We start from the raw sequence: 57,427 nt of genomic DNA on the forward strand, positions 1-57,427 counted from the left end.
AGCTGAAGTCGATTGCCCGTGGCGATCTGGATTTAGATGATCTTGAAGACGAAGAAAGCAAGAAAGCTCACGAAGAAGCCGAAAAGCAGGTAGAAGGTGTGCTTGAGCGTGCTAAAACCGCGCTGGGCGACAAAGTTATCGACGTTAAATTCACTCACCGTTTAACCGACTCACCAGCGGTAATCGTGGCTGACGATAACGGCATGACTACGCAAATGATGAAGCTGATGGAAGCTGCTGGTCAGCCAGTGCCTGAAGTGAAATATCACTTTGAACTCAACCCTGAACATCAGTTAGTGAAGTTACTGGCCGACGTACAGGACGAAACGGTATTTAAGAGCTGGACAGAAGTATTGTTTGATCAGGCGGCACTTTCTGAGCAGGGTAGTCTTAAAGACCCGGCGACTTTCGTACGCAACCTGAATGGCCTACTGATGAGTCTTTCTAAGTAAGTCAGCAGCAAAGCACTGAATATAACGGGCAGGTTTTTACCTGCCCGTTTTTTTAGCGTGTACCTGTGATGTCGACAACATTAATTCACTAATCTACAGATTTGCAGGTAACAAATTATTAGTGTGGTTTATATTGGCTTTAATTCAGCTTGATGATGCAAAGCTTAACAAGCTGGGTTGCTTGCAAATTCGGGCATTTAGGGAGTGACTGCAACGCCGGTAACGCTTATAGCTACCGCAAAAATTAGCATTGCTGTTAAGGATTTCTGTCGACATTGTTCAATAGTTCAATTTACATACGCTATTAGTCGTAAGACAGCAGACAAGACCAGCTGAGCACTTGTCACGCCGAATGGTAGTGTGTAAAGTGCCTCACAGTTATGAAATAAATAAGCGGAGAGCGCAAATATGCGAATTATACTTCTCGGTGCACCGGGAGCCGGTAAGGGTACACAAGCGCAATTTTTGATGGGCAAATATGGTATCCCGCAAATTTCTACAGGTGACATGCTTCGTAGTGCTATTAAGGCTGGTACAGAACTGGGCTTAGCAGCAAAGAAAGTCATGGACGAAGGGAAATTAGTGTCCGACGATATCATTATTGGTCTGGTAAAAGAGCGCATTGCTCAGGATGACTGTAAAGATGGTTTCCTGCTCGATGGTTTCCCGCGCACTATCCCTCAGGCAGACGCCATGAAGGAAGCTGGTGTGGCAGTTGACCATGTTATCGAATTTGATGTACCGGATGACGTTATCGTCGACCGGATGGGCGGCCGTCGTGTTCACCCTGCGTCAGGTCGGGTTTACCACGTTGTCTACAACCCTCCAAAAGAGGAAGGTAAAGATGACGTAACCGGCGAAGAGTTGATCATTCGTGATGACGACAAAGAAGAAACCGTTCGCGCACGCTTAGGTATCTACCACGAGCAAACACAGCCACTGGTTGATTACTACAGTGCTGAAGCCGAAGCTGGTAACTGTGCTTACCACAAGCTCGACGGCACTCAGCCGGTAGAAACGGTAAGCAAGCAATTAGGTGAGCTGCTGGGATAATCCGGCCTCTTGCAGAATTGAAAAGCCGCTGATTTACAGCGGCTTTTTTGTTTGCCGTTGTTGCTAACCAACGAACAGCGCAATCATTGCTTTACCCTTCACCCATTTCACTGTCACAATAACCGCCTCTAACGTGAAGATAGTAGTGAAAAGATGATCGTACTTCCGGTTACTGCTTTTTATGCCAGTATTCTGGCATTTATCTATTTGTATATTACCGCGTTGGTGATTATTCACCGGCGTAGCAATCGAATTGGCGTGGGTGACGGCGGCGACGAAGTACTGCAGCGTCTCGTTCGGGTTCACGGTAACTTTGCTGAATATGTGCCGCTCACGTTACTGCTGCTGGCCATCCTGGAAATCAGTACGGAAATTCCCTGGCTGATTCATCTATTCGGCGCATCCCTGGTCATTGGCCGCGTATTGCATGCCTACGGTTTGCGTCACTCTGTGGGCGCAACCTGGCAACGAGTCGCAGGCATGATGTTAACCGTGATGTCGCTGTTCGGCCTGGCCAGCGCAAACCTGACACTGATTTACTGGTTGCCGTTTTTATGAATTCATTAGCACAACTTATCACGCCAGCGTGCCTGCTCGACCTGAATAAGTTCCGCCGCAATTGCCAGCGAATGCAGGCCGTCGCGGATAGTGAACAACTTACGCTTCGCCCGCACGTTAAAACCCTTAAATCACTGCAGGCGGCAGAATATTACGCGCCAGCCTCAGGCCCCATCACGGTGTCAACATTGGCAGAAGCGGCTACTTTTGCCAGCGCCGGTTATACCGATATTCTCTACGCAGTGGGCCTGTCTCCCAACAAGTTCGGCCAGTTAGCCGCCATTCAACGACTGGCGCGGGATTTCACGGTGATAGCTGACAGTCTGGCCGCGGTGAATGCATTAGCTGAGTACGCCGGTGAGTTAGAGCTATCTTTATCGGTGATGCTGGAAGTGGATGTGGACGACCATCGCGCCGGGTTATTACCTCAGTCCGACGAGTTGATTACTTGCGCCAGAGCTTTATCAGCAGCTCCGAATATTCACTTTCGAGGCATCATGACTCATGCCGGGGCCTCCTACGATTGTGACACCAAAGCTTCGCAACAGGCGATGGGGCAACAAGAGTGTGAACGTATTGCCAACGCTGCAGCTAACCTGTTGGCAGCGGGAATACCCTGTGAGCTGGTTTCGGCAGGTTCAACCCCCACGGCTTTAGCCGGCATAAAGCACACCGGTATCAATGAACTTCGAGCCGGTGTTTATGCCACATTTGATTGTGTCATGGCCGGTCTTGGGGTGTGTGAAACTGATGATATTGCTCTGTCTGTGCTGACATCCGTAATCGGCCACCAGGCCGATAAAAACTGGGTGATTGTTGATGCTGGCTGGATGGCCTTGTCGCGGGATCAGGGCACGGCATCACAGCAGCAGGACTGTGGTTATGGACTGGTGTGCGATGAGAACGGCATGCTACTGGATGGCTGGTACGTAAGTGCCACCAATCAGGAACACGGCATTATCAGCCATCGCGATAATCTTACACCGCCTGAGTCTGTGTTTGGTTATGGCCGTTTACTGCGTATTTTACCGATTCATGCCTGTGCCACGGCAGCTCAGTATTCTCAATACCATGTCATTGGTGATGACGGCAACATATCGGCTATCTGGTCGCGGGTAAATGGCTGGTAGGATGCTGGTCTGTTGAGCAGACTTCTTCATGCTGTGAACTGGGCAAATAGGCCACATCGGTTTACACTTATACGATGTAGTTTATGAGTCGCTGTCCTCAATGAAGTTTCGCCAGCTAGTCAGTGTTTTTTGTTTATTTGCACTCAGTATAACAGAGGCGTTCGCCAATACGCCCTCGCTGGTGGTGTTTACCGAAGTGTCACCACCTTATCAGTATCAGGCGGGCGATCAGGTTAGTGGTATTGCTACTGAGCGGGTTCGCAACATTATTTCCCATGCCGGGCTTACCGCTGAGTTTAAGATATATCCCTGGGCCAGGGCGATGCTAAACGTCGAACGCTCCAGTCGTGCTTTGATTTACTCCATTGCAAAAACGCCTCAGCGGGAAGGTCGATTTCACTGGATTGCGCCGGTTGCCAGGTTTAATCTGAGTATTCTGGCGCTTGCCAGGCGAGAGGATATCCAGCTCGAAAACAAGCTTGATCTGAATGGCCTGTCGGCAGCCGCTCAGCGAGGTGATATCGCTGAGTCATGGCTGGTTAGCAAAGGCCTGGTGGAAGGTCATGATCTGCTGGTATGCGCCGATATTCTGTGTTCGTGGCAGCAGTTAAAGCTAGGCACTGTCGATATCATTATCGAAGATCCGAACCTCATTGAAAGCACAGCGGAGCTGACAGGTTTGCAGGCTGTGGATATCAAAGTTGTGCAGGCCGTTCCGGAATTGTCTGTAGTGGCTTATCTGGCGGCTAATGGTGATATGGACCCACAGATAGTAAAGCGCCTTGAGATTGCCGCCCGCGAACTCGGTTATCAGTGAGACAAAAAAGGCCACCTTCCGGCAGCCTTTGTTCTAGTCGTTGTGGTTAGCCTTTATGGCGCTCTCTGAGTACGTTGACCGCATCCGATACCGACATATCACAGGCCTGGAGCAATACCGTTAAATGGTAGAGTAAGTCAGCCGCTTCATTACGCAGTTCTTCTTTATCCATCACGGTGGCCGCCAGCGCAGTTTCAACGCCTTCTTCACCTACTTTCTGCGCGATGCGCTTTACGCCTTTACTGTACAGTTTGGAGGTGTAGCTCGACGCCGGGTCGGCTGATTTACGCGCTGCCAGTACTCGCTCCAGATCGCCTACAAAGGTATAATCAGCAACGTCGCCATCAAACCAGCAACTCTCAGCACCAGTGTGGCAGGTCGGGCCATTAGGGTTTGCCAATACGAGTAATGAATCGTCATCGCAATCGCTGCTAACACTAACTAAATCCAGCGTGTTACCGGAGGTTTCGCCTTTTTGCCATAAGCGCTGCTTAGAGCGGCTAAAAAACGTGACTTTGCCGCTGTTTAGGGTGACCTCGAGAGCTTCCGGGTTCATATAACCCTGCATCAAGACTTTTCCGGTTACTGCATCCTGCACGATGGCGGGTAGCAGGTTATCCATTTTGTCCCAGGCTAACTGGCTCTGGGTGTCTTGTGTAATTATCATAGTTGTTTCCTTATTCACCAACCGTATAACGCTGGCGCATGGGGACTCCAGCAGCCACCAGAGTCGCTTTTAATTCGTCGATGTTAATAATGGCTTTATGGAACACCGAGGCGGCCAGCGCGCCGTCGACATCGGCCGTCTTAAATACTTCGGTAAAGTGCTCAATGGCACCGGCACCGCCTGAAGCAATCAGTGGAATGTTACAGACTTTCCGCACTGCTGCCAGCTGCGCAATATCATAGCCTTTACGCACGCCATCCTGGTTCATGCAGTTAAGTACAATCTCGCCGGCGCCACGTGACTGCACTTCTTTGATCCAGTCCAGGGTTTGCCAGGCAGTTTGCTGAGTGCGGCTTTCATCGCCGGTAAATTTGTACACTTCATACTGATTGTTGGCTTCGTTATAAAAGCTGTCGATACCAATTACCACGCACTGCTGGCCATATACATCGTGCAGTTCATTGATCAGTTCTGGATTGGTCAGGGCCGGGGAGTTAATCGAAATTTTATCTGCGCCCATTTCAAGAATACGACCGGCGTCTTCAACAGACTTTATGCCGCCAGCCACGCAAAACGGGATATCAATCACCTGCGCAATACGGCTCACCCAGCTTTTATCCACTACGCGCTGATCGGAGCTGGCAGTAATATCATAAAACACCAGTTCGTCGGCACCGGCTTTGGCATACTGCTCGGCCAGTGGCACAATATCGCCAATGATTTCGTGGTTACGAAACTGAACGCCTTTCACGACCTTGCCGTCGCGAACGTCCAGACAAGGAATTATCCGTTTTGCCAGCATGCGATTGCCTCCTCAACGGTGAATTTACCCTCCAGTAATGCCCGGCCTAAAATAACACCGCCCACACCGGTGGGGCGTAGGGTGCGGATATCATCCAGCCCGCCAATGCCGCCGGAAGCCTGCCAGCTAACATTCGGGAACTGTTTACTTACTTCGGTATACAATTCAACGTTAGAACCCTGCAGCGTGCCGTCGCGGCTGATATCGGTGCATAGCACGTGCCTGGCATCCACTTCGGCAAAGGCGGTAAGGATTTGTTCCAGTGATACGCCAGAATTCTCCTGCCAGCCGTGGGTGGCAATAAACTTATTGCCGTCATCGTCGATATTAACATCCAGCGCCAGCACAATGTGCTCCGGCCCGTACTGTTTTACCCAGCTTTTTACCAGCTCGGTTTGTTTTACCGCCAGCGAGCCAATGACCACGCGGCTCACGCCGGATTCAAGCAGTTGGGCTACTTCGCGCTCTTCACGAATGCCACCGCCAGACTGGAATTTCATACGCTTGGTATCCACCATGGCGCGGATCAGTTCTAACTGACGTTTGTCTGTGTCTTTGGCACCGGTAAGGTCTACAATGTGCAACCACTCGGCACCCTGATCAGCATAGCTGTGCACAACCTCAACAGGGTCAAGGGTATACTGGGTTTTTTGGTTATAGTCGCCCTGGTACAGTCGCACCACGGCGCCGTCGATTAAATCGATAGCAGGTATAATCATGATTATAGGTTCACAAAGTTGGTTAGCAGTTGCGCGCCGGCTTCACCTGAACGCTCAGGGTGGAATTGCACCCCGAAGAAATTATTGTGCCGGATAGCAGCCGAAAAGGTCTGGCCGTACTCGCAACTCGCCAGAGTGTGCTCATAAACCGGCACGGCAAAGCTGTGCACAAAATAAAAATAAGTGCCTTCACCTAACCCTTTAAACAGCGGCGAGTCGCCCACCGGGCTAATGGTATTCCAGCCCATGTGGGGTAAACGCAGCTCGCCAGCCTGCATACGTTTAACATGGCCGGGTAGCAGTTTTAAGCAGTCGATGGTGCCAGTAGTGGCTTCATCTGATTGCTCAACCATCAACTGCATGCCCAGACACACACCCAATACCGGCTGGGTTAATCCTTGCAGCGTCGGGATAAGCTGTTTGGCTGTGATGCTGGTCATGGCCGCGCCGGCTGCACCAACGCCTGGTAAAAATACCTTATCGGCACTTTTAATGACCGCTGGATCGTCTGATACCGTTACACTCACACCCAAACGCTCAAGGGCAAATTTAACCGAAGAAATATTGGCGCAACCGGTGTTAACAATAACAATGGTTTGCTGAGTCATTACAGGGCTCCTTTACTGCTTGGCAGGGCATCACCTGAACGGGTAATCGCCTGACGTAACGCCCGGCCAAAAACCTTAAACAGGCTTTCGACCTGGTGGTGAGCATTACCTTCGCTGGTGGATAAGTGCAGCGACAGTCCCATGCTTTGTGCCAGTGAGTAAAAGAAGTGTTCTACCATCTCAGTCGCCATTTCGCCAACCTGGTCTCGGCTAAACTTCGCATCAAATTTCAGGTAAGGGCGATTGGAAATATCCATAATACATTCGGCGCGACACTCATCCATCGGCAGGGCAAAACCAAAGCGGCCAATGCCGCGTTTGTTACCCAGTGCTTTCTTAAGAGCTTCGCCTAATGCCAGTGCGGTGTCTTCCACACTGTGGTGATCGTCGATGTGCAGATCGCCATCGGTTTTTAGCTGTAGCTCAAAGCCGCCGTGGGTGGCAATCTGGTCGAGCATGTGGTCGAAAAAGCCCATGCCGGTGGCAATGCTTGACTTTGCGGCCGAGTCTAAATCTACCCGTACATGAATGTCGGTTTCAGAGGTCGTTCGGGTGACTTCAGCAATGCGGGAAGACGCCAGTAACTGCTTCTCGATAGCCGGCCAGTTAATGCCGTCACGGCTGTACTGAATACCTTTGATCCCCATGTTTTCGGCCAACTGCATATCCGTCAAGCGATCGCCAATCACGTAAGAGCGGGTAAAGTCGACTTTACCCTGTTGCAGGTAGTCCTTGACCAGGCCAAGTTTTGGCTTACGGCAGGAGCAGTTGTCTTCATCAAAGTGCGGGCAAATTAACACGTCGTCAAAGGTTACACCCTGACTTTCAAACACCGCCATCATGGCATTGTGGGGCAGGTCAAAATCGGCTTGCGGAAAGCTGTCGGTACCCAGACCATCCTGATTAGTCACCATTACCAGTTTAAAGCCGGCGGCTTTCAGTTTTAATAAAACCGGGATCACCTGAGGTTCGAATACCAGCTTTTCGAGGCTGTCGAGTTGCTTGTCGATAGGTGGCTCTTCTACCAGAGTGCCGTCACGGTCGATAAATAAAATAGCTTGCTGGCTCACAGTGATGCTCCCGCTTGCTCAAAATAAGCGTCTAATAAGGAAAGTAAACGCTGATTCTGTTCAGCGCTGCCAATAGTTACCCGCAGGCAGTTTTGCAGGTTAAGTTGTTTGGACTGGTCGCGAATGAGCATGCCCTGACTCACCAGGTATTGCATGATCTGCGTGCACTGGTTGTGGCGGAACAAAATATAGTTAGCTTTCACGTCGCCAACCAGTTCAACGCCGGGCCGCTTGGCCAGTTCTGCCTGCAGCGAGGTGCGTTGTTCATTTAAAAACGTCACCTGTTGCTGCATTCGCTCAATATTCTCAGGCGTTAATGCCTGCGCCACAATTTGCGCCACCGGCTCCGGTATGGGGTAGGGCGCAATCACTTTTAACAGCGACTGAATAATCGCTTCGCTGGCAATAGTAAACCCACAGCGTAAGCCGGCCAGGGCAAAGGCTTTGGAAAGCGTACGCAGTACCACAAGATTAGGGTAGGCTGCCAGTTGCGTTGCCCAGGTGTTGTCGATATCAAACTCAATGTAGGCTTCGTCTACCACTACCAGGGCGGTGTCGGCAAAGTGTTTGAGCACGGCGGTTAAATCAGCCTGGCTTACCTGAGTGCCGGTGGGGTTGTTGGGCGCACAAATAAACACCAGGTTAACGTTTTCTGTCGCGCAAATCCCGTCCACATCCAGGCTGAAATCGTCGTTTAACGGTACACGTTTAATGCCTACATCACAGGTTTCTGCGCTGATGGCATACATGCCATAGGTAGGCGGACAAATCAGAATATTATCTTCGCCCGGGGTACAGAAGGTGCGGATTAACAGCTCAATGCCTTCATCGGCGCCGCGCGTTACGATCAGTTGTGATTTATCCACGCCAGCATAGTCGGCATAGGCGTTAATGACCCTGTCAGGCTGACAGGAGGGGTAACGGTTAAAGTTGCCCGGGTCAATGTCGTAAGGGTTGGCAAAAGGCGACTCATTGGCATTGAGCCAGTCCTGACCACCGGAAAATAGCCGGCGTGCTGATTCATAGGGTTTCAGCGGCACCAGGTTGGCGTTGATTAAAGTATCAACCAGTTTGCTCGTCATAGCGGTCTCTGTAAGTTAATCGTTTTGCTTGTTCAATTTATCCAGCCGATAGCCAACCGCATTACGGTGAGCATCGAGCCCTTCAGCATCTGCCAGTTGCATAATGGCCGGGCCTAAATTGCGCATGCCGTCTTCACTGAGTTCCTGAATAGTGTAGCGGCGCATAAAGTCCAGCAGTCCCAGACTGGAGTAGTTTCTGGCGTAGCCATAAGTCGGCAATACGTGGTTCGTGCCAGAGGCGTAATCGCCGGCACTCTCCGGTGACCAAGGGCCTAAAAATATTGAGCCGGCATGTTTAATTAACGGCAACAACCCCCGTGAATTATCACATTGCACAATTAAGTGCTCGGGCGCGTATTGGTTGCTCACGGCAATGGCTTCATTGACTGAACTGGTCAGAATATAGCGGGCGTTTTCCATAGCCTTGCTGGCAATACTGTTGCGTGAGAGCGCCGCCAGCTGTTTGGCTACCGCTGCTTCTACCGCCTCAATCAGCTCAGCGCTGTTGGTTACCAGAATCGCCTGTGAATCGGGGCCATGTTCGGCCTGGGAAAGCAAATCAGATGCGACAAAATCAGCATCAGCGCTTTCATCAGCCAGCACCAGTACTTCTGATGGCCCGGCAGGCATATCGATGGCAGCACCATCGGCGCGTTGACTGACCTGCTGTTTGGCTTCGGTCACAAAGCTGTTACCGGGGCCGAAAATTTTATCTACTTTGGTGATGGTGTCGGTACCAAAAGCCATGGCGGCAATGGCCTGTGCGCCGCCACACAGATAAATCTCACCGATGCCGCAGCATTTGGCAGCAAAAGCAATCTCAGGGGCAATTTCCTGCTCGGCGTTAGGCGGCGTACAAAGTACCTTGCGCTCACAGCCTGCCACCATCGCCGGTACACCTAACATCATGACGGTTGAGGGCAGAGGCGCGCTGCCTCCCGGGATGTATAAACCTACCGCTTCCAGCGCAGTAAAACGTTGTTCGCAAACGACACCTGGCGTAGTGGTAAGCCGGATGTCCTGTGGATACTGTGCTTCGTGGAACTGTTTTACATTGGCGAAAGCTGTTTGAATGGCACTTTGCACTTCAGGCGTTACGCGGGCAGCCAGCTCATCACGTTTTTCTATGCTGAGTTTCAGGTCGGTAAGCTTAGGCGAGTCGAAACGGCGGGTAAATTCCAGTACCGCCTCGTCACCGCGAGCGAAGACCTGCGCAAGAATGTCTGCCACCGTTACCTTGAGTTTGGCGCTATCAGCCATGGCTGGGCGAGCCAGCGCATCAACTTGTTCAGCAGTAGTCAGAGTAGACCAGTTAATCATAAGATTAGCCTCGCTTTTAACCCATCATTTTTTCAATTGGCATCACCAGAATGGAGCTGCAGCCCAGTGCTTTTAACTTTTCCATGGTTTCCCAGAATAGGTTTTCAGGGCTGACCACATGGATTGCTACGGTGTCATCACCGCCCGCCAGCGGAAGCACGGTTGGGTTTTCAGCACCTGGCAGTAAGCTTTTAACCTGTTCCAGATATGCTTTAGGCGCATGAAGCATGATGTATTTGCTTTCTTTGGCCTGCATCACGCCATCAATGCGCGGCACCAGGCGGTTAATCAACGCCTGTTTTTCAGCGCTCAGTTCACCGTCGGCACGTTGAATAAGGACGGCTTTAGAACGGAAGATCACTTCTTCTTCCTGCAGGCCGTTGGCTTCCAGCGTGGCACCGGTGGATACCAAATCACAAATGGCGTCGGCTACACCGGCGCGAGGAGCCACTTCCACTGAGCCTGTCAGCATAACCGCTTTGGCGCTAATCCCTTGCTCTTTAAAATAGCGCTCAAGTAAATAGGGGTAGGTAGTGGCTACTTTTTTACCGGTCAGAGAGGCGGCGCCGCTATAGTCCATCTCGGTAGGTACAGCGAGAGATAACCGGCAACCGCCGTAATCCAGACGACGCAGTACTTCGAAGTCAGCAGGCTTACCCGCCGCCTGACGTTCGAGCATTTTCTCTTCTAGCTCGTTCTCACCAATAAAGCCCATGTCAACCACACCGTCCATGACCAGGCCAGGAATATCATCATCGCGAACCCGCAGCAGGTCGATATTCTCATTGGTAGAATGGGCAATCAGCAGGCGATCGCGAATGTTAAGTTTGATGCCGATAGCTTTAAGAAGTGCAATGCTGTCGTCGCTTAAACGACCGGATTTTTGAATTGCAATTCGCAGTCTGCTGTTATCACTCATGGTGATGATCCTCTAATTAGTCCTGAATTTGGTGCGCCATTAACGAAAAACCCCCGGAAGTTTCCTTCCGGGGGTCGATATTCTTTATCTGCGCCACTGGAAGGAAACAACAACCTTCCAGCACAAACCTGAAAGGTTATGCTTTATGATGGTGATGATGAATGGCGGCGCGTTTAATCATGTATAAAATTTTGTTCATTAATTTAGACGCGCAAACAATAGCCAAGACGCGCAGCCTTTGCAAGTGTTTTGCAACTTTTGCGGGAAAATATACTCTAATAAATGGTTATAAGACCTGTAGGTTTGGAATGAATACCCTAAGTTGGTGAATAATTATACATAAAGGCGTATAGTTGAGGCAAAGGTTGGGAGGTGGTTGTTATGAGTAACGATCTATTGTTTTCGGTTTTGCCACGAGAAGGCAAAGTGCCGGTGGTCGTCGACGAGAAGGTCAAACGGGTCAGTAAAGAAACCCGCGCTAAGCAGCTGTCTGAAGATGAGAAAGAAACCCACGATGAAGAACGCCTGATCAGTGAACAGGAGCAGTATAAGGTGCATGAAAAAGCACCCCGGCAAGAGCAGGAGTCATCCCGGCAGAAGCATCAAGAACAAGCTGATAAACAATCTGCTGCATTAGCGCCGGAGGATGAGGAAGAACTGCTTTACGACAGTCACGGCGAAACGCCGGAACATCATCATGAGCCTGATGCTCCGCACATTGATATCTACGAGTGAGTTTTCGCCGTTCGGTCGGTATCCAGCCAGAGTAAAAAAGCAGGCAGAAACAGCAAGTCGATTACCAGCGCACTTACCAGAATAATGGCGGTCAGCAGGCCCATATCTGAATTCAGCGCAAAACTGGACAGGCTAAGAATACCAAAGCCCACGGTCAGTACTGTGGTGGTTACGATAAGCGCCTGCCCAATGGTTTTGTAAGCATATCGCACCGCTTCTTCTGCGCTTTTTCCTTGCTCGCGGGCTTTTTTATATTTCGATAAAAAGTGCACCGTATCATCCACAATGATCCCCAGTGTCATACTGAGCACCACCGACAGCGCCATATTGATTTCACCCGACAACATAGCCCAGATGCCAAAACCTAAGCCGGCTGGCAGCAAATTGGGTACCAGGCTGATCGCTCCCAGTTTCATGGATTTTAAGGCAAAGATAAGCAGCCCTGATATGATCACCAGCGCCGTAAGCGAGCCCTTAAGCATACTTTGCATATTGGTCTCACCAATGTGAGCAAACATCAGCGCCGGGCTCGCCGCGGTTAATCTTAGTTCAGGTGCCAGTTTATTAAAGAAGTCCTTAGCGCGTTGTTCAAAGGCCGTGAGCTCTTTACTGCCAAGGTTATCCAGCGTCACGCTAATTCGGGTGGCGGCTTTGTCGACATCAATCTGGTTATTTAAATCGAGGCCATAAGGCAGTGACATTTCAAACAGCAACAGGTACTGGGCGGCCAGTTCCGCATCAAGCGGCAACCGGTAAAAGCTCTCATTATCATAATTCATGTTTTTGTTGAGCTTTTTATAGGTGTCACTAATAGAGGAAACATGATCAACCTCTGGCTGCGCCCGTAACCATTCTGTCAGTGCCTGTACCGAGGTTAAAACTTCCGGTTTGTTAATGCCGGAGATCTCATCGGTGTAAATGGCAAAATCAATGGTGGCAAGGCCGCTTAGGTGTTCAGACTGATAATCGGCCGCCTGTCGGAAGCTGTTATCCTGGCTGAAGTATTTAATAGCAATGTCATTTAACTGGTTGGTGGAAGCCAGAATCAACGCGGTAACAAAAACGATTGCACTGTAAGGTAAAACCCGGCGGTGATAGGTGATCACCCATTCACCCAACCCGGTGAGCCAGGGCAGAGGTTTGGTGCTGGTTTGCTGCGGTGGCCTAACCGGCAGGATTTTAAGCATTGCCGGCAACAGTGTTAGGGCCAGCACACAGGCGAGCATTACGCCCATTGCAGTAAGATTACCCAGGTCGACAAGAATTGGCACATCGGAAAAATTCAGGGTTAAGAAACCAATTGAAGTGGTAACCGAAGTAATCACCACCGGCATAAAATTTAATACCAGGGCATTGTGCAGGGCTTCATCGCGACTTTCGCCCTCACGCATATGTTGAAACCAGGAAGCTATCACATGTACGCAGTCAGCTACTGCCAGGGTCATCACCATGGTGGGGACGTTGACCGTTGAAACACTTAAAAAGAAACCGCTCCAGCCTGCGAATCCCATTGTCGCGGCAATGGTAGTTGCCACTATTACCAAAGTAGTCACGGCGGCAAAAAAGGATCGCATCAGCACGCCAATCATAACAATGATAGCAGCAAACATGGCTGGTACTAAGGTGGCTGCATCGTCGTTAGCGGCAATCTGGAAGGCATCATTAAGCATCACCACGCCGGTTAAATACAGCGTATGATCAGGGTGCTCTGAGGCGATCCGATCTTTGATATCTTTTACAAAGGCACCAATTTCAGCCACTTCCGGGGTTTGGTCACCATCGCTCATGCGCACGGTTATACTGATAACTGCCACCTGACCATCTGGTGAAACCAGCCTGTTCACCACATCAGGTTCACTCAGAGCGACCTGTTCAATATTGTCGATAACTTCTGGCGTGAGGGTTTGCCAGTCCGGATAGAGTTTGTCTACGATCAAATCATCACCTTCAGCATAGGTATGCTGGAAATTGGTAACAGAGTTAATGCGAATAGAGTAGGGGGTTTGCCAGGCTTCATCAGTGAGGGCTTTAATCAGATTCAGCGTGGTGGCGTTAAATACGTTGCCTGAATCCGGCACAACCAGAATATTCACCGACTCCGTTTTATTAAACATATCCTGCATTTCTTCAAATGCTACCCGTTGCGGGTTATCCTCGCGAAAAAAGGTCTTGTAATCGCCGCGGAAATACAGGTTCTGAGCGCCCGCTGCCAGTACGACAATCAGTATACCGCTGAACAGAATAATCAGATAAGGATGATTAAGGAGTCGGGAATAAAGGCGAGTGGTCATTTGACGTCCTTCGAATTGTTATATTGTCATTGACTTTATAAACTACTATTACATGGTAATGTGGAGATTTCCACTGATGAAACAGAGTCTTTTGGCCGTTTATTGTCGCCAGTCACGGAGCAGTACGAAATGAGTATACCCAGTGTTATGACCCGCCGCATAGTGACCGTTCAAATGGACGATTCAATGGCCGTGGTCAGAGAGATATTCGAAGCCAGTGGCTTTCATCACTTGCTGGTGGTTGAAGATGAAAAGCTGGTGGGCGTGCTGTCAGATCGCGATTACCTTAAAGCTATCAGCCCGTTCATTGATAGTATTAGTGAGCGAATCCGCGACCGTGCCACGCTGGAGCGCAAAGTACATCAGATTATGAGCCGTGACCTTATTACTCTTAAGGTCACCGACACCATGGTGCGCGCCATCGGTTTATTTAATCAGCATAAGATTTCTTGTTTACCGGTTATCGACGAGCAGAATAAACCGATTGGGATTGTTAGCTGGCGGGATATTTTTCGCTATTTTGGCGCTTCGGTAGAGAAGCGCCGTTAGCCATTAGCTTTTTGGTATCAACTAATGGCTCAGGCCTGACTACCCAGCGCTTTAAGTGCATCGCCGTCTAACCGGTAGCGGATCCACTCGCCCTGTGGCTTAGCGCCCAGTGATTCATAAAAGTCAATGGCTGGCTGATTCCAGTCGAGTACACTCCATTCAAATCGTCCGCAGTCTTTTTCCACGGCAATACCAGCCAGATGGGTTAGCAGTTGTTTGCCGGCGCCGAGCCCTCTGCTTTGTGGTGAAACATACAGATCTTCAAGGTAAATACCGTACTGGCCCTGCCAGGTAGAATAACTGAAAAAGTAAATCGCGAAACCGATGGGCTGGCCATCATGCTCGCAAATCAGGCCATGGGCATGGGGTGTTTCGCAAAACAGGCTATTGTGAATATGCTCGGGAGTAGCTTTGGCTTCATGCTCAGCCTTTTCGTAAATAGCCAGCTCTTTGATGAAGTGTAAGATAGTCTCGGTATCTGTTATCTGAGCGGGGCGAATAGTGATAGCCATAGGGTCTCCTCGGTCGAACCAAGCCAGGGCCAGGTTGATATTAAAAGTGGTTATTAATGATGGCGAAGTTTAACTGAAAAGCTTGCGGGGAGCACGGTCTGGCAACCGGACTCCCCGAAATTAATGATGCTAGGAAAGCTGGGGAGATTTGCCTGTCAGCTTATTTTTCATCAGTGGGAACAAGCCAAAGAATTTGCGGAAGAGGGTCGTTAAATCCTGCAAAATCAAGTACAGACAAGGTACCAACACTAACGTGACCAATGTTGCATACAATACTGCCGAGCCCAGGGCTGCGGCCATTGGGATTACGAACTTAGCTTGTAAACTGGTTTCAAACAGGATAGGCATAACCCCGGCGAAAGTGGTAATCGACGTTAAGGTGATTGCTCTGAATCGGGCGCAGCCAGCTTCCTGAACGGCTTGCAAGATAGAGTGGCCCTCCAGTCGCTTCTGGTTAATATAATCGGTCATTACCAGGGAGTCATTGATCACTACCCCTGCAGCTGCAATCAGGCCGAAGGTCGACATCATACTCAGATCAAGGCCCAGCAGGTAATGGGCCCAGATAGCGCCGGTCAGGCTGAAGGGAATGACCGACATAATGATTAACGGCTGACCGTAACTCTTCAGCGGCACTGCCAGCAGAATATACACCATGATCATCGCAGCCACGAAGAACATGATTTGTTCGTCTTGTTGCGCCTGTTGCTCTTCAATGTCGCCACCCAGTTGGGTTTGTACATTGGGAAATTCCTCGAACAACTGTGGCAGCAATTTTTCGTCAATACTGGCAACAACCTCGTTAGGTTCAACCTGTTCTTCGTCGATAGCGCCCCAGACATACACCGAGCGGTAACCTTCTTCACGACGGATGTAGCTGATGCCAGGCTCTTCGCTTAGCGTGACAACGTCACCTAACATTACTTCCTCACCTTCCGGTGTGGTAATCACGGTGTATTTCAGATCTGAAAAACGCTCCCGGGTTAAACGCGGATAGCGCACCATCACCCGGACTTCCTCGCCGTCACGGATCACTCGCTGTGCTTCACCGCCGTAAAAGCTCAGGCCAACCTGATTGGCAATGCTACGCAAGCTAAGACCGAGCTCATAGGCTGCTGGTAACAGTTCCATTCGCACTTCTTTGCTGGCCGGGTCAATGGTTGAGCTCACATCATAGAGGCCCTTTTCCTGTTGCAACATCTGAATAAAACGCAGACCTGCTTCATTAAGCGAAGTAATGTCTGCGCCATACAGCAGATAACCAAACTCGCCATTATCACCGCCGCCATTCACATCGTCTTCGATACTGAAGCTCTTCATTCCGGCGATTTCCGGGATCTTTTCGCGCCATTTACGGGCCAGTTCAAAGGTATTAAAGTGACGTGCGTCCTCATCGACCAGAGGAATAACTATGCGTGCTTCGGTGCGGGATTCGTTAAATGCCAGCAGATCACGGATCATGCCTGAGCCATATTCTTTGATGGTCTCTTCTTCTATTTGCCAAATCACTGACTCAATGGTTTTCAATGCTTCAATGGTCGCCATATCCGACACATTTTCGTTCATTTCAATACCGATACTCGGAAAGTCATGTGGCACTTTAGGTTGCGGTATCATTCGAACGTGATTACCGGCAACCAGCCCCCAGCTTAGCATCAGCATGGCAACAAACCCGGCCAACACGGCCCAGCGCCAATGTACGGCTTTTTCGACAGTGCGACGGTAAGGGCCATTTACAAATTGGTTGAACCGCGCGTTAAAGCGCGCACGCCAGCCGTCGGGTTTTACTTTGCTGAATTTTATGTGGGCAATGTGCGCAGGCAGGATCAGCTTGGATTCAATCAGACTAAAGGCCAGGCACAAAATCACAACAATAGCGATATTGTAGAAAAACTCACCGTCAGGACCGCTACTAAGGGTAAACGGTGCGAAAACTGCGATAGTGGTTAGCACCCCGAAAGTAGCGGGCGTAGCAACGCGTTTGGCACCGCGGATAACGTTTTCTACCCCAGGCCCTCGTTGTTCTATTTCGCTATAGGCACTTTCTCCTATTACGATGGCATCATCCACCACAATACCCAGTACCATGATAAAGGCGAACAACGACAGGATATTTACACTTACGCCAAATACTGGCATCAGCATCACTGCGCCTAAGAAGCACAGCGGTAGCCCCACCATAACCCAGAAAGCCAGGCGGAAGCGTAGGAAGATCGTCAGCATCAGAGCAACCAGTAACGAGCCCTGAAACAGGTTGTTGAGCATCATGTTCAGGCGGGCATTTAAGTAGTAGGTCATGTCGACCAGTTCTTTAAGCTCTAAACCGGCTGGCAACTCTGTGTTCTTAAATGCCATGAAATCTTTAACCGTTTCTGCAATTGGCACAATGCTCTGCGATTTAGTTGCGTTTACTGCAATCAATACGGCATTCTGCCCGGTGTAGCGGAAGTAGCGCTCACCTTCGGTAAAGCCATCCTTAATATCGGCGAGATCAGAGAGCACAACCTTTGCGCCATCCGGGCCAATCTTAACCGGGATGCCAGCAAACTCCTCGCCATCATAAAACTGACTTTCAATACGCACCGAGACCAGGCCTGCGTCAGTACGTAACTGACCGGCTGAAATGTTGGCAGAGTACTGATTAATGGCAGTGGTGACGTCTGAAATCGTCAGGTTATACATGCGCAGCAGTTCAGGCTTAATTTCGATGGCAATTTCATCGGTTGGTACCCGGGCATTGGCCAGGGAAACATTACTTAACTGGAGTAAGTCATCCTCAATTTCCTTGGCGATAGGCTTTAATTCCTCCAGAGGAATATCACCCACCAGAGCCATTTCGTACACCTGCTGCTGAAACTCAGCCTGAGAAATGGTAACCGGCTCCATATCGGCCGGGAAGGTGGCGATACTGTCAACGCGCAGTTTTACCTTATCGAGTACATCGGTCAGTTCTTCATCTTTATCAATTTCCAGCGACACCCGGCCGCTGTTTCTGAAAGCGCGGGACACTGTGCGTTTAATTTCACTAACGTCTTTCAGGCTTTCTTCTATCTTGATCAGGATGCTTTCTTCAATTTCCTGGGGAGACGCACCGCGGTATTGCGCCGAAATATTAATATAGTTTCTCTCAATATTCGGAAACATCTGACGCTGAATGGTTTTATAACCAAAGGCACCCATAATAAGGATGAATATCATCAGCAGGTTGGCGGCAACCGAATTACGGGCAAACCACGAAATAAGCCCGCTTTGAGGGTTTAATGGATCTGACATTACGCTGATTTCCGTTGATTAAGGTTGTTTTGCGACGAGTTTATCGGCACCTTCAATGACCTTTACGGCCATTCCGTTCTGCGGATATTCAGGCAGTGTCATCACAATGCGATCATCAGCGGCTATGTCTACCCGAATTAAAAACTCACTGCCAACTTCACGCACTACCTCAACCGGTTTTGCTACCAGCTTGTCGGCATCATCCAGGATCCACAGTTGACGTCGGGTAATCAGCTCCTGCGGGATACGGTAAACGTTATCAATGGTTTTACCGGTAAACGACACTTTGGTGTAAGCACCAAAGCGCAGCACCGGCTGTTGCGTAGTTAAACCGTAAGGGTCGTTAATTCTGGCCACAAGGTGGGTCATACGGGTGGCGCTGTCGTAAATACCGGAATCGCGAACAATGGTGGCAGTGCGTTTAATTTCGTCGCTTGTACCGTTAAGCAAAGACACGGTTGCTTTAGTGCCGTTGAGATCTTCCGGCAGGAAAGCCTGGTCGAACCGGGCCAGAGGAAAAGTGACTTCGCCCACTTCCACATTGTACAAGGTGGCCGCGGTGGTTCCCACGGTCAGAAAATCCCCTTTACCTATGGAGCGGCTCACAATCAAAGCATCGTAGGGCGCCACCACCTCAGTGTTGGCGAGGTCGCGCCTGGCAATTTTCATCTGTGCCTGGGCCGCCTTAACCGCTGCTTCAGCAGATAAAATCTGTGGCTTACGCAGGTATAAATCGGTCACTCTTGAATTGGGTAAGGTGGCGGCTTCACGCTCGGCAACATTGGCCAGAGCTTTTTCTTCTATCAAAGCAGCCTGAGCATTAGCCAGAGCAGACTCAGCTTGCAGCAGGGCAGCGGTGTAAGCATCTTTTTCAATGGAGAACAGCGTTTCGCCACGCTTAACAATGCCACCAGCAACGAATTTGGGGTTCCATTCAACTACCTCACCGCTCACCTGGGCTGCCAGGCGGGTGCTTTCTAACGGCGCAAGTTCGCCGAAGGCTTCAATATTAATGGCAAAGGATTCTGGCTTTAACCGGGTAACCTGCACGGTCGGACGGGTATCGACCGACTCGTTTTCTTCTGCGGTGTCACCTAGCGCGGTAACAGTCTTCATTGCTCCAACTCCCAGAACAATGATGACTATTGGTAAGATTACTCTTATCAACTTCATATCTGTACTTCCTATGACCCTGGATACGCTTTATTTGATTTTTATAGTATGAGCGATATAAGTCAGCAGATCGCTTTATAATTGTAACTAACTATTAAAGTGATGCGACGCACACTTATCATCTAAGCTGTTAATGATGACGCACTTAAGACCTTATTGCGACCCTTTTCTTTGGCCCGGTAAAGTGCTTTGTCTGCCAATGAAAGGGCATTGTTCACACCATTTTCCAATTGAATTTGCGCCACACCAAAGCTGGCGGTGATAGTCAGTGAGGAGTTTTTAATTTGTACTGGCGTTGATTGTAGTGTTTCGCGGATTTTCTCGGCCAGCACCACGCCATTGCTCTCATTGGTAGTAGGCAGAACAAACAGAAATTCCTCACCGCCCCAACGTGCCACACCATCCTGCTCCCTAACAGTATCTTTAAACAGGTTTGCAACGTGCTTAAGGGCAACATCTCCACCATCATGGCCGTAGTTATCATTAACCTGTTTAAAGCGGTCGATATCACACAGGATCAGGGTAAGCTGCTCCTGCTGTCGTTTAGCGCGGTTTATCTCGTGTTCGATAAACTTTTGAATGCCGCGCCGGTTAGGCAGGTTAGTCAAGGCGTCAAATAATGCCTGTTGTTCAAATTTTTCACTGATATCCCGAATGACGGTGAAGCTGGTTTGCCGACTGTGCTCGTAAAAGGCCGATAAAAAGGTCACGGTGGCGAATGACAACAACAAACGTACCTTAAATTCATAAGGATAGCTGGCAACCAGCAGCATATCACCGGGGGTGAACAGGATTATTGCACACAGAGTAATAAAAATGCCGATGGTCAGGACACCATAAAAAACGCCGGCAAAAAACATGGCGACCGGCGGCAGTACAAATATCCATAATGGCCCGGTGTTAGCTACACCGCCAAAAATGACAAGGTAAAGCATTAGCAGCAACAGGCTGAAAACCAATAATACCGGGGTTATGATATGACTGTTTTTCAATCTGCTATGCAATAAAATGGCTTTGCATAATCCAAACAATGCGGATGACGATAACAACACTATGCCAAGGATGGTCTGGCCGGCAAATAGCGCTCTGATCCCTAGTACCAGCGTGATGGACATGCCCACGATGGCAAATAAATTTATGACAACAATTTTGCGGTTAGTGTCTTCGTCGTGACTGTTGCGACAGCCACTGGTAACCAGGCTATTGAAAAGCCGTTTTATTGCACTGAAAGGGTTATCTGCCTGCTTCAACTCTTGTCACAACATCATTGGTAAGTTCATCGACCAGCAAGCGCATTTGCGCCACTGAAAAAGCAAAACCATCCTTGTTAAGAGGTAACCAGTAATTAAACTGAACTATCTGCGGTGATACTCCGTCTTTTTCCAGCCGGTATTTTCCCTTCAAAACCAGCCTGCCATCGTAGGTGGGAATAAAATCGTCCAACTGGATGTCTAAAATGTACTCTGGTTGGGCAGGATTTGTCCACTTGCTTTGCACACGAAGACGAATTTTATGCTTAACAGACAAGGATTCACTCAATGTCATCGTGAAGTCGCGATCAAAAGGTTCGGCCCAAACGTGTTTGGGCGCAAAGTGTATTTCGCTGTCGCTGAGCTGTAAACTCAGGTTGCGTTGTTGCAGGTAATCCGGTGCGCTCAATGTGCGTAAAAAAATTGTCGGCTGGTTGCTGATATCGGTGCTCGATTCCGACGCCACTAACGTTGGCTCGTGGAGCATGTAGTAATTTAAACCGATAGGCTTACTGCTACAGCCAGCTAACCACAGCACTGCAAAGCCTGCTATCCACTTCTTCATTGGTCTTGCTCCTGTGCCTGAGGTTGAATATCTATCTCGGCATTATCCGAGAAAATCAGGCCATTCGGGGTTTTATTAAGTTGCATCAGCAGCGGTTGAATGGCCCTGAGCGTTTCCTGTAATGAGTCTACGGTGTTGGCGATTTCAGCTTTACTTAACCCGCCTTCAGAGTAGTGCTGCAGGAGCCCCTCAAAAGCTTGCAGACTCTGCTGAATCTGGCTGTTCAACTGTTCGGTATCGAGTGCAGCAACGGTTTCGTCAAAGTTGTCACTGGTTTGATTGACTGAGTCTGCAGCGCGATCAAGAGTTTCGATAACCGAAGTAATATCTGCTATCAGAGTTTCCAGTGGCAGAGCGTTAATTTTGTCTAAAATGGCATCGGCCTTTTGGGTGAGCTGGGTAAACTCACTGGACACGGTTGGGATAACATTCGCATTGTTCAGTGTTAGCAGTGATGCCGGCTCCGGTTGGTCTACATGTTGAAGGTCTACAAACAGCCCACCGGTGATAACGTTACCCATTCGTAGTGTGGCCCGCAGATCTTTCCTAATCCAGCGACCCAGTCGCTCACGTAAAATGGCCAGACCTTCCTGACTATCTTCCAGGCGCGCTTTACCCGGATAAATATTGATGAGCACCGGTATTGGGTATTCATCGTCCAGTAAGCTGCCCACGTCAACGTTATTGGCATTAATGGCGGCAACTTTACCAATCTGCAGACCCCGGTACTCCACCGGCGCACCCACGGTAAGCCCGCGTACACTTTCGTCAATGAGCAAGACATATTGTGCGGCATAACGAAAGCGTTCATCCGCGGCAGCGTTATAGTCGCCATAGATGACAAATTTCGCGTTATCATCGATAGGCTGGCCTTTGGTATCGCCCTGCGGGTTACCAAACGTCACACCGTTAGCCAGTAAGGTTTCCAAGCTACCTGTCTGAATTGTGAGGCCGTTAGAAGCCAGCTGCAATTTTACGCCGCTAACATTCCAGAAACGCGTGTTTTCATCGATGAGCTTATGGTAGGGGGCATGGATAAATGCCCGGTAGGTAATGCGGCCCTGCTCAACATCAAAGTGGACTTCCTCAAACTCACCAACCTTGAAGCCTTTGTAAATGAGGGTATCGCCGGGTTTATAAGTTAAATCGTCGGTATCGCTGCGTAACTCTACGTGTAAACCAGGCGTACCCGGTGGCGTAACCGGTGGCGTAACCGGCGGGCGTTCCAGCGCGGTAAAATGATCCTGTTCGGTTTGTCCGGCTTCGGCGGTCATTGCGATAAAGCTGCCGGAAAGTAACGTGTTGAGACCAGACACCTCAGAAAAAGATACCCGCGGTGCGACTACCCAGAAACGGGTATTTTCATTGAGCAGCCGGGCGGCGCTTTTTTCCAGTCGGGCAGTTACGGTTACGCCATCAAGCTCGGGTTTGAGCTCGATTTTTTTAACCTGACCGACGTCCAGGTCGCGAATTTTAATGGGTGTTTTGTTGACTTCGATGCCACTGGCAGAACTCATATCGATGGTGATCAGTGGCCCCTGATTTTGCCACTGGTAATACACCATCCAGGCGCCAATCAATAACGCAATAATCGGAATTACCCAGACTTTGGATATTCGCGTTGTGGGTTTTACTGCTGCATCATCGGTCATAAATCTGAGTCTTTCCTTTGCTGCCAGATTAAGCGGGAGTCAAATGTCATCGCGGCCAGCATGGTAATAAAAACCAGTGCACAAAATGCCAGAGCTGCAGGGCCAGGGTGAATCGCCAGGGTACTGCCAAGCTGGATAAGTGCTACAAGTATAGCCACCACGAATACGTCTATCATCGACCAGCGGCCAATAAATTCGATAAACCGGTAGTAGCGGATTTGCCTGCCGGGATTCGTCAGTTCTTTAAATTGTACGGCATAAGTTAATCTGGCGAGTACCACCAGTTTGGCCACCGGAATAACAATACTGGCGACAAATATTACCATGGCGACCGGGTAGGAGCCTGACTCCCATAACGATATCACGCCACCCATAATGGTATTAGGCTCAGAAATACCGAACAACTCCGTGCTCATAATCGGCAAGGCATTAGCAGGAATATACAGGATCAACGCAGTAAACAGCAATGCCCAGGTGCGTTGAATACTCAGGTTGGCGATGTGTGAGTTGAGCGGCGTCAGAACAGGTAATTCGCCATTGTGGAGCCAAAGTTTCAGGCGGGTATCATCAAAGTAAAACAGTGCGGCGCTCATACAAACACTGAACAGCACAAAAGCATAGAAAGACAAACCTATTGCTATATCTGCCAGCGAGGTAATCTTGATCAGACTCACCAGGGTACCAAGCAGAAAAATTTCAGCCATACTCCAGGGCATCAGCCACTCAACCCAGCGTAGCAACGTTTTCATCCAGGGACTCGGTGTGGTCAGTAAACGGCAACTGAGCAGAATAATTAACCCCGTTAGCACCAGTCCGGGCAGCACCAGAGTGGCCAGGCCGGTGATGACGGCAAGGGTGACATAATCCTGTTCCACAAGCACATTCAGGCCGCCGGGCAAGTCGATACTGTTTTGCTGACCATTGGCCCTGAACGACAGAAAATTAAATGGCAGCGACAGGAGTAAAAAAATCATTGCCGACAAGGAAAGGGCAAGGGAAGCAGGCATATCATTGCGGTGATAAATGCTCAGTGTATGGCCACAGCGCGGACACACAGCACGCTGTTTATTTTGCAAAGCCGGTACATTGACATTGGCTTCACACTGGGGGCAGGTGATATTACATAGTGGAGGCGCTGACATCACGGGCGTCAAAAAGGGTTTTCGCTAGCTTAACCTAATCACTGGCGACTTAAAATAGAACGGGGCCATAAAGCGCCCCGTGTTCTGCAAAGTACAGCTATCAATTTGCTGCTCAATAACTGGCGTTACCCGGTGTACGTGGGAATGGAATCACATCACGCACGTTTTGCATGCCGGTGACATAGGCGACCAGGCGCTCAAACCCTAAGCCGAAGCCCGAGTGGGGCACAGTGCCATAACGGCGCAAATCGCGATACCAGCTATAGTCTTCCTTAGACAGGCCCATCTCTGCAAGGCGGTTATCGAACACATCAAGGCGTTCTTCACGCTGTGAACCACCAATGATCTCGCCGATACCCGGGGCCAGGACGTCCATGGCCGCTACGGTTTTACCATCGTCATTTAAGCGCATGTAAAAGGCTTTAATGTCTTTCGGGTAGTTTTGCATGATAATTGGCGCGCCAACATGCTCTTCAGCCAGATAGCGCTCGTGTTCACTGGAAAGGTCAATACCCCAGCTCACCGGGAACTCAAAGTCTTTGCCACAGTTCTCTAAAATGGTAATTGCATCGGTATAATCCATGCGTACGAAGTCGCTGCTGATAAGTTTTTCCAGCCGGCTGATAGCATCTTTGTTGATGCGCTGAGCGAAAAATGCCATATCATCGGCACGCTCTTCCAGAACGGCTTTACACACATATTTCAGCATGTCTTCTGATAACTGGGCGATATCGCTCAGGTCGGCAAAGGCCACTTCCGGCTCGATCATCCAGAACTCTGCCAGGTGACGGGAAGTGTTGCTATTCTCTGCCCTGAACGTTGGTCCAAAGGTATAGATTTTAGACATGGCACAGGCGTAGGTTTCGCCATTTAACTGGCCTGATACGGTAAGGTAAGCCTCGCGCCCGAAAAAGTCTTCGCTGTAGTCCACATCGCCTTTGTCAGTTTTTGGGATGTTCATCATATCCAACGTTGAAACGCGGAATAATTCGCCCGCACCTTCGGTATCGCTGGCTGTAATAATTGGCGTGCTGATCCAGAAGTAGCCCTGTTCATGGAAAAAGCGGTGAATCGCCTGAGACAGACAGTTACGAATACGCGTGACGGCACCAATTACGTTGGTACGGGCGCGTAAGTGGGCGTGTTCGCGCAGATATTCGATAGAATGGCGCTTAGCGGCCATCGGATAGGTGTCCGGGTTCTCAACCCAGCCGACAATTTCCACTGCCGTGGCGTCCAGTTCCAGTGCCTGGCCTTTGCCCTCTGACGCTTTTACATTCGCGGTAACCACCAGTGAACAGCCTGCCGTTAAACGTTGAATATCGGCATAATTGGGTAAGGTATTGAGTGCAATGACCTGTACTGGGTCGAAACAACTGCCATCATGCAACGCAATAAATGAAAGGCCTGCTTTTGAATCGCGACGGGTACGAACCCAGCCTTTTACCGTTACCGATTCGCCAACCGCGTACTTACCAGCCAGTACGTCAACTACGGGGGCGTGTGTCATGGTTACTTTCTCCAATCAAAGTGTGTCTTTATGTAATCGCAAATCATCGCATAGGCTAAGCGTGATTGCATCCAGATTCATTAAACAAAATGACGTGTTGGCCGATATTAAGTACAAGAGCGGTAAAAATGCCGTTTTTCATCCGTTGCCTGCTTGAATAATAAGCAGTGTGGTAGTCTCTTTAGCCAAACAGGCGCTAGTATACTAAATCGCTTTGCGGATACTAGCGATACAGATGTAAATGACAACGAAACAAGTGCAAAAATTTGGTCTGGAACGCAGAAAGAAATCCCGCGAGCAGGATACTTATTACAAGGTGGTTGTTACCTTAAATTCTCTCGCCTGGTTATCGCTGCTTATTTGCTTAATTTTATTTCATTTCGCCCGGCCGGAAATGGTTTCCGGTGTGCAACAGTTCTGGGGGATTGAAGGGCGCACCAGTTGGTCTGCTGAATATATTGATGCGCTGGTAATGTTACTGCAGGCTTGTTTGGTGACAAGCTTAGTGACTATGTTTCTACGTTCGCGCCGCAATCGCCGCAAAAGTGACCGTTATGGCGTTAATTTATTTATTCTGGCCGGTATCAGCTCACTGAGCCTGGTTACCCTTAATGCTGCAGCGCTGTCATAAGCCAGCGCTGCCCGCAATTAATACTTAGCCGCCGATAAAGCTGCTGTTAATTAAATACCATGTATAACCTGCGTAGGCGGCTACAAATACACCACCTTCCAACCTGTTGAGGCGACCAGGCCCTTTAAGACCAATACAGAAAATAAACAGTGCCACCGACGCCACCAACATAAACAGGACGTCGCGATAGAGGAAGTCAGAGCTGACTTCCATGGGGTGAATGACCCCGGCAATGCCGACAACCGCCAGAGTATTAAACATGTTGGAGCCAATCACGTTACCCAGGGCGAGGTCATGCTCGCCTTTCTTCACCGCAACCAGTGAGGAAGCCAGTTCCGGTAATGAAGTGCCAATGGCGATAATGGTTAAACCAATCACCACATCACTGACGCCAAAGTAAGTCGCAACTTCCACTGCGCCCCATACTAATAATCTGGAGCTGGCTACCAGAATGATTAGCCCGATCACCAGCCACAGGGTTTCTTTCTTAAGATTGGTGTCGGCAAGATTGAGCTCTTCATCATATTCTGCGGCGAGGGCGTCTTTGTCACCGCGCATACCGGTCCAGATGCTCCACGAGATCAACAGAATAAACAGGCCGAGCAGGGAAAAGGCATCGTCTTTTGATACTCTTAAATCAAGTACCTGCCAGGCTGCAAAGAAGGTCAGACCCAGCATAATTGGCAGTTCTTTGCGGATAATTTGGGAGCGTACTGCTATGGGGCTGATAAGAGCCGTAATACCAAGAATCAGTGCGATGTTAGCGATGTTGGAGCCATAAGCATTACCCAGTGCGATGCCTGAACTTTGTTCCATTGCGGCAATAATCGACACGATGATCTCTGGTGCTGAGGTGCCAAAGCCAATGATCAGCATCCCGATAAGAATTGGCGACAGGCCAAAATGTTTGGCAACAACGGCAGCGCCGCCAACAAACTTATCCGCACTCCATAATAATAAGGGTAACCCGATGAGAATAGCGACACTCGCTAACAACATATAATCTCCTTGAACAGCCTGTGCACCAACCAATGGTGCCGGGGTAGGCGCAGAATAGAGCATAACCCTTTCACATTGCAAATACATCAGTCGCAGCAGAAACAAAACAGGTCGTAACGATAAAAATAATCCGTTATTCGCGCGACACGCTTACCAGTACTATAGCGCAATAAATCAACGCTGGCAGCGATTTGGCAATAGGGCTAATTGTCTGTGAACGTTCGTGTAAGGACATTCAAATTTTCATGCATCACACTCTGATTGTGGCAAATCAACACATCACGCTGGACGTACCCTCATTAACCGTTTTGAGTTTTGAGCAATACCTGTCGGATTATCCAAAATGGAACGAACCGAAAACGCGGGTTATTAACCTCTGTGACACAGAACAATACCTGAGTAACGGGTACTATTGCTCATTGCTGGCAGAAGCCAGACAACACCGGGTTATCCCCAGCGTTAATACGATTAACGATTTACGGTTGGTTAAAGCCGGTCAGGAAGGGCAGTCGCTGGTGATTAAACCCCAGGAAAAGGCCATTATCGAAAGCCTTGGCGGTGAGTTTTTTGTGTGCTTTGGTAAAACGGAAGACAGCCGTCTGAAACGTATTGCCGCCTCTGCTTTTGGTCGTTATCCAAGTCCGCTGTTGAAGCTCACCGTTCGTCAGGAGCAGGCCACTGTTGCCTGCGTATCGGTAGGTTTTAATGCGATCCCGGAGGCGCTGCAAAGCAGCTTCGTTGAGCGACTGAGTCAGTTTACTCAGCAGCAATGGCGCACTTCAGCAAAGAACAAACAATCCCGCTGGGACATGGCGATTCTGGTCGACCCGCAGGAATCAACGCCACCCAGTGACAAAAAAGCCATAGCCCAGTTTGTTAAAGCGGCTGGCAAAGCGGGCTTCCATGCCGAAGTGGTAACCGCAGAGACCATTGGTGACGTGGCGCAGTACGATGCCCTGTTTATTCGCGAAACCACTGCGATTGACCATCAGACTTACCGCCTGGCCCGCGCTGCAGAGCGCGAGGGTGTAGTGGTAATGGACGACAGTCAGTCTATATTGCGCTGTTGCAATAAAATTTTCCTGCAGGATGCCTTTAGTTATCACAAGGTGCCTGCGCCGAAGAGCCAGTTTGTGACCGATGCAGAGTTAACCACCTGTCAGGCTTTAATTGATGCATTGCAGCTGCCAATTATTTTAAAGCTACCGGAGAGCTCCTTCTCCAAAGGCGTATATAAAGTGGAAACCCTGGCAGCCTTGCAGGACAAACTCGCTATGATGCTCGAAGCCTCCGCGTTAGTGCTGGCACAGGAGTACATTTTTACGGAGTTTGACTGGCGCATCGGGATGCTTGGTGGCCGGCCTATTTATGCCTGTAAGTATTTTATGGCGCGTAATCACTGGCAGATTTATAACCACGCAGACGGCAAGTCAGACTCAGGTGACTTTGTCACCATGCCAACCTTTGAAGTGCCCAAACAGGTGCTTAAGGCGGCGATTGCAGCGGCCGATGTGGCGGGGAAAGGGCTTTACGGCGTGGATATAAAGCAACGGGGTAATAAGGTTTACGTGATTGAAGTGAACGATAACCCTAATATCGATGCCGGGATTGAAGATAAATATCTGGGCAACGAATTGTACCTGCTGATCATGCAGGAGTTCGTCAGCCGCCTAGAACGCCGGGGGCGCCAGGCATGAACGCCGAACATTCGCCCTGGTTGCTAAGGCCAGCGCAAAACAGCGATCTGGCTGCGCTGCTGGCGCTGGAAAATAGCTGTTTCAGTGCTGACAGACTTAGCCGTCGCAGCTTCCGACATTACCTGCACAGTAGCAATGCTGAGATGGTGGTGGCCGATGCTGAAGGTGAGCTGGTGGGGTATGGATTACTTTTGGTCCGGCGCGGTACGCTGCTGACCCGCCTATACTCACTGGCTGTTGCGTCACACGCGCGCGGGCAGGGGATGGCAGAAGCCATTATTGGCTATCTGGAAAAACGCGCCAGTAAACGTGGTAAGCGTTATATGCGGCTGGAAGTGGCTGAGCATAATGCGGCGGCGATCAGACTCTACACGCGATTGGGGTTTGAGTCGTTTGCGGTGACTCCCCATTACTATGAGGATGACGCCACCGCCATCCGCATGCAAAAGGCCTTGCCGCTTGATACACCGGATATCCAGCACAGGTTGTGCCCCTGGTATCAGCAATCCACGGCATTTACCTGTGGGCCGGCCAGTCTGATGATGGCGATGGCGATGATTGACCCGTCGGTTCGCTTATCCCAGGCCGAAGAGTTTGCTATCTGGCGCGAATCGAATACCGTTTACATGACCAGCGGGCCGGCAGGCACACACCCTTTAGGATTGGCGATGTCAGCCATGGAACGGGGCTTTGATGTGAAAGTGTATTTAAGTCATGAAGGGCCGCTATTCGTCGACGGTGTGCGTAATGAGCACAAACGCCAGACCCTGGCCATCGTAGAGCAACAGTTTGTGGTAGAAGCCGAGGCTCGTCAGGTTCCGGTATTCTACAGTAACTGGCTGGATATTCTGGATAAGGAAGCCAATGCACCACACAGTGCATTGATGTGCTTAATCAGTACCTATCGGCTGGACCGCTCTAAAGCGCCGCACTGGGTAGTGATCACCGGAACCGATGAACACTGCGTCTATATTCACGATCCGGATCCTGATACCGACACGGCAGTATCACGATATCTCGACTACCAGCACGTGCCCGTTGCCCGGGAAGACTTCCAGCGCATGACCAGTTATGGAAAGCGCCGGGTTCAGGCCGCGATTGTGATACGGCGGCGGCTCCCGGAACTGGGGAGCGGCGAACTAATGTGCAGTGATTTTGATCTGGCGGTTTAAATTCCGCATCGCTTCAACTAACTGCAGTAAATCATTCACGGTGCCTTTGAAAGCCGAATGCTTGGTGACCATCTGATTACCTGCGTGGCTTAACTGACCCTGGTTGGCCGGATCGAACATTTCAGTTTTTTCAGCCAGCGAATCCCACTCTGCCTGGAATGAGGCAGGGATGAGGTGACGTTTGGCCATCAGTTTGTCTCTGATTTGCAACAGTTGGCCAGTAATTAATGTTTGATTTTTCGGTGTATCTGTCATGGTTATTTTCCTCACTTCAATCGCATGGCCCGAGAAAGTGGGGCGTTTCGCGATACTGGATAAATATTAATCGATAAATTGTAAATAAAAGGTGTATACCATGATGATCAGGTAGCAATTTTGATACCTGAATAAGTACTCAGGTATAAAAAATTTAATGATTGAGCACCTGACGGTGCTTTTTACGTCGGTGACGAAGCCAGGCCACGGGTAGCCAAAGCAGTAAATACAGGCTAAGAGAGGTGATTAGCGCAGAGCTAACGGCCTGCGGTTTGAGTGGCAAAGAGGGTTGATAGAGGGTTAGCACCTGACCCAGTCGCTGGTACTGGGCAGGTTGAGCAAAATACCAGGCTTGCTCAAAATAGTTGCTTGTACGCAGTTTTTTCAGGGCTTGCTGCGCCTCTTTATGCGCTTGCATTACGGTTTGCTTGTGCTGTGCATCGTCACGCACCAGCGCGTCCTGATTGGCCTGCAGGGCAGTAAGCATGGCGTTGATATCGGTGTAGCCGTAGGTGTCGGCCAGTTGTTGATAGTGATCTACCTCGGCCTGGGTGGCATCCACATAACCATTGAGATATTGCACATAATGGTCGGTGACAATCGGCACCTGTAGCATCAGGATAAGCAGCGCGGCAAACACTATCTTGTCGATTAATCGCAGGATAATCATTGCTTGCGCGCTCCTTGATGTGTTAACCGTAAGTACTGCTCAGGCAGTGATACATGGCATCACTTAGCCGGCTGAGCTGCTCAGCTGAAATGACGTAGGGGGGCATAATATACACCAGCTTGCCAAATGGTCGGATCCACACGCCATTTTTTACAAACAAAGGCTGTAAACGTTTCATATCTACCGGGTGTTTGGTTTCCACTACGCCAATTGCACCCAATACTCTGACATCCTGCACGCAGGCAAGTTCATTACAGCGGGTTAGTTCGGTTTTAAGCTGGGTTTCGATGCCTTGCACCTGAGCCTGCCAGTCACCCTGATTAATCAGTGATAAACTTGCACCGGCCACCGCACACGCCAGCGGGTTACCCATAAATGTGGGACCGTGCATAAACACGCCGGGACTGCCTTCACAAACGCCGCGCGCCACATCCTCTGTACACAGTGTAGCTGCCAGTGTCATGTAGCCGCCGGTCAGCGCTTTGCCCACACATAAGATGTCCGGGCTAATCTCGGCATGATCACAGCCAAACAATTTCCCGGTGCGACCGAATCCGGTAGCAATTTCATCGCAAATAAGTAATACATCGTAAGTATCGCAAAGCTGACGACAACGGCGTAAATATTCAGGATGATAAAACCGCATCCCGCCAGCGCCCTGCACAACCGGCTCAAGGATCAGCGCCGCCAGCTCTTCGTGGTGACGGGCAAAAAGCTCTTCCAACGGCAGAATGTCGTCTTCACTAAAGGCCTGACCAAAACGGGTCTGCGGCGCTGGTGCAAAAATGTGCTTGGTAAGGCTGTTGGTGAACAGGCTGTGCATGCCATTAACCGGATCACAAACCGACATGGCAGCAAAGGTATCGCCATGATAGCCATTACGGGGCGCAATTAAACGCGACTTTTCGGGCCTGCCCTGGCACGCCCAGTACTGTACGGCCATCTTAATGGCCACTTCTACTGATACTGAGCCGGAGTCAGCCAGAAATACCCGCTCAAGGCCTGCCGGTGCCATGCCTAGCAACTGCCGGCATAGGTTTACGGCTGGCTCGTGGGTCAGGCCGCCAAACATGACATGACTGAAGTTGTCAATTTGCTGGTGGGCGGCGGCGTTCAGGGCCGGGTGATTGTAACCGTGGATAGCGGCCCACCAACTGGACATGCCGTCAACCAGGGTTTCTCCTGAGGCGAGGGTAATCTCGGCACCGCTGGCGCCACTGACCTCAAAACAAGGTAAGGGATCGATGGCTGAGGTATAGGGATGCCAGATATGTTGTTGGTCAAATTCTTTGCTGGATAAATTTTGCACAATAGTAAAGTTTAAAATGTTAATTTGGTTGACAAGTCTTTGCTGGGGCATAGACTAAGCGACCAGACAATAAGAGTAAAGGATAGGCGATGCTGGCATCACAACATAATAGCACTGAAGCGGTCGTTCGACATGACTGGACCCGGCAAGAAGTGGAGGCATTGTATGCAATGCCCTTCAATGATTTGTTATTTAAAGCCCAGGTGGTTCATCGTCAGCATTTCGACCCGAATCAGGTGCAGGTGAGCACACTGTTATCCATCAAAACCGGCGCGTGCCCGGAAGATTGCAAATACTGCCCGCAAAGCGCCCGCTATGACACCGGCCTTGAAAAAGAACGTCTGCTGGAAATCGAAAAGGTTATTGAACGCGCTAAAGAGGCCAAACAAACCGGCTCAACCCGTTTTTGTATGGGCGCTGCCTGGCGTAACCCTAAAGAGCGGGATATGCCTTACCTTACCCAAATGGTCGCCGAGGTGAAGGCGATGGGTCTGGAAACCTGCATGACGCTCGGCATGTTAACCCGCGACCAGGCGGTGGCGCTTAAACAAGCCGGTCTGGATTACTATAATCATAATCTGGATACCTCGCCGGAATTTTATGGCGATATTATTACCACCCGTACCTACCAGGATCGCCTCGATACCTTGCAAAATGTCCGTGAGGCGGGGATGAACGTGTGCTCGGGTGGCATTGTCGGCATGGGCGAAACGTTGTCTGACCGTGCATCGCTGCTTATTCAGCTGGCCAATTTGCCGGAGCAGCCTCAGAGTGTGCCGATTAACATGCTGGTGAAGGTAGATGGCACGCCGCTGGACAAACTGGATGATATGGAGCCCTTTGATTTTATCCGTACCATTGCGGTAGCGCGTATCATGATGCCTAAGTCCCATGTTCGTCTGTCGGCCGGTCGTGAGCAAATGAATGAGCAAATGCAGGCGCTGTGTTTTATGGCCGGTGCAAATTCTATTTTTTATGGCTGTAAGCTGCTCACCACTTCAAACCCGGATACGCACGAGGACGTGGTGTTATTTAAAAAACTGGGCATTAACTCTGAGCGTACCCGAGAGTATTCTGACGAAGCGCACCAACTGGCGCTCGAAGAAGCTATCGAACAACAAAATACCCCGCAGTCTGAACTGTTCTATGATGCTACCGAAAAAGGTCAAACCGAGTCTGCATAATGGCCTTTGATTTTATAGATGTGCAGTTAACAGAGCGCCAGCAGCAGGGCTATTACCGCCAGCGCACCGCCATCGACTATGAGCGGGATGGCGTTATTGCGATTGATGGTAAGCATTATCTTAACTTCGGCAGCAATGATTATTTAGGACTGCGTCACGACCAGGGCGTATTGCAGGCCTGGGTTGAAGGACTGGCGCAATTTGGTGCTGGCAGCGGTGCTTCACCGCTGGTAACAGGTTACAGCGTGGCTCACCGTGAGCTGGAACTTATGCTGGCTGACGCGTTGGGCTATGATGCGGTGCTGTTGTTTAACTCCGGCTTTGCCGCCAATCAGGCCGTATGTCAGGCGTTATTTGCCTCGTCCGGCGAGATTATTGCTGATAAATTTATGCACGCGTCGTTTATTGAAGGGGCGCTTGCCAGTCAGGGCAACCTGCGCCGCTTTGCCCATAATGATACAATCCACCTCGAAACCCTGTTGGGTAAGTGCGAAGGGACAAACCGACTGATTGCCTCGGAAGGGGTGTTCAGCATGGATGGTGATAGCCCTGATATAAATGCGTTGGTCAGTTGCGCCAGTCAAACAGGCAGCTGGCTGATGCTGGATGATGCCCATGCTTTTGGTGTGACCGGCGAAAACGGGCTGGGCTCGGTAGAAAACTTTGGCCTTAAGCCAACGGATTGCCAGATCCTTATGGGTACCTTCGGTAAAGCTGTGGGCACTGCCGGTGCCTTTGTGGCCGGGAGTCACAGCCTGATTGATTACCTGGTGAATTATGCGCGTCACTATATCTATTCTACGGCCTTTCCGCCGGCTCAGGCGGTCGCTACCATTTACGCGCTGAACTGCGTGACCACCGGCTCCCAGCGCGAGCAGCTGCACGGCAATATTGCCTATTTTAAACAACGCGCCAGGCAGGAAGGTCTGACACTGCTCGACTCCGAAAGCGCTATTCAACCGTTAATTGTGGGCGAACCAGAGCTGGCCCGCCAGTATTCCAAAGCATTGTCGGAAAGAGGGCTATGGGTGCCGGCCATGCGTCACCCAACGGTACCGAAAGGCTCAGATCGGCTGCGCATTACACTCAGTGCCGTGCACACAAGCCAGGACATAGACGCTCTGATAGACGGGCTGACTCTGGTGCGTCAGGAGTTACAACATGGCCCTGATTGAACCGCGCAAAACTGTGCAGCAGGCAACTAAAAAAGACGACGTTGCCAAACGTTTCAGTGGCGCAGCCAGACAGTATGATGACATTGCCAATATTCAGGCGCAGATAGCCACAGCAGCACTTGCCCGTTTACCTGCTGCGATGTTCAACAACGCGCTGGATATTGGCTGTGGCACCGGCCGTCATACTGAGCGCCTGAGCCGGATAGCCACTACGACAACCGGGCTCGACTTAGCCGCCGGCATGGTCGCGCAGGCTAAGCGAAATTACCCAGCTCTTCATTTTGTGCAGGGCGATGCCGAGCAACTCCCCTGGCAGAATGCCGCTATTGATATGGTTTTTTCTTCCATGGCGCTACAGTGGTGTCGTGGTCCGCAAGTCGCTCTTGCTGAAATATCCCGGGTTTTACACCCTGGTGGTCGTGCTGAACTGGCCATTATGGTGAATGGATCTTTTACTGAATTACGCCAGGCAAGTTGCGCTGCCGGAGTATCGCTACGTATCAACGAGCTGTTCGCCGCCAGCGATTGGCTTAATGCGCTGAGCCAGACCGGTTTGAACTATGGCACACATGAACTTGTTGAATACCGCGATGAATTTGATGATATTTTGAAGCTGCTGCGCTCAATCAAAGGCGTTGGCGCTGGCAGTAGCGCGCTGGGCGCCAAGCGCCAGGGGCTAACCCGTAAAGCGCTAAACCAACTTGAAGCAGCGATGCCACGCAACGAGCAGGGGCCGTTAACCAACACCTACACCGTATTACACCTGACGCTGGAGAAACCATTTTGACCCAGGCTTTTTTCGTTACCGGCACTGATACCGAAGTAGGCAAGACCTACGTAAGCGCAATGTTCCTTAAAGCCGCGGTAATGGCCGGCAAGCGTGCCATAGGCTACAAGCCTGTGGCAGCGGGCTGTGAATGGCAGACCGGCCAGTGGCAAAACGAGGATGCACTGGCCTTACAGCAGGCATCCAATGTTGAGTTAACGCTTAAAGAGGTAAATCCTGTGGCGTTGGAGCCAGCAATAGCACCGCATATTGCCGCCGAGCTTGCCGGTGAGTCAATCAGTGAAGGTGTGATTAAAGGTGGCTTTGATAATCTGCTTAGCAGGCAAGCTGATGTGTTGCTGATGGAAGGTGCTGGTGGCTGGCGTTTACCCATTGGCAATCAACGCTTTTTAAGTGACGTGGTGAAAGCCCTTCAGCTTGATGTCATCATCGTAGTAGGCATGCGTCTTGGCTGCCTGAATCACGCGTTACTGACTGCCGAAGCCGTAAAGGCTGACGGCCTTAATATCAAAGGCTGGGTGGCCAATACACTGACACCCGATATGCCTTATTTTAATGAAAATCTGGCGACGCTCGAGCAGCTAATGCCAGCGCCGCGTCTGGCAACTATTCCCTATAAGTCAGTGCCGGATTTTGCCGCACTGGGCGAGCTCTTCAACTAATATAGTTGGTCAAATCCTGGCCTGGCGCGATAGGGGTTTTATCATCGCCGCTAAAACAAAAACCTTCCAGCTCACCCAACAAAGTAAGCCGTCCTTCAGTATATTGCAGGGCAGTGCCTTCCCGGATAGCCAGTACAGGCGTTTCCGGGTTGAGGCGCGTGAACTCAAACAACCGGTCATCCCGGGTTTCACCATTATGTCCGGGCCGCTGATAATCAGTATAGTGGGGATTTAACTGGCAGTGCACAACGTTAAGCGCAGCAAAAGAGGGCGGTTCAATAATCGGCATATCATTGGTTGTGCGGATACTGTTGCCGCAAATATTACTGCCCGCGCTCCAGCCAATGTAAGGCATGCCCTGGCTGACCTGGCGCTGCAGAGGTTCAATTAGTGACTGCTTATACAGCTCATTGAGTAAATTAAAGGTGTTTCCACCCCCAACCAATACAGCCTTAGCAGAGGCGATTGCGTCCTGCGGATCGTCGCAGCTATGGATACCGGTAATATTGAGCTGTGGAAGGGCCTCGCGGACTTTTTCTAAATAGTCATCCCAGCCCAGCGTGACCCCGGCAAATGGAATGAACAAGACGTCCAGCTCCTCGCTGAGGTGGTGTAAAATCATCTCGCGGGCATGGGCCAGATACTCTTCGTCGCCCATTCGGGAACTGGAGAGCATTAGCACGTGTGGTTTAGTTTCTGTCGGCATTAATCTTTCTCTTTGTTTTTTTCGTGGGTTTTAGCATAGTGTTCAACGCTAATGATAAGTACAATACCACGCTCGAACCGGTGGGGTAAGTCGCATTGCCAGCAGGCCGGGAAAGTTGCAGGCTAAGCATACTGACGTAAAGATAGGAATTACCATGACATCACCCAAAGCTGTTTTATTTGTCTGTCTTGGCAATATTTGCCGCTCGCCCACGGCTGAGGCGGTATTCCGCCACAAGGCTGATGAGGCAGGACTTAAATTGACCATAGATTCAGCCGGTACTCATGGTTACCACACTGGTAGCCCGCCAGACAAACGCTCGCAAGCCGCCGGGCAGGAGCGTGGCTACAGTTTTAAAGGGCTGAAGTGTCGACGGGTGAGTGACACCGATTTTGAAACTTTTGACCTGATCCTGGCCATGGATCAGAGCAACCTTGAAAACCTGCGCGAGATGAGCGACCCGGAACATCATCACAAAATTCGCCTGATGCTGGATTTTGCCGGTTATGAGAATGAAGAAGTACCGGATCCGTATTACGGTGGCAAAAAAGGCTTTGAACTGGTGCTTGGCTTAATAGAGGAAGCTTCAGACGGCTTGATTAAGGCGCTCAGAAGTTAATGTCGTCCCCTGCCTCCAAATGGACTCTTGGTGCACTGGGTATTGTATTGCTGTTGTGTTTTTCTGCATTGCTCGCCAGTGTCTGGTGGCAGGCTGATACTACCGCAGAGACACGCTGGTACATTCTGGTTAATTTACAATTGCCATTGGCAATCACGGCCACCGTTGTAGGCGCAGCACTTTGTGTAAGTGGCGCGGCCTTGCAGGTGGTGTTACGTAATCCACTGGCCGACCCGGGGATCATTGGTATTGCCAGCGGCGCCAGCCTGATGGCGGCATTAGTGTTGATCCTGATGCCAGAGTGGATGGTCAGTACCCTGCATTACAGCATGCCACTGGCCTGTTTTGCCGGTGCATTGTTATCGACCGCCGTTATCTATCGTCTCTCCGCTCGGTTGCGGGGGCTGAATACGGCGGTGATCCTTGCCGGTATCGCCATTACCACGTTAACCAGCGCTGTGATGGGCTGGCTTTATTTGTTCGCTGATGCGCAGTCGATGCGTAATCTTACCTTTTGGGTGATGGGCAGTCTGCATCAGGCCGATGGCTGGATCCTGCTGTGGAGCGCACCGCTTATAGTGGGAAGCTGCGCATTACTTATCTCAAAAGGTAGAACCCTGAATTACCTCTACAACGGCGAGTTAACAGCGCGCAGTGCCGGTATCGACCCGACTCACGAGAGCAAGATTGTTCTTATTGCCTGTGCTCTGGCAGTGGGCGCGGCGGTTGCCATTGCCGGTTCTATTGCTTTTTTAGGTTTGCTGGTGCCTCACTATGTACGTTTGTTGATGGGATTTGATAACCGGTTGGTACTGCCTGCCAGTGCATTTTGTGGCGCGGTTTTGTTATTGTTGGTGGCATTGTTCTCGGATTTGTTGCCTTATGCGTCTCTGCCGGTCTCCATGGTTACAGCGTCTCTTGGCGGTCCGCTGCTGCTCTATGCATTACTCAAAGGGCAGTTTAAATGAACCTGCCGATTGCGCTTGAGAACATCTCCCTTGACCAGCGTCTGGATAATATCTCGGTCACTATCAGGCAACCGGGCATTACCTGTCTGCTTGGGGCCAATGGTGCAGGGAAATCAACCTTGTTACTGGTGCTGGCTGGCCTGATAGAGCCGGAGCAGGGCACAGTACACTGGGGGCAAACCGATGTTTATGCAACGCCGTTGGCGGTGCTATCGGTACATCGCTGTTTTGTTGCTCAGCAACACAGTATTCAGTTTGAATTAACCGGTCGCGAATGCCTGCAATTTTTAAGTCCCTGCCTGAGCAGCGACATTCCCGGTGAGTTGATCCGGAAACTGGATATTGCTGATTTGCTGGATAAACCGGTTAGCCGCATGTCTGGTGGTGAGTTGCAACGTATCATGATTAGCCGCGCGTTGTTACAGGTGTGGCCAGCTATTAAATCCGGTAATGCTATTATAGTGCTGGACGAGCCACTCCAGGGAGTGGATATTCGTCACCAGACAGTGTTGATGCAGTGGCTCAGTGCGCTGGCGAAGGTCGGTAATCAAATAATTATGAGCTGTCATGATATCAATATTGCTAACACCTTTGCCGATACGGTATTGTTAGCAAAGGCAGGGCAAATGCTTGCATACGGACCTACCAGAGATGTACTCAACCTGTCTAACCTGTGGTTAACCTTTGATTGTCAGTTTGAATGCCTGTTTAAGGATGAGCAGCGGCATTTTATTCCCGTACGACATGCAACTGGCTTTTAAAGGATTAGTCGTTTTCTGAAATTTCCCATTTGAAAGAGGTGCTAAGTGAATAACTGGCAACCAGATAGCTGGCGGGCAAAGCCAATTTTGCAACAGCCAGAATACGAGGATAAAGCTGAACTGGACCGGGTAGAGCAGACCCTCGGCTCCTATCCTCCTTTAGTGTTTGCCGCTGAAGCCCGAGAGCTGCGTCGCCAGCTTGGTCAGGTATGCGAAGGTAAAGGATTCTTACTTCAGGGCGGTGACTGCGCGGAATCGTTTAATGAGTTTAATGCACCGAAGATCCGCGATACCTTTAAAGTACTGTTGCAAATGGCGATTGTGCTGACTTTCGCCGGTCGTTGCCCGGTAACCAAAGTCGCGCGCATGGCCGGTCAGTACGCCAAACCACGTTCGTCGGACTTTGAAACCATCAATGGTATAACCCTGCCCAGTTATCGAGGCGATATTATTAACAGCTTTGAGTTTACCGAAGCAGCGCGTCGCCCTGATCCACAGCGTCTGGTTGAAGCCTATCACCGTAGTTCTGCCACGTTAAATCTGTTGCGTGCTTTTGCTCAGGGCGGACTTGCTGACCTGCACGAAGTGAACCGCTGGAATATGGCGTTTCTGGAAAACAACCCGCAAAAAGATAAGTATCTGGACTTATCCCGCCGCATTCAGGATACCCTGGAGTTTATGGATGTCATTGGCATTAACTCCACCAATACGCCATCGTTACACGAAACGTCATTGTTTACCTCGCACGAGGCGTTGTTGCTTAATTATGAGCAGGCTTTAACGCGTATTGATACGCTAACGGGTAAGCCTTATGACTGTTCTGCGCATATGGTATGGATTGGTGAGCGTACACGTCAGCTCGACCATGCGCATATTGAGTTCTTCCGCGGTATCAATAACCCTGTGGGTGTGAAAGTTGGCCCGTCAATGGAAGAAGACGAACTTATTCGTCTGATTGATGCGCTTAACCCGAATAACGATCCGGGCAGACTCACTTTGATCACCCGAATGGGAGCCGACAAGCTGGAAGCGAATTTACCGCGACTGTTACGCCGGGTGAAAGCCGAAGGGCGTAACGTAGTGTGGAGTTCCGACCCCATGCACGGTAATACTTTCTCGGCTTCCAGTGGCTACAAAACCCGTAACTTTGATGCCATCCTGAGCGAGATTAAGCAGTTCTTCCAGGCCCACGAAGCTGAAGGCACCTACGCGGGCGGTATCCACCTGGAGATGACGGGTCAGCACGTTACCGAATGTACCGGTGGGGCTTACCAAATCAGCGATGAAGACCTTAAGGAAGCCTATAAAACTCAGTGTGATCCACGTTTGAATGCCGATCAGGTACTGGAAATGGCGTTCCTGGTAGCAGACCACTTACGCAGTAAGTAATCGTCCAATCGCAATCTTTGTGTTATCAGAGCGCAGCGAGGCAATCGCTGCGCTCTTTTTCGTTAAGGACACCGGTAAAGATGGTTCTGCGGCGCAGCGCTGTGGTGGTTTTATCGGTGGCGGTCATCGCTTTAATGAAGCTTTCCGGCGTATTTACCTGAGCAAGAATGGCCTGCCAGTTCAGATAGGCACCGTAGCCGAGCAGTTTTTGCTCGTAGCGCTGTTGTAATGTGGCTTTCGCCTTGCTTAACAGTGCTGGCTCAGCCAGCACTTTGCGGGCTATACAGCCATGTAAGCACAGGCTGCGTTTGTCAGCTTCCTGTTGCTGGTACTTTTTTTGATGGTAAACCATGGGGCTAGTCGTCAATTAACGGCGTAAGCAGACCTTCCATGCCGTTCAGTTTGATTTCGTACATCAGCGCCAGTTGCTCCCCCAGTTTTCCGGCCGGAAAGCCTTGCTTGGCAAACCATACCAGGTAAGGTTCGGGCAACTGGATGAGCTTCCGCCCGGCATATTTGCCAAAGGGCATGGTCTGATTAATGGCCTGTTTAAGGGCAGCCGCGTCGGGCATTGAGTTTGTCATGGTTAAGTTGCCTGCTTTTGCTGTGCTTGCCAGAGGCCGGCATAAACGCCTTGTTGACTAAGCAGCGCGTCGTGATTGCCATGTTCGATGAGCCGGCCCTGACTCATAACCAGAATTTTATCGGCATCCACAATGGTTGACAAACGGTGGGCGATTACCAGGCTGGTGTGGCCCTTGGCAACTTCCCGCAGCGCACGAAGTATAGCTTGTTCAGACTGACTATCCAGAGACGAAGTGGCTTCATCAAAGACCATGATCGCCGGGCGTTTTAATATGGCCCGGGCGATGGCAACCCGCTGCTTTTCGCCACCGGATAGCTTAAGGCCTCGTTCGCCTACTTTGGTTTGAGCGCCTTCGGGCAATTGACTGATGAACTGATTAAGATGGGCCAGGCGAATGGCCTCATAAACATCTTCCTCATTGGCGTCGGGCCGGCCGTAGCGGATGTTCTCGAAAATGGAGTCGTTAAATAACACCGTGTCCTGGGGCACAATGCCAATGTGCTGACGTAAACTGTGCTGCGTGACGTCGGCAATATTCTGGCCATCGATGGTGATCCTGCCGGATGCCGGGTCGTAAAAACGAAACAGTAACTTCACCAGGGTGGATTTTCCGGCACCACTTTCGCCGACTACTGCAACCTTGCTGCCGGGTTCTACGGTAAAACTAACGTTGCTGAGGATTGGACGGTCGTCGTGATAAGCAAAGCTCACCTGCTCAAACTCAATACGCCCCTCATGGGTAACCAGCGTTGTTGCATCCTGGCTATCGTCTACCTGTGGCGTTCTGTCGAGCAGTTTAAATAAGTTTTCAATATTGGCCAGCGAGCCACGAATTTCACGATAAACAAACCCCAGAAAGTTGAGCGGCATAAAGATTTGCATGGTAAAGGCGTTGATTAACACAAAGTCACCAATGGTCATATTGCCTTCGCCGACTTCAAGGGCTGCCAGCAAGAGCATACTGGTCATAGCGGTAGCAATAATAAAAGCCTGACCACCGTTTAAGGCAAATAGGGATAAACGGTTTTTGCGGCGCGCAGTTTCCCATTGGGCGAGATTGCTGTCGTACAGGTTGGCCTCGTATTGTTCATTATTGAAATACTTTACGGTTTCGTAATTTAGCAGGCTGTCGATGGCGCGAGTGTTGGTGCTGGAGTCAGCCTGATTAACCTGGCGTACATATTCGGTGCGCCAGTCGGTGGCCTTCATTGAAAACCATACATAGGCAATCACCGAGCAGAGGATAATCAGCGCAAACGATACGCCATACTGAGTCAGTAATACGCCTACTACCAGTGCTATTTCCAGCAGGGTAGGGCCAATATTAAACACCATAAACCGCATCAGAAAACTAATGCCACTGGTCCCCCGCTCTATGTCCCGAGACAGTCCGCCGGTTTGTCTGGACAGATGGAAGCCCAGATCCAGCCGGTGTAAGTGTTCAAATACCTGCAGGCCGAGGCGGCGCATAGCGCGCTCGGTTACCCGGCCAAACAGCGTATCGCGCACCTCTCCCAACAACACATTGGACAGTCGCAATACACCGTAAGCAAATACCAGTGATAGCGGCACTGCCAGGGCTTTAACGGTATCGTCGTTGAGACTGTCTACCGTATGCTTAAGAATAAAAGGCAGGCCAATGCTCGCCAGTTTAGCAGCCACAAGGCACAGCAGAGCAAGAATAACTCGCTGTTTAAACTCCAGCAGGTAGGGCCATAACTGCCTAAAAACCTGCCATTGCATAGGTGTGTTGGGGTCAACCGGTTGGCGATGTGGGCGCATGTATTCTCTTTTATACCCTTAAAATAACAATGGTTATGTTGTGGCCCGACATAAGGTAGAATGACCAAAAAGCACACTGTGCGATGCTTATAGCTGACATTAACCCTAAAGGCATTAATTTGTTACAAGATTCGTTTGGTCGCCGATTTTATTATCTGCGCTTATCCATTACAGATGTATGCAACTTTCGTTGTCAATATTGCCTGCCCGATGGTTATCAGGGCCAGGCCCAGCAGTTTCTGAGCCTAAATGAAATTGATACCCTGGTAAATGCTTTTGCGCAAATGGGCACCTCGAAAATTCGGGTTACCGGCGGCGAGCCCACTTTGCGACGAGATATTGTTGATGTGGTTGCCAGCTGTGCGCAAACCGAAGGGATCAGTAAAGTGGCGATGACCACCCACGCGGGCAAACTGGCCTCATTGGCAGAGCCACTGGCCCAGGCCGGGCTGAAGCAGGTCAATATCAGTCTGGACAGTCTGGAGCCGGCACAGTTTGCACTGCTTAGTGGTCAGGACAAACTGAATGCCGTACTCGATGGTGTGGAGTCGGCCATCGTTGAGGGTATGAATGTAAAGGTTAATGCGGTATTGCTGCGCCCCTGGGCTGAAGCTCAGTTACGCGACTTTACTGCCTGGCTGAAAGATATGCCGGTAACGGTTCGATTTATTGAGCTGATGGAAACCGGCCAGCACAAGGCTTTTTTCAAATCTCATCATGTCAGTGCCGAACCTCATCTGGCAGCCCTTAAAGCTCAGGGCTGGCAGGTGTTGCCGCGTGGTAAGGATGCCGGCCCGGCCATTGAACTGGCGCATCCTGATTATGTTGGCCGGATTGGCTTTATTATGCCTTACAGCAGTGATTTCTGTGACAGCTGCAACCGCTTGCGCATTACTGCACTGGGTAAGTTGCACTTATGTTTATTCAGCGAACAAGGGCTCGATTTACGTGAGTCATTACAGACGGGCAATGTACAGGCTGTTAAAGATTTTGTGACGTCGAGTCTGGCCGACAAAAAAGTGTCTCATTACCTGCAGGAAGGCATCACCGGGATCACTAAAAATCTTTCCATGCTGGGCGGATAATAACATGCTCACTGTTAATCCGTCCGAGCGTTTAACCTATCGTCGTATTACCGCACACGACCGGGATTTCCTGTTTGAAATAGATCAGGATGAAGAGGTTATGCGCTATTTAACCGGTGGCAGAAAAACCACGCGCAAAGAAGTGGACGAAGTGTTTATTCCCCGCATCGAGTCTTTCAATAATGAAGAAAAAGGCTGGGGGTTATGGCAGGCCAGCTTAAGCAAAGCTAATCGCGAAGCGATTGGTTGGATATTGGTTCGGCCGTTAGGCTTTTTTACTGGAAATCCGCAGCCGGATAATCTTGAACTTGGCTGGCGCTTTCGTCGTCAAAGCTGGGGAAAAGGGTATGCAACGGAAGCCGCTAAAGCTGTGCTGGACTCTCTGAGTCAGGCGGGATGCCCGCAGTTTTCTGCTATAGCAATGGCGGATAATCATGGTTCCATTAACGTAATGCAGAAATTAGGCATGCGGTACCGGCGCACGGAGCGCTATACCGATGCGATTTTTGACGAAGACGTAGTGGTTTATAGTACTGGCCTTACGAGTGTGTAATACAGGTTAAGTTAAGTCTTTTAATACCTTTTTGACGCGCTGATAACGTTGTTCCTGTTCTTCGGTGAGCTTGCCTGACTCAATGGCTTTCAGGCAATTATGGATTAACTGTGTACTAAGGGTATCTTTTGCCGCCTCGCTACTAGCTTCCCGAAGATTAATAGCCGCGGCCTGTAGCAAATTAAGTGCGATGGATGGGTTCTTAGGCATGATGGTAAATGCCTGACGGAAAGTTTGCAGAGCTTTTTCCAGATCGCCGCGCTGGTACTGATTAACGGCACTGTTATTAAGCTCTTTTGGACTGAGTCTGATTTCCGCTTTCTCTGTTCTTTCTTGCTGCACATACTGCAAAAACAGGTTGCTTTGCGCCGGATCGTTGTTACAGCGGCGTTCAATAAGGTCGAGGATATTGAGCGCATGCTCCTGAAACCCCACCTCATGAAAAGCCTTCGCTTTATCGAGTAACCCCTCAATGCTTTCGGTTTCCCAGGCATCGTCACTGAGTTGGTCGAGCAGCGCTTTGGCATTATCCAATTCGTCTTCCAGGTACAGCAAACGGGCATCAATGACTTTTAACTGATCATCAATGTCGGCTTTCGGAAAATTATTTTTGAGCTGCTTTAAATACTCGGTGGATTGCTTGATTAAGCGTTTGGTGTGTTCTTCATCGGCGGTCATGGCAAAGTCAATGCCCGCCCGGGCCACATTGAGATAAATTTCTGGCTTGTCGTGAATGGAGTTCTTGGCAATTTTTACGATTTTCTTGGCTGCTTCAAACTGTGATTCGTAATCGTGAGTCAGTCTCGACAAATCAAGGGCTTTGGCGTGACGGTGAATATTGCGGGGTGAAATTTCACTGGCAACCTCAACACTTTCCAGCGCATCCTCAAATTCTTTGTGCTTAATTTGCAGTGCAGCCAGTAAGTCATACGCGGCTATCATAGAGTCTTGCTTGAGCGCCAGCTCGATAACCAGTTTTTCCGCTTCTTCATCCAGGTCCAGGGAAATAAAACTGCGGATCAGACCGAGCTGAGCCCAGGTAAAGTTTTGAACATTGATAATCGCCTGGTAAAACTCTCTGGCTTCATCGTAATGGCCGCAGGCTAATAGCAATTCGCCTTTTAACTTTAGGGCCAGCGGGAAAAATTCAGAATTGCGGGGCTCGGTTAAAAAGTTTTCCAGCTCCAAAAGTGCCTTATCCAGAGAACCCTGTTCAATAAACTGATACACCGGTTTCAGTACTTGTTTGCGGGTTAACAACCGGCCAAGGCGGCGGTCGAGTTCCCGCACCGTAAAAGGCTTGGCCAGAAAGTCATCTGGTTGCAGTTCAACAATACTGTGCACAATATCCGCGGTAGTATCGGCACTGATAAAAACAAACGCCGTACTTGGTGGCAATTCGTTGTGTTCTTTTAGCTGGTCGTAAAGAAAGTAGCCGTCCTGTTCATTTTTCAGGTCGTAGGAGCAGACGATAAGATCGTAATGGTTACGGCGAATGTAGGTTAGCGCAGTGCTTACCCGGTCGGCATATTCGATATTCTGAAAGCCGAGCTCTTCCAGTGAGTATTTCAGATAGCCTTTGGCAAGGACCTGATCGTCAATGACTAACACACGAGTCTGTCTGGCTAACTTTAAATTCATTACCGCTATTTCCGTTTGGCTTCTGAATGCTTTATCGGCAACTTGCTAATAAATCTTATTAAAACCTGAATACTGAGCACTGTCACGAAAAACAATGGGTCATGACATTTGGCTATTCAGGAGGGCATGGCTTTCACTCTACTTGCGTTTTTGGCTTTCCGGATAGTAGAAGGTGGATAGACATGCTAAGAAACCAGAGTAAATTTAGCGTGACGTAAAAGACTACCAGAGCGTAGCGCGGGTAAAAAAGAATAAGGATCCCCAGCGAACCATTGGCTACACCAGCCCCTGTAATAACGCGATTGACCCTCTTTTTACTGAATAGCCAAAGGTTTAGTAGAATAAGCCAGATGTCACCGGAAAATTCCGTGCTTCCACGCAATTTTTGTAATAATGCTGTAAATGCCTTGAACTGAAGGTGTTTTTCTTTTTCACTGAGACTTATCTGGGTCAGGACCGCTAATATTTCAGCGAGACCCACTGCAATGCAATACGCTGCGAAGGAAATACTCGCCAGATTGATTAGCAGAAGTTTTAAACTAAAGTGCTTCGAAAATAAATCCGTTACCGCAAAGCTAAAGAGGGCAGCTGCAATACCGAATATCACCCAATCGAGCAAATACCATAACAGCAACGCGGTGGGATATTCGGTGATAACCTGTTCTTTCACGTTTGTGTCGGTAAGAAAGGCGGGGTTTATCCAAAACACAATAACCCAACTAACCGCGATAGAAAAAGCACAAATCAAGCCCCAGCCCGATGCCGTGTTTATTTTTGCCAATTTAACACCCGTGTCTAGTGAAGGTGCGCTATTGTGCGATAGCTAGCCCTAAAAATATATAACGGGTATTGTGCCAACTGGATTAGATTGTAAAATAAAATTTCAGCCTGTCAGTGACGGTCAGATTACGTCTGCGCGACTCGCAACGAAGACATTGAACCAGTGAACGGTACTAGTGCTTTTTTGAATGATTATTTTTTTGAAATTGAAAAGAGGGATGGTGGACGTCTGCTGCGACTCGCAACGAAGGTGTTGAACCAGTGAACGGTACTAGTGCTTTTTTTTGGATAGTTATTTTTTTGAAATTGAAAGGATAGATGGTGGACGTCTGCTGTGACTCGCAACGAAGGTGTTGAACCAGTGAACGGTACTATAGGTTTTTTGTATGATTATTTTTTTGAATTTAAAAAGAGAGGTGGTGGACGCTACTGGACTTGAACCAGTGACCCTCGCCTTGTAAGGGCGATGCTCTCCCAACTGAGCTAAGCGTCCTAATTTTTTGATTTTTGCTAAGAAAGAAGTGGTGGATGTCTGCTTTGGCTCGCAACGAAGTTGTTGAACCAGTGACCCTCGCCATCTAAAACTTCAAAAGAAGTGGTGGACGCTACTGGACTTGAACCAGTGACCCTCGCCTTGTAAGGGCGATGCTCTCCCAACTGAGCTAAGCGTCCTCTTTCTTTGCTACCTGCCGTGCTTGGCAAGTGGGGCGTATTATAGAGAGGGTAATGAAACTGTCAACAACAAAAATAGAAAAAATTACGCAACCGTGACTGTTTGATGACAAAGTAACCGAAAAGACTGCTTTGCGATGATTTTGCGAACAATTCACTTTGTCTGCAAGAAAAATAGCAACGCCGCTTTGTGGCTTTGCCCAATGGCTGGTAAAATGCGCCCACTTTGAAAAACACCTTTAACAGTAGAGATTATTCATGTCGGTTGTTACCAGATTTGCACCCAGTCCAACGGGTTATCTTCATGTCGGTGGTGCGCGCACCGCATTATATTCCTGGCTATATGCTAAGAGTCAGGGCGGAGAGTTTGTATTACGTATTGAAGATACCGATATCGAACGCTCAACCGAAGAAGCCAAACAAGCAATTCTGGATGGCATGGAATGGTTAGGTTTAACCTGGGATAAAGGGCCGTACTATCAAACAGAGCGGTTCGACCGGTATAAAGCTATTATTCAAACTCTGCTGGATGAAGGTAAAGCGTATAAGTGCTTTATGCCGGCTGAAGAGCTGGATGCTATTCGCGAACAGCAAAAAGAAAACGGTGAAAAACCTCGTTACCCGGGAACCTGGCGTAACCGTACCGATCATCCGGAAGGTCAGCCCTACGTTATTCGTTTTAAAAACCCGCTGGAGGGGAGCGTGGTATTTGACGACCACGTTCGTGGCCGTATCGAAATCAGCAACACCGAACTGGATGATTTGATTATCCAGCGTTCCGACGGCACGCCCACCTATAATTTCTGTGTGGTGGTGGATGACTGGGATATGGGTATTTCCCACGTTGTTCGTGGCGAAGATCATATTAATAACACGCCACGCCAGATAAATATCTTAAAAGCGCTGGGCGCGCCGGTACCAGAATACGCGCATGTTTCGATGATTCTGGGTGATGACGGTAAAAAGCTTTCAAAACGCCACGGTGCGGTTAGCGTAATGCAATATCGCGATGACGGTTACCTGCCACAAGCGGTTAAGAATTATCTGGTGCGTCTTGGCTGGGCCCATGGCGACCAGGAAATTTTCTCTGAACAGGAAATGATCGAGTTATTCAGTCTTGATGCCATAGGTCAGTCGGCCTCTGCATTTAACACCGAAAAACTGGTGTGGTTAAACCAACACTACATTAAAAGTTTGCCAGCAGAAGAAGTTGCCAGTCACGCAAGCTGGCATTTTGAGCAACAGGGGATCGCTCTGGACAACGGCCCTGCACTTACCGATGTAATAGCCATTCAGGCCGACCGCGTTAAAACGTTAAAAGAACTGGCGCAGATTAGTGCGTATTTCTATCAGGACTATGAAGAGTTTGATGCCAACGCCGCGAAAAAGCATTTACGCCCGGTAGCCAGAGAAGCGCTGGAACTGGTCCAACAAAAACTTGCTGCCATCAGTGATTGGAATCCGCAAACTATTCAGGCGGCCATTAATGATACGGCAGAAGAATTAGGCGTAGGTATGGGTAAAGTGGGTATGCCACTGCGTGTAGCTGCCACCGGAAGCGGTAATTCACCGTCGCTGGATGTGACGCTAAATCTGTTATCTCAGGACAAAATTGTCGAGAGAATAAACAAGGCGCTCACTTTTATAGCAAACAGAGAAAATTCCTAAAAAAAGCGTTGACATGATGGGGCGTGCTATCTAGAATGCGCCCCGCTGTCACGGAACAGTCATCGACAAAGTCAACGACATCCGTAACGCAATTTGGGGCCATAGCTCAGCTGGGAGAGCGCTTGCATGGCATGCAAGAGGTCGGCGGTTCGATCCCGCCTGGCTCCACCAAATTTCTTTTCATGATGTATGTCGTGGAATAGGCCGAAAGCAGAAATGCTTTCAGGACCGAAATATTCTGTGAGGAACCATAATAAGGTCGCTCGGTTACGCAGAGCTTACCTCGCCTTACAGAAATTTAGTGAAGCAACGTTTCACTAACAAAAAGTTCTAGGATGAGGTCGCTCAGATACTAAAGTATCTTTCGCCTTACAAAATTTTATCGTCGCAGTGCGACGATAGACAAAAATTTTGTCCCCTTCGTCTAGAGGCCTAGGACACCGCCCTTTCACGGCGGTAACAGGGGTTCGAATCCCCTAGGGGACGCCATTTACATCGCGTCACAGTCGATTAATACTGTGGATAGGCCGGAAGCTGAAACGCTTTCAGGACTAAAATCTTTTTGCAAAGGCATAACGTAAGGTCGCTCAGTTCGCTGGCTCACTTCGCCTTTACAAAAAATCCGTAAAGCGAAGCTTTACGAAACGATTTTTTGTCCCCTTCGTCTAGAGGCCTAGGACACCGCCCTTTCACGGCGGTAACAGGGGTTCGAATCCCCTAGGGGACGCCATTTACATCGTGTCACAGTCGATTAACACTGTGGATAGGCCGAAAGCTGAGATGCTTTCAGGACCGAAATATTCTGTGAGGAATGATTACAAGGTCGCTCAGTTACGCAGAGCTTACCTCGCCTTACAGAAATTTAGTGAAGCAACGCTTCACTAACAAAAAGTTCTAGGATGAGGTCGCTCAGATACTAAAGTATCTTTCGCCTTACAAAATTTTATCGTCGCAGTACGACGATAGACAAAAATTTTGTCCCCTTCGTCTAGAGGCCTAGGACACCGCCCTTTCACGGCGGTAACAGGGGTTCGAATCCCCTAGGGGACGCCATATAAAAAAACCAGCCGATTGGCTGGTTTTTTTATGCGTGCTCTTCGGGACAAGAAGTCCTTACTCATTCTGTTCAGCTTTGTATAACTGGCTAAGACAGTTATGCGTGCTCAGGTTACTGTGCAATTCGCCGTCACTTCATCCACTCTGCAATCATGCTACAATTCATCTGTTAATTTACTAGCAATAAGGTGATCAATGTATCCTATCGGCACACCAGGTCAGCCCTGGGGAGAAGAAGAAAAAAAACAGTGGCTCGCGGCACAATCAGTTAAGCGTAGTTACGCTGATGAAGTGTTAAGTCAGTTAGATGGCATGCCGGATTATTTTTCTGTTATTCAATACGGCGCCTTACCGTACGATGAATCACGCTACCCACTTTATGCACTGTTACCCAGGCAGACAATTGCTGATGCCCCCTGGGTACTGGTCACCGGTGGTGTGCACGGTTACGAAACCAGTGGCGTGCAGGGCGCTTTGTTATTTGCCCGGGAATACAGTCAGGCGTATACCGATAAAATCAATCTGATAGTGGTTCCCTGTGTAAGCCCATGGGGTTACGAAACCATTAACCGCTGGGATCCGCTGGCTATCGATCCGAACCGTTCCTTTTATCCCGACTCGCCAGCGCCAGAGTCAAAATTACTCATGGACTTTATCGGCGCAATGGCGCAGGAATTTTTACTGCACATCGATCTTCACGAAACCACCGATACGGATAACAGCGAGTTTCGCCCGGCATTAGCGGCCCGTGATGCCATTGAGCAAAAAGCCTGGGAGATCCCTGACGGTTTTTATCTGGTGGCCGATGCCAAAGCGCCTCATCTGCCCCTGCAGCAAGCGATTATCAACGAGGTGAAAAAAGTTACCCATATTGCCCCAACGGATGAAAACGGCCTGATTATCGGCGCTGAGGTGCCCTCTGAAGGCGTCATCTGCTATGACAAGAGAAAGCTCTTTTTATGCGGCGGATTTAACAATGCAACCTATTGTTCGACGACGGAAGTGTATCCGGACAGCCCGTCAGCGACGCCGGAGATTTGTAACCGTGCTCAGGTTGCGGCTGTAGAGGGAGCTTTACAGCATTTACTGAAGTAATGCGATAGACGGTTGATTATCGATGTCTGGATGTTTGGATTTCTAGACGTCTAAATGTATACTCCTCGGTATGCTTAACGCGTAGCGGGGATAACATGGTTTACGTTGCATTGTTATATGAAGGGGTAGGGCAAAGACTGGTCAGATATGAAGCCAGTAACGAAGCCGATTTTTTTGCTAAACTCGATGCCCGGTTTGGCTGCTATGTTTGCCTGTGGTTTACTGAGGAACTGATCGCGAATAATGAAAAAGTTCACACCCAGAGTCCCTGTTGAACAGGCAATTGCCACATCGCCCTGTATTGGCAACTGCTGCCTGGATGATGAGGATATTTGTCTGGGCTGCCAGCGCCACATTGATGAAATCACCGGTTGGCGCAGTGCCAATGCCGCAGAGCGTCGCGCTATATTAAATCGGTGCGAAAAACGCTTTGCGCTGCGCTCAGGACATAAACACCAATACTGATGCCAGCGGCCAAATGTTCTGCTAAAATCCGCCCCCTTTATTTTTGAATACTAAGTTACTATGCGAGTTTTGTTAGCGCCGATGGAAGGCGTTGTTGATCATTTAATGCGCGACATGCTTACCCGGGTAGGCGGTTTTGATCTGTGCGTAACAGAATTCGTTCGTATCGTTGACCAGAAACTCCCGCACAAGACCTTCTACCGTCTTTGCCCTGAATTGCACGAGGGCGGTAAAACACCCAGTGGTGTGCCTGTTCGCGTACAGCTACTTGGCCAGCATCCCCAGTGGCTGGCAGAAAATGCCTTAACCGCTGTTGAGCTGGGCTCACCAGGCGTGGATCTCAACTTTGGTTGTCCGGCTAAAACGGTCAATAAAAGCAAAGGCGGCGCGGTATTACTGCAATATACCGAGTTGCTGCATGATATCGTTAAAGCCGTGCGAGAGGCTGTCCCGGCCCATTTGCCCGTAACGGCTAAAATACGTCTCGGTTTTGAGGATAAGTCGCTGGCTATCGATAACGCCGTGGCCATTGATGAAGCCGGAGCATCTGAGTTAGTCGTTCATGCCCGTACCAAAACCGAAGGCTACCGGCCGCCGGCGTACTGGGACTGGATTAAAAAAATTCGCGCCCATACCCGTTTACCGGTGATTGCTAATGGTGAAATCTGGTCTTATGAAGATGCCAAACGCTGCCAGGAAATGTCCGGTTGCAACGATGTGATGATTGGCCGTGGCGCACTGGCCATGCCGAATCTGGCTCGTCATATTCGTGATAACGAGCCGCCCATGAGTTGGCCGGAACTGGCGCAACTGCTGATAGATTATTCCGGTTATGAAATCTATGGTGACAAAGGCCGTTACTATCCAAACCGTCTGAAACAGTGGTGTGGCTATCTTAAGCGTCAATACCCTCAGGCAGAAGTCCTGTTCGACAATATTCGCCGTTTACAAAAGGCCGATGAAATTGTCGCGGTGCTACAACAGTCGGCTGCTGCTGCAAAATAACGTTTCCCGCTTGTGCGTTGTCATTTGATTCGCTACCGTTAAACTCATCCCATCGATTCTGAATTCAACCTTGATGGGGTGTGGCACCTAAACGACAACGATTAAAAGAAAGGTAATGCATGACAACTACATTTAAGCAGTTAGTTATCACTGCGGCGTGTTGCTGTGCTTTGCTGCTTTCTGCCTGTGCAGAAGATAAAGCAGATAAAGCCGAGCAGTCACCGAAAGTGACCATCGATAAAAATCCATTCCCCAGTCAGTATACCCCGATACCTGGTGCGCCAACGGTGATCACCGGCGTCACGATTTTAGATGGCATCGGTAATAAGATTGATAACGGCATGGTGTATTTTACCGACGGTAAAATTGCGGCAATTGGTGAAAACCTCGATGTGCCGGCAGAAGCTACGGTTATCGACGGCACCGGTAAATGGGTAACGCCGGGCATTATTGATGTGCACAGCCATTTAGGGGTTTATCCTAATCCCTCTACCCATTCACATTCCGATGGTAACGAAATAGTGAAGCCGGTAACCGCAAATGTGTGGGCTGAGCATTCCGTGTGGCCTCAGGATCCTGGTTTTGGCCGTGCATTGGCTGGTGGCGTTACCGCGCTGCAAATCTTACCGGGTTCTGCCAATCTGTTTGGTGGCCGTTCAGTGGTGCTGAAAAATGTGCCGGATCGCACCATGCAGGAAATGAAGTTTCCGGATGCGCCTTACGGCCTAAAAATGGCCTGTGGTGAAAATCCGAAACGGGTTTATGGCAAAAAAGGCGGTCCTTCAACCCGTATGGGCAACGTCGCAGGTTATCGTCAGGCTTTGGCAGATGCTGAAAATTACATGCGCGCCTGGCAGCGTTACGAAGCCGATTATGAAGCGGGTAAAAATCCAACGCCGCCTAAGCGCGATCTAAACCTTGATACCCTGATGGGCGTGTTAAAAGATGAGATCCGCGTACATATGCATTGTTATCGCGCCGATGAAATGGCTGTGATGGTGGATGTCATGAAAGAGTTCGGCTATCAGATTTACTCGTTCCAGCACGGCGTAGAAGCCTACAAAATTGGTGATCTGCTGGCCGAAAACAACGTTTGTTCAGCCATGTGGGCCGACTGGTGGGGCTTTAAAATGGAGGCCTACGACGGCATCCGTGAAAACATTCCGATGGTTCATGAAGCTGGCGCTTGTGCCATCGTTCATTCAGACAGTGATTTAGGTATTCAACGCCTTAACCAGGAAGCAGCTAAAGCCTGGTCTTATGGCCGCCGTGCCGGTATCGACATCAGTCAGGAGGAGGCCTGGATCTGGCTGTCTGCTAACCCGGCTAAATCGTTGGGTATTTTTGATAAAACCGGCTCACTGGAAGTGGGCAAGAATGCGGATTTAGTGCTGTGGAGCGACAATCCGTTTTCAACCTACGCCAGAGCTGACAAAGTGTATATCGATGGCGGACTGGCCTTTGATCTTAGTGATCCGGCGTCGTGGCCGGTGGCAGATTTCGAGTTAGGGCAAGTTGGCGAGGGAGATATCAAATGAAGTCATTATTAACGATATGCCTGTTGGCAACCATCAGTAGTACTGCCATGGCCGATAAACTGGCCATCGTCGGCGGTAAAGTCTTTACCGGCAGTGAACAGGGCACACTTGAAAGTGCTACCGTGTTGATTAACGGTAATGAAATTGTGTCGGTCAGTGCTTCCTCTGCGGTCCCTGAGGGTTACCAGGCCATTGATGCCAGCGGTAAGTATGTAACACCGGGATTGATTGGTGCTTATACCCAGTTGGGACTGGTTGAAGTGAGTAGCTCTGCCGGTACTGTGGATGCTTCTGTGTCATCAAATCCGGTATCTTCCACCGGTGCTGCTTATGATGTCAGCTATGCGATTAACCCGGACTCCAGCTTGCTTGCGATCAGCCGGGTTGAAGGGTTTACTTCTGCTATCACTGGTATTTCACGTAGCGACAGTCTGTTCCATGGGCTGGGAGCTGTCATTACCTTATCTGGCACTGGCGACCCGATACTCAAATCACGGGCATTCACCGCAGTGAATGTCGGCAATGGCGGTGCCGACAGCAATGGTGGCTCAAGAGCCGCACTTTGGGTGATGTTAGAACAAGCCATAAGTGAGGCCATGCAGGTAAGTACTGCAGCGCAGTTGAGTCCATCCTCACAATGGCATGGTTTAAACAGCCGGGCGGATGTAAAAGCCTTAAAACCGGTGGTCAATGGTGAAACGCCTTTACTGATGTTTGCCGACAGGGCCGCAGACATTCGCCAGGTTATCGCTTTTAAACAGCGCTACCCCAAAATTAAAGTCGTACTGGTTAAAGGAATGGAGGCCTGGCGGGTGGCTGAGGAACTGGCTGACGCTAACATTCCGGTGATCATTGACCCCGAATTTAATTTGCCCGGTAGCTTCGAGCAGCTTGGTGCCACGCTGGCCAATGCTCAGCGCCTGGAAGCTGCCGGAGTCATGGTCGCGATAGGAATGGAAACCCACAATATCCGCCTGGCGACCCAACATGCCGGTAATGCGGTGGCATTTGGCATGTCGTGGGAAGGCGCTATGGCGGCTCTCACAGTGAATCCGGCGCGCATTTTTGGTGCACCCGATCAGTTGGGCACGCTCACGAGTGGGGCTAAAGCTGACGTGGTTGTCTGGAGTGGCGATCCTCTGGAAGTCACTGAAGCGCCGGAAGTAGTGATCATTGACGGCGAGATGATGGAGATGACATCTCGACAAATTAAGCTTCGTGACCGTTATCAACAGCGGGCAGAGTCGGAGCAAACGTCACAGTATATTCGCTAGACTACCCAGGTAATGGTAAAAGCCGGTATAACTTACCGGCTTTTTTGTCGTGCGCCGGGCATGGCGCGTGGTGTTTCGACACCGTTTAACTCACTGTGGTGGTGAGTTGATGACTTGGAGGTGAAAGTCCTCTGCACACCCGGCAAGGGGAAGTGTTAGCCGAACGGCAAGGGTGTTCACCGCGAGGTGAAATCTGAAGGAAGCCGAAGGCAAAATGCTGGCCTGACGAACAGGAAGCGGTTTAGGCGTTGTTGCAGGGTGAGGTGGCGATTATCACTAAAGCCCAATACTTGCACGGAATGCAGCAACGTAAAGCCGACAGGCATAAGCAGGAAGGTCGCGCGAATTACCCCGGGAGGTCTGGTGTTCTGCCTCTGATTTTTTTTAAACAGTGTGCTACTGACATCGAGAGATGTTGGGATGGGATATCAGAAGTCAGCCGAGGCCGTAGTAGTGCTAGTAAACCGATAGCATGAAGGGCTGAACATAATTAACCGTGATTAGGACACTGTTACTCGATGTCGATTAATGATGCACAAGCGCAGAATACTGCGGCCAGTGAGTGCGATGACGGGCGGTACCCGTCGGGATACGCCACGGGTGCTGAAATTGACACGGCGGTCAGTGGGCGAACGAAAGCGGAACCATCGGTGACGATGGAAGCAGTGACAGACCGAGCCAATATGATGTTGGCCTATCAGCGGGTGGTGGAGAATAAAGGCGCAGCGGGTGTTGATAACCTGAGCACGCTGGATTTAAAACCGTGGCTGAAACAGCACTGGCAAGGTGTGAAGGTCTCACTGACAGAGGGCAGCTATCTACCGCGGGCCATCCGTAAAGTGGATATCCCGAAACCGAACGGCGACGTCAGGACGTTAGGCGTACCAACGGTGGTAGACAGACTCATCCAGCAAGCGATAGCACAACGGCTAAGTCCGTTGGTAGAACCGTACTTCTCTCACTCCAGCTACGGATTCAGACCAAACCGCAATGCATGGCAAGCAGTGCAACAAGCACAGCAATACATACGTAGCGGAAAACGGTGGGTCGTAGACATGGATTTGGAGAAGTTCTTCGACCGGGTAGACCATGACATCTTAATGTCGAAACTGGCGAACCTGATAGAAGATAAACGGCTGTTGAAACTCATCCGCCGCTTCCTTGAAGCGGACATGATGGATAATGGCGAATGGGTCACAAGGGACAGAGGCATGCCACAAGGCGGCCCACTATCACCATTGCTATCAAACATCCTGCTGGATAGCTTAGACAAGGAATTAGAGCGACGAGGCCATAGCTTCTGCCGCTATGCTGATGACTGCAATATTTACGTGAGCAGTCAGAAGGCAGGCGAGAGCTTACTGGCCGACATCACCGACTTCCTGTCAGAAGAG

The 57,427-nt window shown here is 49.9% G+C and carries 54 protein-coding genes, 6 tRNA genes and 1 other annotated feature (2 of these 61 only partly in view); of the genes, 31 read left to right on the plus strand and 29 right to left on the minus strand.

The features are described from left to right. The 5 genes from htpG to AC566Q_RS07095 all read left to right on the plus strand — a co-directional run. On the plus strand, positions 1-452 hold the 3' end of the coding sequence (htpG, locus tag AC566Q_RS07075; protein ID WP_499615229.1) for a molecular chaperone HtpG. It extends 1,471 nt beyond the left edge of the window; the window shows 452 of its 1,923 coding nt (coding positions 1,472-1,923); the start codon falls outside the window, past its left edge; the stop codon is at positions 450-452. 408 nt (positions 453-860) lie between these two features. After that, positions 861-1,505: an adenylate kinase gene (gene adk, locus AC566Q_RS07080; protein ID WP_123324251.1), complete on the plus strand. Its 645-nt coding sequence runs from the start codon at positions 861-863 to the stop codon at positions 1,503-1,505. A 153-nt stretch (positions 1,506-1,658) separates the two neighbouring features. Further along, a complete protein-coding gene (locus AC566Q_RS07085; RefSeq protein WP_240621837.1) occupies positions 1,659-2,063 on the plus strand; it encodes an MAPEG family protein in 405 nt (134 codons plus the stop codon). Further along, positions 2,060-3,193, plus strand: a complete 1,134-nt coding sequence (locus tag AC566Q_RS07090; protein WP_499615233.1) for an alanine racemase — start codon at positions 2,060-2,062, stop codon at positions 3,191-3,193. Before AC566Q_RS07085 ends, AC566Q_RS07090 begins: the two co-directional genes overlap by 4 nt. 100 nt (positions 3,194-3,293) lie before the next feature. After that, positions 3,294-4,010 carry a substrate-binding periplasmic protein gene (locus tag AC566Q_RS07095; protein WP_499615236.1) on the plus strand — a complete coding sequence of 239 codons (717 nt, stop codon included), beginning with the start codon at positions 3,294-3,296 and terminating at the stop codon, positions 4,008-4,010. A gap of 46 nt (positions 4,011-4,056) precedes the next feature. Here AC566Q_RS07095 and hisIE read toward each other — a convergent pair whose 3' ends face one another. Genes hisIE through hisG form a run of 8 tightly spaced genes read right to left on the minus strand, consistent with a single transcriptional unit; the run spans position 4,057 to position 11,197 of the window. After that, positions 4,057-4,677, minus strand: coding sequence for a bifunctional phosphoribosyl-AMP cyclohydrolase/phosphoribosyl-ATP diphosphatase HisIE (hisIE, locus tag AC566Q_RS07100; protein WP_499615239.1), 621 nt, complete (start codon positions 4,675-4,677; stop codon positions 4,057-4,059). Positions 4,678-4,687: 10 nt separating this feature from the next. After that, complete coding sequence (gene hisF, locus AC566Q_RS07105) at positions 4,688-5,479, minus strand: imidazole glycerol phosphate synthase subunit HisF (protein WP_499615242.1); 792 nt, start codon at positions 5,477-5,479, stop codon at positions 4,688-4,690. After that, positions 5,461-6,198, minus strand: a complete 738-nt coding sequence (gene hisA / locus AC566Q_RS07110) for a 1-(5-phosphoribosyl)-5-[(5-phosphoribosylamino)methylideneamino]imidazole-4-carboxamide isomerase (RefSeq protein WP_499615245.1) — start codon at positions 6,196-6,198, stop codon at positions 5,461-5,463. The genes hisF and hisA overlap by 19 nt, the downstream gene beginning before the upstream one ends. A gap of 2 nt (positions 6,199-6,200) precedes the next feature. Next, complete coding sequence (hisH, locus tag AC566Q_RS07115) at positions 6,201-6,806, minus strand: imidazole glycerol phosphate synthase subunit HisH (RefSeq protein WP_105933450.1); 606 nt, start codon at positions 6,804-6,806, stop codon at positions 6,201-6,203. Beyond that, the gene (gene hisB / locus AC566Q_RS07120; protein ID WP_499615248.1) at positions 6,806-7,876 is read right to left on the minus strand and encodes a bifunctional histidinol-phosphatase/imidazoleglycerol-phosphate dehydratase HisB; all 1,071 of its coding nucleotides are present in this window, start codon (positions 7,874-7,876) and stop codon (positions 6,806-6,808) included. Before hisB ends, hisH begins: the two co-directional genes overlap by 1 nt. After that, complete coding sequence (hisC, locus tag AC566Q_RS07125; RefSeq protein ID WP_499615250.1) at positions 7,873-8,958, minus strand: histidinol-phosphate transaminase; 1,086 nt, start codon at positions 8,956-8,958, stop codon at positions 7,873-7,875. Before hisC ends, hisB begins: the two co-directional genes overlap by 4 nt. A 15-nt stretch (positions 8,959-8,973) precedes the next feature. Next, positions 8,974-10,278: a histidinol dehydrogenase gene (gene hisD / locus AC566Q_RS07130; RefSeq protein WP_499615253.1), complete on the minus strand. Its 1,305-nt coding sequence runs from the start codon at positions 10,276-10,278 to the stop codon at positions 8,974-8,976. A gap of 16 nt (positions 10,279-10,294) precedes the next feature. Continuing rightward, the gene (gene hisG, locus AC566Q_RS07135) at positions 10,295-11,197 is read right to left on the minus strand and encodes an ATP phosphoribosyltransferase (RefSeq protein ID WP_499615256.1); all 903 of its coding nucleotides are present in this window, start codon (positions 11,195-11,197) and stop codon (positions 10,295-10,297) included. Between the two features lie 45 nt (positions 11,198-11,242). After that, positions 11,243-11,358: a sequence feature (His leader region), on the minus strand. Positions 11,359-11,578: 220 nt separating this feature from the next. Between hisG and AC566Q_RS07140 the strand changes: the two genes are divergently transcribed. Then, a complete protein-coding gene (locus AC566Q_RS07140) occupies positions 11,579-11,932 on the plus strand; it encodes a hypothetical protein (RefSeq protein WP_499615258.1) in 354 nt (117 codons plus the stop codon). Here the strand turns inward: AC566Q_RS07140 and AC566Q_RS07145 are convergent. After that, positions 11,923-14,223 (minus strand): efflux RND transporter permease subunit, encoded by a 2,301-nt coding sequence (locus AC566Q_RS07145; protein ID WP_499615260.1) that lies wholly within the window; start codon positions 14,221-14,223, stop codon positions 11,923-11,925. The genes AC566Q_RS07140 and AC566Q_RS07145 overlap by 10 nt on opposite strands. Positions 14,224-14,352: 129 nt before the next feature. Between AC566Q_RS07145 and AC566Q_RS07150 the strand changes: the two genes are divergently transcribed. Further along, positions 14,353-14,772 carry a CBS domain-containing protein gene (locus AC566Q_RS07150; RefSeq protein WP_499615263.1) on the plus strand — a complete coding sequence of 140 codons (420 nt, stop codon included), beginning with the start codon at positions 14,353-14,355 and terminating at the stop codon, positions 14,770-14,772. Positions 14,773-14,801: 29 nt separating this feature from the next. On the opposite strand, the gene AC566Q_RS07155 is transcribed toward AC566Q_RS07150, so the two are convergent. From AC566Q_RS07155 to asnS, 8 genes are all read right to left on the minus strand, one after another. Beyond that, positions 14,802-15,284: a GNAT family N-acetyltransferase gene (locus AC566Q_RS07155; protein ID WP_499615265.1), complete on the minus strand. Its 483-nt coding sequence runs from the start codon at positions 15,282-15,284 to the stop codon at positions 14,802-14,804. Between the two features lie 129 nt (positions 15,285-15,413). Continuing rightward, positions 15,414-18,557 carry an efflux RND transporter permease subunit gene (locus tag AC566Q_RS07160; protein WP_499615268.1) on the minus strand — a complete coding sequence of 1,048 codons (3,144 nt, stop codon included), beginning with the start codon at positions 18,555-18,557 and terminating at the stop codon, positions 15,414-15,416. Positions 18,558-18,575: 18 nt separating this feature from the next. After that, the gene (locus AC566Q_RS07165; RefSeq protein ID WP_499615271.1) at positions 18,576-19,673 is read right to left on the minus strand and encodes an efflux RND transporter periplasmic adaptor subunit; all 1,098 of its coding nucleotides are present in this window, start codon (positions 19,671-19,673) and stop codon (positions 18,576-18,578) included. Positions 19,674-19,852: 179 nt separating this feature from the next. Beyond that, entirely contained in the window at positions 19,853-20,980 is a 1,128-nt protein-coding gene (locus AC566Q_RS07170) for a GGDEF domain-containing protein (RefSeq protein WP_499615274.1), read from the minus strand. Next, positions 20,964-21,545, minus strand: coding sequence for a PqiC family protein (locus AC566Q_RS07175; protein ID WP_499615277.1), 582 nt, complete (start codon positions 21,543-21,545; stop codon positions 20,964-20,966). Before AC566Q_RS07175 ends, AC566Q_RS07170 begins: the two co-directional genes overlap by 17 nt. After that, positions 21,542-23,197, minus strand: a complete 1,656-nt coding sequence (gene pqiB / locus AC566Q_RS07180; RefSeq protein ID WP_499615279.1) for an intermembrane transport protein PqiB — start codon at positions 23,195-23,197, stop codon at positions 21,542-21,544. Before pqiB ends, AC566Q_RS07175 begins: the two co-directional genes overlap by 4 nt. Further along, positions 23,194-24,339: a paraquat-inducible protein A gene (locus AC566Q_RS07185; protein WP_499615282.1), complete on the minus strand. Its 1,146-nt coding sequence runs from the start codon at positions 24,337-24,339 to the stop codon at positions 23,194-23,196. Before AC566Q_RS07185 ends, pqiB begins: the two co-directional genes overlap by 4 nt. A 112-nt stretch (positions 24,340-24,451) precedes the next feature. Further along, a complete protein-coding gene (gene asnS, locus AC566Q_RS07190; protein ID WP_499615285.1) occupies positions 24,452-25,849 on the minus strand; it encodes an asparagine--tRNA ligase in 1,398 nt (465 codons plus the stop codon). Between the two features lie 241 nt (positions 25,850-26,090). Here asnS and AC566Q_RS07195 point away from each other — a divergent pair, with 241 nt between their 5' ends. Continuing rightward, positions 26,091-26,480, plus strand: a complete 390-nt coding sequence (locus AC566Q_RS07195) for a hypothetical protein (protein ID WP_499615288.1) — start codon at positions 26,091-26,093, stop codon at positions 26,478-26,480. A gap of 24 nt (positions 26,481-26,504) precedes the next feature. On the opposite strand, the gene AC566Q_RS07200 is transcribed toward AC566Q_RS07195, so the two are convergent. Next, positions 26,505-27,479, minus strand: coding sequence for a calcium/sodium antiporter (locus tag AC566Q_RS07200; protein ID WP_499615291.1), 975 nt, complete (start codon positions 27,477-27,479; stop codon positions 26,505-26,507). Positions 27,480-27,724: 245 nt separating this feature from the next. On the opposite strand from AC566Q_RS07200, the gene AC566Q_RS07205 reads away from it, so the two are divergent. Both AC566Q_RS07205 and AC566Q_RS07210 read left to right on the plus strand, forming a co-directional pair. After that, complete coding sequence (locus AC566Q_RS07205) at positions 27,725-29,176, plus strand: RimK family ATP-grasp domain-containing protein (RefSeq protein WP_499615294.1); 1,452 nt, start codon at positions 27,725-27,727, stop codon at positions 29,174-29,176. Next, on the plus strand, positions 29,173-30,348 hold the full coding sequence (locus tag AC566Q_RS07210; protein ID WP_499615297.1) for a GNAT family N-acetyltransferase/peptidase C39 family protein: 1,176 nt from the start codon (positions 29,173-29,175) through the stop codon (positions 30,346-30,348). Before AC566Q_RS07205 ends, AC566Q_RS07210 begins: the two co-directional genes overlap by 4 nt. Here the strand turns inward: AC566Q_RS07210 and AC566Q_RS07215 are convergent. The 3 genes from AC566Q_RS07215 to bioA form a co-directional block, all read right to left on the minus strand. Then, entirely contained in the window at positions 30,316-30,603 is a 288-nt protein-coding gene (locus AC566Q_RS07215) for a hypothetical protein (RefSeq protein WP_499615301.1), read from the minus strand. The two genes, AC566Q_RS07210 and AC566Q_RS07215, sit on opposite strands and share 33 nt — an antisense overlap. 154 nt (positions 30,604-30,757) lie before the next feature. Further along, entirely contained in the window at positions 30,758-31,273 is a 516-nt protein-coding gene (locus AC566Q_RS07220; protein WP_499615304.1) for a DUF2937 family protein, read from the minus strand. 22 nt (positions 31,274-31,295) lie between these two features. Beyond that, positions 31,296-32,633, minus strand: a complete 1,338-nt coding sequence (bioA, locus tag AC566Q_RS07225) for an adenosylmethionine--8-amino-7-oxononanoate transaminase (RefSeq protein ID WP_499615307.1) — start codon at positions 32,631-32,633, stop codon at positions 31,296-31,298. A gap of 38 nt (positions 32,634-32,671) precedes the next feature. On the opposite strand from bioA, the gene bioB reads away from it, so the two are divergent. From bioB to bioD, 4 genes are read left to right on the plus strand one after another with little or no spacing between them, the layout of a single operon-like run. Further along, positions 32,672-33,766 carry a biotin synthase BioB gene (bioB, locus tag AC566Q_RS07230; RefSeq protein WP_499615310.1) on the plus strand — a complete coding sequence of 365 codons (1,095 nt, stop codon included), beginning with the start codon at positions 32,672-32,674 and terminating at the stop codon, positions 33,764-33,766. Next, complete coding sequence (locus AC566Q_RS07235; RefSeq protein WP_499615313.1) at positions 33,766-34,941, plus strand: aminotransferase class I/II-fold pyridoxal phosphate-dependent enzyme; 1,176 nt, start codon at positions 33,766-33,768, stop codon at positions 34,939-34,941. Before bioB ends, AC566Q_RS07235 begins: the two co-directional genes overlap by 1 nt. Continuing rightward, positions 34,928-35,728, plus strand: a complete 801-nt coding sequence (locus tag AC566Q_RS07240) for a methyltransferase domain-containing protein (RefSeq protein ID WP_105933488.1) — start codon at positions 34,928-34,930, stop codon at positions 35,726-35,728. The genes AC566Q_RS07235 and AC566Q_RS07240 overlap by 14 nt, the downstream gene beginning before the upstream one ends. Then, complete coding sequence (gene bioD, locus AC566Q_RS07245) at positions 35,725-36,390, plus strand: dethiobiotin synthase (RefSeq protein WP_105933475.1); 666 nt, start codon at positions 35,725-35,727, stop codon at positions 36,388-36,390. Before AC566Q_RS07240 ends, bioD begins: the two co-directional genes overlap by 4 nt. Here bioD and pepE read toward each other — a convergent pair. After that, entirely contained in the window at positions 36,383-37,096 is a 714-nt protein-coding gene (gene pepE / locus AC566Q_RS07250; protein ID WP_240621838.1) for a dipeptidase PepE, read from the minus strand. The genes bioD and pepE overlap by 8 nt on opposite strands. A gap of 154 nt (positions 37,097-37,250) precedes the next feature. On the opposite strand from pepE, the gene AC566Q_RS07255 reads away from it, so the two are divergent. Genes AC566Q_RS07255 through AC566Q_RS07270 form a run of 4 tightly spaced genes read left to right on the plus strand, consistent with a single transcriptional unit; the run spans position 37,251 to position 40,833 of the window. Continuing rightward, positions 37,251-37,715 (plus strand): low molecular weight protein-tyrosine-phosphatase, encoded by a 465-nt coding sequence (locus tag AC566Q_RS07255; RefSeq protein ID WP_105933476.1) that lies wholly within the window; start codon positions 37,251-37,253, stop codon positions 37,713-37,715. After that, a complete protein-coding gene (locus tag AC566Q_RS07260) occupies positions 37,715-38,683 on the plus strand; it encodes a FecCD family ABC transporter permease (RefSeq protein WP_499615317.1) in 969 nt (322 codons plus the stop codon). Before AC566Q_RS07255 ends, AC566Q_RS07260 begins: the two co-directional genes overlap by 1 nt. Next, positions 38,680-39,444: an ATP-binding cassette domain-containing protein gene (locus AC566Q_RS07265; protein WP_499615320.1), complete on the plus strand. Its 765-nt coding sequence runs from the start codon at positions 38,680-38,682 to the stop codon at positions 39,442-39,444. The genes AC566Q_RS07260 and AC566Q_RS07265 overlap by 4 nt, the downstream gene beginning before the upstream one ends. 45 nt (positions 39,445-39,489) lie before the next feature. Continuing rightward, on the plus strand, positions 39,490-40,833 hold the full coding sequence (locus AC566Q_RS07270) for a class II 3-deoxy-7-phosphoheptulonate synthase (protein WP_499615323.1): 1,344 nt from the start codon (positions 39,490-39,492) through the stop codon (positions 40,831-40,833). Positions 40,834-40,858: 25 nt separating this feature from the next. On the opposite strand, the gene AC566Q_RS07275 is transcribed toward AC566Q_RS07270, so the two are convergent. Genes AC566Q_RS07275 through AC566Q_RS07285 form a run of 3 tightly spaced genes read right to left on the minus strand, consistent with a single transcriptional unit; the run spans position 40,859 to position 43,201 of the window. Then, positions 40,859-41,185 (minus strand): hypothetical protein, encoded by a 327-nt coding sequence (locus tag AC566Q_RS07275; RefSeq protein ID WP_499615326.1) that lies wholly within the window; start codon positions 41,183-41,185, stop codon positions 40,859-40,861. 4 nt (positions 41,186-41,189) lie between these two features. Then, positions 41,190-41,417, minus strand: a complete 228-nt coding sequence (locus tag AC566Q_RS07280; RefSeq protein WP_499615329.1) for a DUF3820 family protein — start codon at positions 41,415-41,417, stop codon at positions 41,190-41,192. A 2-nt stretch (positions 41,418-41,419) separates the two neighbouring features. After that, the gene (locus AC566Q_RS07285) at positions 41,420-43,201 is read right to left on the minus strand and encodes an ABCB family ABC transporter ATP-binding protein/permease (protein WP_499615332.1); all 1,782 of its coding nucleotides are present in this window, start codon (positions 43,199-43,201) and stop codon (positions 41,420-41,422) included. Between the two features lie 119 nt (positions 43,202-43,320). Here AC566Q_RS07285 and moaA point away from each other — a divergent pair, with 119 nt between their 5' ends. After that, a complete protein-coding gene (gene moaA / locus AC566Q_RS07290; RefSeq protein WP_499615335.1) occupies positions 43,321-44,286 on the plus strand; it encodes a GTP 3',8-cyclase MoaA in 966 nt (321 codons plus the stop codon). 4 nt (positions 44,287-44,290) lie between these two features. Then, on the plus strand, positions 44,291-44,839 hold the full coding sequence (locus AC566Q_RS07295; protein WP_499615337.1) for a GNAT family N-acetyltransferase: 549 nt from the start codon (positions 44,291-44,293) through the stop codon (positions 44,837-44,839). A gap of 6 nt (positions 44,840-44,845) precedes the next feature. Here the strand turns inward: AC566Q_RS07295 and AC566Q_RS07300 are convergent, their stop codons facing one another. The 4 genes from AC566Q_RS07300 to AC566Q_RS07315 form a co-directional block, all read right to left on the minus strand. After that, complete coding sequence (locus AC566Q_RS07300; protein ID WP_499615340.1) at positions 44,846-46,480, minus strand: response regulator; 1,635 nt, start codon at positions 46,478-46,480, stop codon at positions 44,846-44,848. Between the two features lie 133 nt (positions 46,481-46,613). Beyond that, a complete protein-coding gene (locus AC566Q_RS07305; protein ID WP_499615343.1) occupies positions 46,614-47,261 on the minus strand; it encodes a hypothetical protein in 648 nt (215 codons plus the stop codon). 416 nt (positions 47,262-47,677) lie between these two features. Then, positions 47,678-47,753 (minus strand) — tRNA-Val (locus tag AC566Q_RS07310). A gap of 103 nt (positions 47,754-47,856) precedes the next feature. Then, a tRNA-Val gene (locus tag AC566Q_RS07315) sits at positions 47,857-47,932 on the minus strand. Positions 47,933-48,190: 258 nt separating this feature from the next. On the opposite strand from AC566Q_RS07315, the gene gltX reads away from it, so the two are divergent. From gltX to ltrA, 11 genes are all read left to right on the plus strand, one after another. Further along, complete coding sequence (gene gltX, locus AC566Q_RS07320) at positions 48,191-49,600, plus strand: glutamate--tRNA ligase (protein ID WP_499615345.1); 1,410 nt, start codon at positions 48,191-48,193, stop codon at positions 49,598-49,600. A 95-nt stretch (positions 49,601-49,695) separates the two neighbouring features. Next, positions 49,696-49,771: transfer RNA gene (locus tag AC566Q_RS07325), tRNA-Ala, on the plus strand. Positions 49,772-50,013: 242 nt separating this feature from the next. Then, positions 50,014-50,089: transfer RNA gene (locus AC566Q_RS07330), tRNA-Glu, on the plus strand. Between the two features lie 165 nt (positions 50,090-50,254). Next, positions 50,255-50,330: transfer RNA gene (locus tag AC566Q_RS07335), tRNA-Glu, on the plus strand. A gap of 247 nt (positions 50,331-50,577) precedes the next feature. Continuing rightward, positions 50,578-50,653: transfer RNA gene (locus AC566Q_RS07340), tRNA-Glu, on the plus strand. 198 nt (positions 50,654-50,851) lie between these two features. Further along, positions 50,852-51,751 carry a M14 family metallopeptidase gene (locus tag AC566Q_RS07345; RefSeq protein WP_499615349.1) on the plus strand — a complete coding sequence of 300 codons (900 nt, stop codon included), beginning with the start codon at positions 50,852-50,854 and terminating at the stop codon, positions 51,749-51,751. 243 nt (positions 51,752-51,994) lie between these two features. Beyond that, the gene (locus AC566Q_RS07350) at positions 51,995-52,216 is read left to right on the plus strand and encodes a DUF1289 domain-containing protein (protein ID WP_499615352.1); all 222 of its coding nucleotides are present in this window, start codon (positions 51,995-51,997) and stop codon (positions 52,214-52,216) included. Positions 52,217-52,276: 60 nt separating this feature from the next. Next, positions 52,277-53,221: a tRNA dihydrouridine(16) synthase DusC gene (dusC, locus tag AC566Q_RS07355; RefSeq protein ID WP_105935188.1), complete on the plus strand. Its 945-nt coding sequence runs from the start codon at positions 52,277-52,279 to the stop codon at positions 53,219-53,221. A gap of 119 nt (positions 53,222-53,340) precedes the next feature. Then, positions 53,341-54,759 (plus strand): amidohydrolase, encoded by a 1,419-nt coding sequence (locus AC566Q_RS07360; RefSeq protein ID WP_105935187.1) that lies wholly within the window; start codon positions 53,341-53,343, stop codon positions 54,757-54,759. Then, positions 54,756-56,033: an amidohydrolase family protein gene (locus tag AC566Q_RS07365; protein ID WP_499615356.1), complete on the plus strand. Its 1,278-nt coding sequence runs from the start codon at positions 54,756-54,758 to the stop codon at positions 56,031-56,033. The genes AC566Q_RS07360 and AC566Q_RS07365 overlap by 4 nt, the downstream gene beginning before the upstream one ends. Positions 56,034-56,551: 518 nt before the next feature. Then, on the plus strand, positions 56,552-57,427 hold the 5' portion of the coding sequence (gene ltrA / locus AC566Q_RS07370) for a group II intron reverse transcriptase/maturase (protein ID WP_499615359.1). The gene runs 513 nt beyond the window's last position; 876 of the gene's 1,389 nt are visible here — the first part of the coding sequence; it begins with the start codon at positions 56,552-56,554; its stop codon lies off the right edge, out of view.

The organism is Alteromonas sp. H02, assembly GCF_059682525.1.

Coding starts and splice junctions, on each gene's coding strand:
- AC566Q_RS07210 (WP_499615297.1), top strand. CDS start 29,173: ATGAACGCCGAACATTCGCCCTGGTTGCTAAGGCCAGCGCAAAACAGC.
- hisF (WP_499615242.1), bottom strand. CDS start 5,479: ATGCTGGCAAAACGGATAATTCCTTGTCTGGACGTTCGCGACGGCAAG.
- AC566Q_RS07085 (WP_240621837.1), top strand. CDS start 1,659: ATGATCGTACTTCCGGTTACTGCTTTTTATGCCAGTATTCTGGCATTT.
- AC566Q_RS07275 (WP_499615326.1), bottom strand. CDS start 41,185: ATGGTTTACCATCAAAAAAAGTACCAGCAACAGGAAGCTGACAAACGC.
- AC566Q_RS07095 (WP_499615236.1), top strand. CDS start 3,294: ATGAAGTTTCGCCAGCTAGTCAGTGTTTTTTGTTTATTTGCACTCAGT.
- hisA (WP_499615245.1), bottom strand. CDS start 6,198: ATGATTATACCTGCTATCGATTTAATCGACGGCGCCGTGGTGCGACTG.
- AC566Q_RS07360 (WP_105935187.1), top strand. CDS start 53,341: ATGACAACTACATTTAAGCAGTTAGTTATCACTGCGGCGTGTTGCTGT.
- pepE (WP_240621838.1), bottom strand. CDS start 37,096: ATGCCGACAGAAACTAAACCACACGTGCTAATGCTCTCCAGTTCCCGA.
- AC566Q_RS07285 (WP_499615332.1), bottom strand. CDS start 43,201: ATGCGCCCACATCGCCAACCGGTTGACCCCAACACACCTATGCAATGG.
- AC566Q_RS07350 (WP_499615352.1), top strand. CDS start 51,995: ATGAAAAAGTTCACACCCAGAGTCCCTGTTGAACAGGCAATTGCCACA.
- AC566Q_RS07200 (WP_499615291.1), bottom strand. CDS start 27,479: ATGTTGTTAGCGAGTGTCGCTATTCTCATCGGGTTACCCTTATTATTA.
- AC566Q_RS07090 (WP_499615233.1), top strand. CDS start 2,060: ATGAATTCATTAGCACAACTTATCACGCCAGCGTGCCTGCTCGACCTG.
- hisD (WP_499615253.1), bottom strand. CDS start 10,278: ATGATTAACTGGTCTACTCTGACTACTGCTGAACAAGTTGATGCGCTG.
- bioA (WP_499615307.1), bottom strand. CDS start 32,633: ATGCCCCAGCAAAGACTTGTCAACCAAATTAACATTTTAAACTTTACT.
- AC566Q_RS07255 (WP_105933476.1), top strand. CDS start 37,251: ATGACATCACCCAAAGCTGTTTTATTTGTCTGTCTTGGCAATATTTGC.
- AC566Q_RS07300 (WP_499615340.1), bottom strand. CDS start 46,480: ATGAATTTAAAGTTAGCCAGACAGACTCGTGTGTTAGTCATTGACGAT.
- hisG (WP_499615256.1), bottom strand. CDS start 11,197: ATGAGTGATAACAGCAGACTGCGAATTGCAATTCAAAAATCCGGTCGT.
- AC566Q_RS07220 (WP_499615304.1), bottom strand. CDS start 31,273: ATGATTATCCTGCGATTAATCGACAAGATAGTGTTTGCCGCGCTGCTT.
- AC566Q_RS07260 (WP_499615317.1), top strand. CDS start 37,715: ATGTCGTCCCCTGCCTCCAAATGGACTCTTGGTGCACTGGGTATTGTA.
- AC566Q_RS07145 (WP_499615260.1), bottom strand. CDS start 14,223: ATGACCACTCGCCTTTATTCCCGACTCCTTAATCATCCTTATCTGATT.
- bioB (WP_499615310.1), top strand. CDS start 32,672: ATGCTGGCATCACAACATAATAGCACTGAAGCGGTCGTTCGACATGAC.
- AC566Q_RS07295 (WP_499615337.1), top strand. CDS start 44,291: ATGCTCACTGTTAATCCGTCCGAGCGTTTAACCTATCGTCGTATTACC.
- AC566Q_RS07195 (WP_499615288.1), top strand. CDS start 26,091: ATGACAACGAAACAAGTGCAAAAATTTGGTCTGGAACGCAGAAAGAAA.
- AC566Q_RS07235 (WP_499615313.1), top strand. CDS start 33,766: ATGGCCTTTGATTTTATAGATGTGCAGTTAACAGAGCGCCAGCAGCAG.
- AC566Q_RS07205 (WP_499615294.1), top strand. CDS start 27,725: ATGCATCACACTCTGATTGTGGCAAATCAACACATCACGCTGGACGTA.
- AC566Q_RS07365 (WP_499615356.1), top strand. CDS start 54,756: ATGAAGTCATTATTAACGATATGCCTGTTGGCAACCATCAGTAGTACT.
- hisIE (WP_499615239.1), bottom strand. CDS start 4,677: ATGATAATTACACAAGACACCCAGAGCCAGTTAGCCTGGGACAAAATG.
- asnS (WP_499615285.1), bottom strand. CDS start 25,849: ATGACACACGCCCCCGTAGTTGACGTACTGGCTGGTAAGTACGCGGTT.
- AC566Q_RS07240 (WP_105933488.1), top strand. CDS start 34,928: ATGGCCCTGATTGAACCGCGCAAAACTGTGCAGCAGGCAACTAAAAAA.
- AC566Q_RS07185 (WP_499615282.1), bottom strand. CDS start 24,339: ATGTCAGCGCCTCCACTATGTAATATCACCTGCCCCCAGTGTGAAGCC.
- AC566Q_RS07265 (WP_499615320.1), top strand. CDS start 38,680: ATGAACCTGCCGATTGCGCTTGAGAACATCTCCCTTGACCAGCGTCTG.
- dusC (WP_105935188.1), top strand. CDS start 52,277: ATGCGAGTTTTGTTAGCGCCGATGGAAGGCGTTGTTGATCATTTAATG.
- pqiB (WP_499615279.1), bottom strand. CDS start 23,197: ATGACCGATGATGCAGCAGTAAAACCCACAACGCGAATATCCAAAGTC.
- AC566Q_RS07165 (WP_499615271.1), bottom strand. CDS start 19,673: ATGAAGACTGTTACCGCGCTAGGTGACACCGCAGAAGAAAACGAGTCG.
- AC566Q_RS07140 (WP_499615258.1), top strand. CDS start 11,579: ATGAGTAACGATCTATTGTTTTCGGTTTTGCCACGAGAAGGCAAAGTG.
- AC566Q_RS07155 (WP_499615265.1), bottom strand. CDS start 15,284: ATGGCTATCACTATTCGCCCCGCTCAGATAACAGATACCGAGACTATC.
- AC566Q_RS07160 (WP_499615268.1), bottom strand. CDS start 18,557: ATGTCAGATCCATTAAACCCTCAAAGCGGGCTTATTTCGTGGTTTGCC.
- hisH (WP_105933450.1), bottom strand. CDS start 6,806: ATGACTCAGCAAACCATTGTTATTGTTAACACCGGTTGCGCCAATATT.
- AC566Q_RS07345 (WP_499615349.1), top strand. CDS start 50,852: ATGTATCCTATCGGCACACCAGGTCAGCCCTGGGGAGAAGAAGAAAAA.
- adk (WP_123324251.1), top strand. CDS start 861: ATGCGAATTATACTTCTCGGTGCACCGGGAGCCGGTAAGGGTACACAA.
- AC566Q_RS07150 (WP_499615263.1), top strand. CDS start 14,353: ATGAGTATACCCAGTGTTATGACCCGCCGCATAGTGACCGTTCAAATG.
- gltX (WP_499615345.1), top strand. CDS start 48,191: ATGTCGGTTGTTACCAGATTTGCACCCAGTCCAACGGGTTATCTTCAT.
- AC566Q_RS07175 (WP_499615277.1), bottom strand. CDS start 21,545: ATGAAGAAGTGGATAGCAGGCTTTGCAGTGCTGTGGTTAGCTGGCTGT.
- hisC (WP_499615250.1), bottom strand. CDS start 8,958: ATGACGAGCAAACTGGTTGATACTTTAATCAACGCCAACCTGGTGCCG.
- AC566Q_RS07215 (WP_499615301.1), bottom strand. CDS start 30,603: ATGACAGATACACCGAAAAATCAAACATTAATTACTGGCCAACTGTTG.
- AC566Q_RS07280 (WP_499615329.1), bottom strand. CDS start 41,417: ATGACAAACTCAATGCCCGACGCGGCTGCCCTTAAACAGGCCATTAAT.